Below are 54600 nucleotides of genomic sequence, written 5' to 3' on the forward strand. Positions count from 1 at the left end.
AGCATGACGATCGCTCACACTATTGCTGGTCGTTCAGCGCCGTGGTGATGCGCCGGAACACCCATAGATTGGACATTTCCGGGCTGGACGACAAACGACTCTTTGTGCAGGATTTGTGAGCAACACTCACAGGTGGACCATGCCGCGCAGATTGCCGCCCCTCACTGCCTTGCCCGCCTTCGAGGCCGCCGCCAGGCATCTGAGTTTCTCCAAGGCGGCGGCTGAACTCAACGTCACCCATGGCGCGGTCAGCCGCGCCATCCGCAACATCGAGGACAGGCTGGGCATCCAGCTTTTCGATCGGGGAACGCGGTCCGTGCGCTTGACCCCGGTGGGCGCGGCCTACGCATCGGAAGTCCGGACGGCGCTGGACCAGATCGCCGCCGCCACCATCGCCGCCACGCCCGACCGCACGGCAGGCATCCTGAATGTCAGCACATCGGACGGTTTTGCCGGCCGCTGGCTGGTGCCGAGGCTGCATCGCTTCCACCGCGCCAACACCGACATCGACGTGCGGCTGTCGACCTCGGGCGTGCTTTCCGATTTCGTCAGCGACGGCATCGACATCGCCATCCGCTACGGCAAGGGCGGCTATGCCGGGGTGACCGCGGAATTTCTAGCCGATGAAGAGGTCTTCCCCGTCTGCAGCCCGGAACTGCTGCAAGGCGAACATCCGTTGCGCCTGCCCACGGATCTCAGGCATCACAAACTGATCCATGACGCCTTTCGCATCGACTGGGCGACATGGCTGCAACACGCAGGCGTTGGCGATGTCGACCCCAAGCGTGGCGTGCGCTTCGATTCCGCCACCTTCGCCGTCGAAGCCGCGGTGCATGGCGAAGGCGTGCTGCTGGGCCGAAGCGCGCTGGTCTCGGCCGACCTCGCCGCGGGGCGGCTGGTGAGGCCCTTCGATCTCGCGTTGAAATCAGCGGCCAGCTACTATGTCGTCTATCCCGAAGGCGCGCTGCGCCAGAAGAAGATCCGGGCGTTCCGTGACTGGCTGTTTGCCGAAGTGGCGGCCGACTGGATTGGTGCGACCAAGGGCGATTGAGGCGGAGGTCTGCGCTTGCAAACCCAAGCGCTGCAGCGCCGCGCAGACCCACCCCGCTGCTTCGCATCGACTTGCCGGGGCGAGCCACGGGTCTCGCCCGTCCTTCGGACCCCCACAAGGGGGAGGGTGAGGAAGGCGCCCTGCCCGCCTGCCGAACAGCGCCTTTTTTGGAATGTGGAAAAGCTGGGCGCCCTACCTCCCCCTTGTGGGGAGGTCGGACCGAAGGTCCGGGTGGGGGTGCTGGCGCAAATCTTAAAGAATCTGGATTCACGTCCCCGTTTTGTCAGAGCCGTCGCTCGCCCCTGCACTACTCCTTGGCGCGGTAGGCCTCGGGTATGACGAACACTTCGTCGGCCCGGCCATAGCCACCGTCGGCGACCTCCTCGACCAGCACCATCGTGTAGGGGCGTACGCCCTCGCCGAAAAACTCGACGAACATGGCTGTCGTTCGATGGATGAGGTCTTCCTTCTGCGCCCTGGAGAGCGCCGCTTGCGGTAACTTGATATTGGCGAATGGCATGATCTTTTCCTTTCTGTGGAATTTCGGGTTCGGCGTGGAGCGGTCGGCGACGGCTCAGACGACGCCGCCATTGGCGCGGATGATTTGCCCGTTGACCCAGAAGCTGTCCGGACCGGCCAGGAACGAGACCAGGCCGGCAATGTCGTCGGGCTGGCCAAGCCGGCCAAGCGGGATCATCTTGCCGATGGCCTCGATCTGCGCCTCGCTCTTGCCGTCGGTGAACAGCGCGGTCTCGATCGGTCCGGGCGCCACCGCGTTGACAGTGATAAGGCGCGCGCCGAGCTCCTTGGCCAGGATGTGGGTCATCGCCTCGACACCCGCCTTGGTGGCGGCGTAGACGCCGTAGCCCGGCTGGTAGAGGCCGACGACACTGCTGGAAAAATTGACGATGCGGCCGCCGTCGCGAAGCCGGCGCGCGCCTTCCCGCATGCCGCGGAACACGCCGCCGAGATTGATCGCGATCTGGGTGTCGAACGAAGCGTCGTCGGTTTGCGCGATCGGCGAAATCTTCATGATGCCGGCATTGTTGACGAGGATGTCGATGCCGCCGAACGCCTTTTCGCCGGCGTCGAACAGCGATGCGATGCCGTTTGGATCGCCGATATCGGCCTGAACGGCGATCGCCTTGCCGCCGCCGGCATGGATGCTGCGCACAAGCTCTTCGGCCTCGGCGCGGCCCCGTGCATAGTTGACGACGACGGCGACGCCGTCGCGGGCGAGCCGCTGTGCGATGGCGGCGCCGATGCCTTTGGAGGCGCCGGTCACGATCGCGGTTCTGGTTTGGCCACCCGTTGTTTGATTGGATGTCATGGAAGTCTTTCCGTGTGTTGGTGACACGGATATAGCTCGGGCGGCTTTCCGGATAATCAGCCGCCTATTGACATCACTATTCGGAAACTGCGAACAAAAGCCATGGATCGACTGGACACGATGCGGCTCTTCGTTCGCGTTCTGGAGCGGCGCAGCTTCACCGCTGCCGCGGCCGATCTCGGCCTGCCGCGCTCAACCGCGACGGAAGCCATCCGGCGGCTGGAAGAGCATCTCGGCGCGCGGCTGCTGGAACGAACGACGCGGCAGGTGAACGCCACCCAGGATGGCGAAGCCTACTATCGGCGCTGCCTGTCGATCCTGGCCGAAATCGAGGATGCCGAAGCCGCCTTCCGCAATGCCGAGCCTTTCGGCCTGTTGCGCATCGACGCCAGCACGCTGCTCACCCGCACCTTCCTGTTGCCGCGCCTGCCGGAGTTCCTCGCCCGCTATGTCAGGATCGACCTGCAGATCGGCCAAAGCGACCGGCTGGTCGATCTCGTGCGTGAAGGCGTCGACTGTGTGATCCGCGTCGGCGAACCGCCCGACAGCGGTATGATCATGCGGCGGCTGGCTGTCATCCGCGAGATCACCTGCGCCAGCCCTGCCTATCTCGAGCGCCACGGCACGCCCGTCTCCCCCGATGCGCTCGACGGTCACCAGGCGGTGGGCTTTGTTTCGTCGCGCACCGGCGAGACCCTTCCGTTCGAATTCACCGTCGCCGGCAATATCCGTGAGGTGCGGCTGCCCGGCCGTGTCGCTGCCAACAATTCCGACACCGCCGCCGACCTGGCGCGGCTTGGCCTCGGCCTCATCCAGGCGCCGCGCTATCGCTTCGAAAAGGATCTGGCGGATGGGACGCTCGTCGAGGTGCTGGCCGACTATCCGCCATCACCGACTCCGCTGTCGGCGCTCTACCCGCAGAACCGTCAGCTCTCGCCACGCCTTCGCGTCTTCCTCGACTGGGCCTCGCGCATCTTCGCCGAGGCGGATCTCTAGGGCGCAAAACGCGCCGCTCCCGGTCAATTCGGTTTTGAAAATCCGGCCAGGGACGCATAGCCGCGTACCACGCTCTTGCGTTCTTCGCGCGAAGCGACAGCGTCGATGTCATCAAAGCCATGCGGCGCCCGGGCCTCGACCATGTCTATGACCGCTTCCGGGCCGCCTTGCCGGTTGGCCAGCACGATGGCGGATGTGGCCGGCCGCCGCTCCCCATCATAGCGCGTTAGCGCGGCTTCGACGGTAGGCTCCGCAGCCAGATGCATCGCGAGGCAACCGGCGTCGAGTATTGCCTGGCTGGCTCCGTTCGACCCGACCGGATACATGGGATGCGCCGCATCGCCGAGCAGCGTCACCCGCCCGAACGACCATCGCGGCAGCGGGTCGCGGTCGCAGTTCGGATATTCGTAGAAGCCATCCGTTGCCTGGATGATGGATGCCGGATCCACAAAGTCCAGTTGAAACCGGTCGCGCACGAAGGGCAGCACATCGTCGATCACCCCCGGGCGGCTCCAGTCGCCGGGACGCAGCGGTGATGTGCCGCTGTCACCGGTATTGGCCATCACCGCCCAGTTCGTCAGCCTGGTCTCTTCGCGATCCGGCTCGATCGGATAATAGACGAACTTGGCGAAATTGCCGCCGGCAACCGCCATGGTGCGCCCGTCGCGCCAGACCGGCCATGGCGTGGCGCCGCGCCACAGCATCGTGCCGTTCCAGATCGGCGGCCCTTCTTCGGGATAGAGCACGGCCCTGACGGCGGAATGGATCCCGTCGGCGCCTATGAGCAGGTCACCATGCGCCTCGCCTCGCGAGCCGTCATGCCGGCGGAAATGCGCCACGACCTCGCCCTCACTCTGCTCGAAGGCATCGACAAGGCTTGCCGTGCTGATGGCGTCGCCGCCAAGCCTGTTCACCGCGGCCCGGTGGATCAGCCCCAGCAGCCTGCCGCGATGGATGCTGATTTGCGGAACCTCATAGCCGGCATCGATGCCACGCAATTCCTGCCATATGACCTGGCCGAAGCGGTTGGTGTAGACAAGCTCGCGTGTCCTCACTCCCTCCGCGTCGAGCGCCGGCATCAAGCCAAGCCCAGCCAGCGCCTTGACCGCGTGCGGCAGCATGTTGATGCCGACGCCAAGTTCGCGGATGTCGTCGGCCCGCTCGAACAGTTCAACCTCGATGCCTGCCTGATGCAGGAACAGAGCGGTGGTGAGGCCGCCAATGCCGGCCCCGGCGATCAAAGCTTTCATCAGTCACTCCCTTGCTGTGAAAAATCGGTGCTCGGAGGACGGCCACACACCCGCTGTCGCTTCAGCACGGCATCGTCACCGCGATGCGCCCGACCCGGGATATTCGAGTTGCATGGCGACGAAGTCGGCCGTGCGTGCTCCGTGGCGGGCGGCGATGGCGCGCAGCGTTTCGTCCAGGACTTTTGCCGGCTGGCTGCCGCCAGCTGGCGCTAGCAAGCGCCCTGTGGGCCAGTTGGCGTAGCAATCCATGCTCCGGCAAGACAAGGCCGGCGGCACCGACACTGCTCCATACGCAAGTCGCCAGCTCATGGAGTCCGGTCTCCAGATGGCTTGACGACGAGGGTACCGGCGTTAGGTTTCGTCCGAAATGACATAAATCAGGCGAATACTGCCATGCGCAGGCAAGTTGCCGTCGTCGTTCACCCCGGTTTCCAGCTTCTGGATGCGGCCGGGCCGACAACCGTCTTCGAGATTGCGGAGCGCTGCCGCCCGCACACCTACGAGCTGACGCTGCTGGCGCCCGGCGGCGGCGACGTTGAAAGCTCTTCGGGTCTGAAGCTCCTCACCAGGCCTTTGCGCGACGGTCCTTTCGACACCGTCATCGTATCGGGCGGCGAAATCATCCGCTCCATGGAGGCGATGGACGAGATCGTCGCCTGGTTGAGGCGCGCCTCGGCGCGGCGCATCAGCAGCGTCTGCACCGGCGCGTACCTGCTGGCAAAGGCGGGATTGCTCGACGGCCGCCGCGCAACCACCCACTGGGCCAGCAGCGACGACTTCCACCGCCGCTATCCGAAGGTCAGCCTCGACGCCGAGCGTATTTTCATCAGGGATGGCGACATCTGGACGTCGGCCGGCATCTCGGCCGGAATAGACCTGGCGCTCGCACTCGTCGAAGATGACCTTGGCGCTGAGGTGGCGCGCCGCACCGCGCAGCAGATCGTCGTGCACCAGCGCCGGCCGGGTGGCCAGTCGCAATTCTCGGCCATCGTCGAGCTGGGCGGGCGAACCGGCCGCTTCGCCGCGCTGATCGAATGGGTGCGGGCAAACCTGGCCGAACCGCTGACCGTCGAATGCCTGGCCGATCACGCGGCCATGAGTCCCCGCAACTTCGCCCGCGCCTTCACGGCCGAGACCGGCGTCACGCCGGCGAAGGCCGTAGAGCGCATGCGCCTTGAGACGGCCCGCACGGCGATCGAGACCAGCCATCTCCCGCTTGAGCGCATCGCCGAAACCGCCGGTTTTGGCGATCCCGGACGCATGCGGCGCGCCTTCCTGCGTACCCTTGGCCAGCCGCCGCAGGCGTTTCGGGCGGCCGCCGAACACAGGGAGCTTCAGCGGGGCAGCCAAGCAGCGGCTCTGCCGGCTTAAACGCCGTTCCGGTCCAAAAGCGGACAAAGCGAATGAGCGCACTTGATCCGCAACCGAAGTGTCACGAAAATCGTCCCAAGCCGGTTGCCGCCATTCAGTGCGCCACTTTCGGCCTGTTGGACCGGATATTGCGGCGCCTGGCCCAATCGCCGCAGATGCGGAACCGGATAGCCATTATGAGGAGACTGTTTATAACGGTCGCTGAAATCGCGATGATCAAGGGGAGACGATGCGCTACATACGTCCGCTTTCAATAGAAGATGCCGTTGGCCAGTTGGCCGGGTCGGCTGGTACGGCCGCCATCCTTGCGGGAGGCAGCGACCTCCTGGTCAGAATGAAGGGCGGCTTTGCCGAACCAGAGCTGATCGTCGACATCAAGGCGATCGATGGCTTGAGCGAGATCCGGGAAACGGCTGAAGGCTTCAGCATCGGCGCCGCGGTTCCCTGCGCCGTCCTGGGGGAGAACACCGCCCTCAGGAAGGCATGGCCTGGTGTCGTCGAGGCTGCCAAGCTGATCGGCTCGAAGCAGGTGCAGGGACGCTGCACCATCGTTGGCAATCTCTGCAACGCCTCGCCGGCCGCCGACAGCGTGCCGGCGCTGGTTGCCGCCGGCGCCAAGGCAGTGGTCGTCGGGCCGGCGGGCCGGCGCACGATCCCCGTGCAGAGCGTGCCGACCGCGCCGGGCAAGACGTCGCTGGCCAAAGGCGAGATCATCGAGGCGATCCTGCTCGACAAGCGCGAGCCGCGCTCTGGCGATGCCTATCTGCGTTTCATTCCACGCACCGAGATGGACATCGCGGTGGTCAGCGCTGGCGTGAACCTGACGCTCGACGAACACGGTGTGATCAAATCGGCCCGCGTGGCGCTGGGCGCCGTGGCGGCGACGGTGCTTCTGGTCGAAGAGGCGGCGGAGGTGCTCATAGGCTCCAGGCTGGACGAAGCGACGCTGGAGCGGCTCGCCAAGGTCTGCGCGGGGGCTTGCCGTCCCATCGACGACAAGCGCGGCACCATCGAATTCAGACGAAAAGTTGCGGGTGTGCTGGCCCAGCGGGCCGCCACATCAGCCTATGCACGTGCAGGAGGCAAATGATGGCTGGTATAGCAGTTTCAACGACAATCAACGGCGACGCTGTCGAGTATCTTTGCCAGCCCGACGAGACGCTGCTGGACGTCCTGCGCGATCGGCTGGGGCTTACGGGCGCCAAGGAAGGCTGCGGGACCGGCGACTGCGGCGCCTGCTCGATCATCCTCGACGATCGGCTGGTGTGCTCGTGCCTGGTGCTCGGCGCCGAGGCTGAAGGCCGGCGCGTCGAGACCATCGAGGGCATGGCCCATGGCGATACGCTGCACCCGCTGCAGCAGAAGTTCCTCGAGCATGCGGCGCTGCAATGCGGCATCTGCACGCCTGGCTTCCTGATCGCGGCCAAGGACCTCCTGGCCAAGAACCCCGACCCGACCGAGGAGGAAATCCGCTTCGGCCTTGCCGGGAACCTCTGCCGCTGCACCGGCTACGACAAGATCGTGCGCGCCGTCCAGGACGCGGCCATCGTGATGAAGGGAGCCTGAGATGAATTTCGATCCACGTTTTTCCGGACGTAAATTCGCCTCCGTCGGCACGCGTCCGATCCGTCCAGACGGCATCGACAAGGTGACGGGCCGCGCGCGCTACGGCGCCGACTTCAACATGGCCGGCCAGCTGGTCGGGCGTGTTCTGAGAAGCCCGCACGCTCATGCCAGGATCGTCAAGATCGACACGTCCAAGGCGGAGAAGCTCGCCGGCGTCAAGGCGGTGATCACCGCCGCCGACCTGCCCGATCTCACCGATGGCGATGCCGCCATGTACGACGTCCTCGACAATTGCATGGCGCGCACGAAAGCGCTCTATGACGGCCACGCGGTGGCCGCGGTCGCCGCGATCGATGCCCGCACCGCCAGGCAGGCGCTGAAGCTCATCGAGATTGAATACGAGCTTTTGCCGCATGTCACCGATGTCGACGAGGCGGCGAAGCACACGGCGCCCTTGATCAATGATGCCATCTTCACCGAGGGCCTTGAGGAAAAGCCGGTAAAACCCTCCAACGTCACCAAGCGCAGCCAGTTTGGCCATGGCGATGTCCATCAGGGCTTTGGGCAGGCCGACTTCATCGTCGAGCGTTCCTTCAAGACCGAGCAGACGCATCAGGGCTATATCGAGCCGCATGCCTGCGTGGCGAATTTCAGCTCCGACGGCACCGCCGACCTGTGGGTGTGCACGCAGGGCCATTTCGTTTACCGCCAGCACTGCGCTCAGCTGCTTGGCATGGAAGCCTCGAAACTGCGCGTCACCTCCTCGGAGATCGGCGGCGGTTTCGGCGGCAAGACCCATGTCTGGGCCGAGCCGGTGGCGCTGGCGCTGTCGCGCAAGGCTGGACGGCCGGTCAAGCTGGTGATGACCCGCGACGAAGTGTTCCGTGCCTCGGGCCCGACCAGCGCCACCTCGATCGACGTCAAGATCGGCGCCCGCAAGGACGGCACGATCACCGCCGCCGAAGCGACGCTGCGCTACAGCTGCGGCCCGTATGCCGGCTCCTGGGCCGAGATCGGCGCCATGACCGCGTTCGCCTGCTACAAGCTCGATAACGTCAAGACGGTCGGCTACGAAGTGCTGGTCAACCGGCCGAAGACCGCGGCCTATCGCGCGCCCTCGGCGCCGATGGCGGCGTTCGCGGTGGAAAGTGCGGTCGACGAGCTGGCCAAGAAGATCGGCATGGACCCGGTCGACTTCCGCATCAGGAACGCCGCGCAGGAAGGCACACGGTCCTCCTACGGCCCGGTCTACGGACCGATCGGCATCGGCCCGACGCTGGAGGCCGTGAAGAGCCATCCGCACATGAAGGCGCCGCTGGGCAAGAACCAGGGGCGTGGCATGGCTTGCGGTTTCTGGTTCAATTTCGGCGGCCAGACCTGCACCGACCTCAACATCGGCATGGACGGCTCGGTCTCGCTGGCCGTCGGCACGGTCGATGTCGGTGGCTCGCGCGCCTCGCTGTCGCTGGTGGCGGCGGAGGAACTCGGCATCGACTATGCCCAGGTCAAGGCGATCGTCGCCGACACGTCCAGCCTCGGCTACAACGACATGACGGACGGCAGCCGCGGCACCTTCTCCTCGTCCATGGCCACGATCTCGGCCGCCCGCAACGCGATTCTGATCCTGCGCGAGCGCGCCGCGCAGATGTGGGACATCGCCGTCGACGACGTGGTCTGGGAAAAGGGCCACGCGATCGCCAAGGGCGAGAAGCATGGCAATCTCGGCAAGCTGTCGCTGAAGGAGATCGCGGTCGAGTCGGGCAAGACCGGCGGACCGATCGCCGGCCACAGCGAGCTCGTCGCCGATGGCGCCGGCGTCTCCTTCGCCACCCATATCTGCGATATCGAGGTCGATCCCGAGACCGGCGCCACCAGGGTCATCCGCTACACGGTGGTGCAGGATGCCGGCAAGGCGGTGCACCCGACCTATGTCGAGGGACAGTACCAGGGTGGTGCCGCGCAAGGCATCGGCTGGGCGCTCAACGAGGAGTATATCTACGGCAAGGACGGCCGGCTGCAGAACGCCGGCTTCCTCGACTACCGCATCCCGGTCTGCTCGGACCTGCCGATGATCGACACGCAGATCCTGGAGATTCCCAACCCCAATCATCCCTACGGGGTGCGCGGTGTCGGCGAGACGTCGATCGTGCCGCCGCTGGCGGCGATCGCCAATGCGGTGTCGAACGCAGCGGGCGTGCGCATGACGCACATCCCGATGTCGCCGCCGCGCATCCTGGCGGCGATCGAGGCGGAACGGGAATGGTCGAAGTAACGCTCTGGGGCTCGCTCGCCGCGACCGCCGGAGGCAACAGCAAGGTCGAGATCGAGGCCAAGGACATAAGGGAGCTGTTCAGGAAGCTGGCTGAACAGTATCCCGGCCTCGAGCCCTGGATCGACAAAGGCATCGCGGTGGCCATCGACGGGACGATCTATCGGGATACCTGGTCGAAGAAGCTGCCGGAGGGGGCGGAGATTTTTCTGCTGCCGCGGCTGGCGGGGGGGTAGGCGGACGGCTGGCGGGGCACTGTCACCGTAATTCTATTAAGGCGCTGTTGATCCGATCGGGCGGAGGTCTGCCTTGCGCTGTATATTGGCCGTTGGTCGGACTAAGGTACATTCTAGAGGCGGACGGTCGAGCGATTAAGCGAGGCGGCACGTTTGCGCCAGAAGCGGACATGAAAGTATAGACCTCACGTAACCTCACATCTTCGAAGGTCGTTGCATAGGGCTTTGGTTTCTGGTGGTTTTCTTGACCGTCCGTTCGGCCGTGAAGCCCGTCGTCCCCCAAAAATTCTCGATGCCACCCGGCACGCCCTTGTAGAATTCGTCAACGTTGAATGGCCTCAGGTCTATTGCCTCGAACAGCTCGGGAGCCTTGGTCAGCTCGGCGTCAATCTCGTTGGCGCGGTCAACTTCCTTTGCCTTGACGTAGGGAATGGCCGTCTCAAGTAGGTTCTCAAGGATATCGAAAACCATGCTGTCGCTGTTGACGCGGTGGTGTATTGCCGTAATAGCGTCTCCGTCATCTTGTTCCAGATAGAGTACCCGTTCCTCATGCCATCCCTCACCTGGGCCGAAGTGGGCAAGCACCTTGTCCCGCAGATTGACGATGAGCTTATGGGCCTCTCGCTGTTCGGGTGAGTATGCGCCTATAACCCCAACGTCATATCGTTCGATGGCCTTGGTATGGCTCGCGCGGCAATATACAACGACTGCATGGGTTAGGAGCGCACGGGCGATATGCGACTTGTCACCGAGATCCTCGCGCATAGTCTGAAGCTCTTCGACCGACTTCTTCACCTCGGCAAGGTCGGTGCTGACCGAAATAGCTGATTGGAATTTTCGGACGGCCTTGATAAACGGCTCGCCCTTCGGGTTCGCGGCAAGGAAGAGGGCAGCTGATGTCAGATCGAATGCGCGCTGCATGGTTAAGTCCGCACGAGTTGGTCCAAGCCGGAAATCAGGGCGCGGATGAAGCCCAGCGTATCTTGCAGCTCCGTCAGGTCGACCGTGCGCGTGAGATCGCCATGCACGATGTCATTTCGCAGATTAAGCTGCTCGTCCAACTGTTCGCGCGCCCTGTCCGCAACACGCCCTTTGGCCTTGTCAGCGAAATAGGACTTGAGCTGAGCATTCTGCCCTAGTTTTTCTGAGAACGGCTCGGGTAGCATGAGGGCGGAGAACAGCTTCTCCAGCCGCTCCGCTGTGCAATTGCCCATGAGCTTCGTATAAATCTCGGGGTTGAGCTTGTATCCCTTTTGTCCTGACAGACCTTTTCCCAGATTTGTGATGAGATCATCGAAATTGTAGGCGACGCCCATTACCGCCCCAGCTTTGAGATGGATCAAGACGCGTGCTGCGTGGGTGATGTGGTCATTGCGAAAGCCCTGTTCCAGATTGGTATAGAGTTCGACCGTCTCGAACCGCTCTTCCACAATCGCTTTGGTCAAGGAGCGGATATAGTTCTCAAACACACCGTTCACTTGGACCATGAGCGGCTTGTAAAGGGCGCTCGGATCAACCGCCTTGTGCTTCAGTGCCTGTTGCACTGTCGCCTTGGCGGCACCATCTTGCCCGAGCGCTCCCATAAGGCGACCGGCCATCCCAACAACTATATTCGTATACGACTGGCGGATTTCAATCGTGGCAGAAATTTCATCAAGGTAGGAATCCGCAAGTGATTTTGCGGCGCCCAGCTTAGGCATTGATGATCTCTTGGAGCAATTCTTGAACCGCGGCGATACGCCCAGCGATGGCGGCCGCCGTGTTGCCACGACCTACCATCAGGTCGTAGGTGTCGGCATCCGGTGCCGTCATATCAAGTATCCGATCCCTGATGATTTGGCGATTGATGAGCAAATCATTCCGACGAGCGCGAAGGTCAAATGTTGCCACCATCTCGGCGTCATAAAGCGGGCGCGAAATCTTGCCTGGCTTGTTGTCAGCCGGGGGAAGCCGGAAGGTGTGAGGCCCAAAGACCTCCGTGCATAGGCCAATCGCGTCCATGAAGTCCTGCCTTAAAGCCTGAAGCGTGACCTCATCCGGGCGGCGAAGGCGCTTCATCGTGCCGTCCAGCATCGACCGCACCGAGCCGGACAATTTGTCTGCCTCCCTGAAAGCAAAGAAGCGCAGCACGATTTCCACGTCGGTCATACGCTTGAAGAGGGTATTCGCGGCGAGAGCGGCGCTTGGGGTACCGTCGGCCCGGGTGTTATCCTCGTGGTTCGGGATTTCCCAAGCATCAGTGAATACCCGGGTCCGGGACAGCTCGATAAGGAGGGCATTGAAGTCGCCGGAGTAAAGCGAATTGCGGAGTTCCTGCTGGTTAAGTCTCTCGCCACCGGTATTCAGCCGCTCGAACACTTGAGCTCGAAGGTCCAAGCTGTCCTCGGTAGCCGAGACATTGTCGGACATGAGCGTGATGGCTGAAATCTTCGCTCGATCCAGCCCTCGGCGAACCAACGGCGGCAAGGCGCCGTAGTTGCGACCATTCAACGCCGGCCAAATGTTGAGACCTTCGAGCGCGTAGCCGCCGTTCAAAAAATCAGCAATTGCATTGAGGCGCTGCTGGCCGTCCATCACTTCGAATCGTCCTAGCTCTTTCTCATAGAGAAAAACCGGTGGGACCGGGACGTTCATAATGAAGCTCTCGATAAGGCGAGATTTCTTCTTGTTGTCCCACCGCAGGCGGCGTTGGTATTCGGGCTGCAGATTGCTCCATAGATTGCCCGTCCCACTGATGAATGTCATCACGTGAGAGAGGAAGATGTCGTTCTTCTCCTGAACGACCCGAAGCCGTCCGGTCTCGAAGTGCTTCTCAATCTGCTTATCGGAGGTTCCCGCTGGAACAACGCTTTTGCCGACGGCAAGCGGTTCGGGCTCTTCAGTTATTCCGTCATACTCGGCCATAACAAACTCCCGAAAACCAGCAATATCAAGGCTCTGATGAATAACGAGCGTTCGGACGAAGGGCAAGATCAATCCGCGCTTGGCGCGCGTTTGACGGACAGAGTTCTAGTCATGATAGGCCTTGATCAGGCCGATATGGAGCAGGCTGGTGATGCCAGCGAGCATGCTGGAGACGTAGAGCGCTGCTATGATTTGCCAGTATTGCACGCCGGACAAGCGCGTGAGCCGTGCATAGTAGGACCATATTGGATTCGATACCGAGACCCAAGGTCCAAGGCAGGCTGCTGATCGGTGCGAGCATGCGGTCGCGTCCGTGGCGGCCCCTCGCGATACGTGATCTCTGCACCGGTCAAGGCAGGTCTTGCGATGCGGTTGCACGCACTCGAGTCGGCTGGTGCTTATATAAGTTTATGTTCACTTATAAGTTGACATTGCAAGTTAAAGTGAGCATATATATGTGCGCAATGACCTCGACGGAGACTAGCCATGACTGCAAGCTTTCCTTCAACTCTTAAGCCCGCAGCGGGAGAAACAAAAGCTAACAGGCAGGCTAATCGGCGCGAGTTGCGCAACCGAATGCGTGAACTTGGAAAGACAGTCATAGAGGCCAACGGCTATATGGTTGGCGCGGCTCTAGGTCTCGACCGCGGCAGAGCCTACCATGCCAAGCGCGATGGCAAGGCGGTGAAGATCGGGTTCCGCGCTAGCGCTGATCGTTGGATCGCCGCTACATCGTCAGCACTGGCTGCAGGCGGGGAATTGACCGAGGTCGACGAAATTTTCGTTGTCGCCTTCAAAGACCCGAAAGTGCGCGACGCTATCGAAGTCTATCGGTTCAAGGCTTCCGTGATCGCGGACGCTGCAAAGAAGGTGTTCGCCGCCTCGGGGAAAACAGGGCAGCAATGGATTCCGTTGGACGATGCAAAGGACGAGGGCGTTCACAGCATGGCAGGAGGAAGTCTCGGAAAACACGGTGAAGTTATTTCCACGGTAGACGTCGTTTGGAAAGATGGCGGCGCTGGTGGCGCTGACGCGACTGCGCCTTTCAAATTGACACTTGACCAAGCCAAGGCCGGATTGGCCGCGCAATTTGGCGTGAGCAAGGATGCCATTCGCATTACGATCGAGGGCTGACGAGTGGCTACTTGTCTGCGAATTGGGCTCGGCTTTGGCCGGGCCTTCAAGCAGCCAGTCCCCCCCTACCTTTCCTCCAGCACGATCAGCCCGAACAAGCCACCTTGCCCCCGGGCACTTGCAGGGTGCGTCAGCACCGGAGACTCCCCGCCGAGTTGACGCTCGCCCCGAGGCGCCTCAGCCCATGAACGCTCCAAATATATCCCTTGGAGGTCAGCATCGCCTGGCCCTTGAACGAGATCGAGAAATCGCCAAGCTGGTACCGGCCTTGGTCATTCTTGACCAGAAGGTCGCCATCAACCTTGTTGAAGCAACTCTCGATGCCTTTGACGATCCTGTCGACGTAGCGCAGGTTGCTCTTGACCGAGAGACTATCGTTCTTGGCCAGCTGCTGCGCGATACGTTAGAGCTTCGGGTCGTCGCCGATACTTTGCAGCCGCGCTTCAACGGCCTCGGGGCTGGTGCGCGCCAACGGCGGCTTTCCATCACTCGCCTCGCAGCCCCGGCGCCTTCTGCCGAAAGGCGCCGCAAGCCTATGGATACTTCGTCGGCGGCACCCCGGGGTTCAAATCGCCCTGCAGTTCCTTCGGCAGCGGCAGGCTTGAGCATTGCAGGTGCACCTCGCGGGCGAACAGCTTTCGTTGCTTCTGCTCATTCTCCTTGATGGCTGCGACGAGCCCCATCGAGTATGGACCAAGCAAGACGCCGAAACCCCATCCCGGATGCTCCTTCTCGCGAGCCTGGTAATCGGAAGCCGCCCTGCGTGCCTGCTGGCATGCCGGCGAAGCCCATTTCTGGTCCTGCTGCGAAAGCGACGCCTCATAGTCGACCGGGGAGGTCGCGCACCCAGCCACTGCCGCGGTCAATGCGAGGCAGATTGCGATTCTCATCCGAAGCCTCTCCTAAGCTTTGTGAGGAGTCTGCATAGACCTGTTCTTCCCACAAGGCGATAGCTGCGGCCAGGCGCCTTCCCCACCCTCCGCAACCCCTCGCCCTCTCCCCGGGCCTTCCCGCAGCCGGATTCGAACCCATACCTGAAACCAAGTCACGGGGCCTGGAACCAAATCACGGGCGAGACTGTTCAGTTGTAACTTTGATCCCACCCAGACATCCCGGCCGGCAAAGCGGCGCCATTGAGGAGTTCTCACCATGAAGATTTCATCCGGATTTCGTTCCATCGCGGTTGCCGCCATCGCCACCGCGAGCATCGGCTTTGCCAGCGCCGCGCATGCCGACAGCGGCACGATCCGCTTCGCCGTCTACAAGGCGGCGTTTTTCGTCGGCGGCTCCGGCGGCAAGGGCACCTTCACCTTCCGTGGCAAGAGCTACCCGATCTCGATCGGCGCCGTGTCCGGAGGCCTGGCTTTCGGCGTGTCCAAGACATATTTTCGCGGCACGGTTCGCCATATCCGCCGCGCCCGCGACGTGACCGGGGTCTACGGAGCAGCCGGCGGCGGCGGCACGATCGGCAAGGGAGCCCAGGTGATCGTCATGACCAATGACAAGGGCGCCCAACTCGAACTCACGGGCAAGCAAGTCGGCCTGCAGGTCAACGCCGACCTCAGCGGCATGGCCATCTCGTTCGAGTAAGGCCGTCATTCCAGCCGGACCATATTCATAGGGCGGTGCCGGCTTCGAGCCGACGCCGCCCTTATCATTTACCTAGCTCCGTAGCCCCGGCGCTTCCTGCCCCGTCCGCTCGACATATTCCGTATAGCCGCCGCCATAGGTGTGGATGCCCTCGGGCGTCAGTTCCAGCACGCGGTTGGAAAGTGCTGCCAGGAAATGCCGGTCGTGCGAGACGAACAGCATTGTGCCCTCGTACTGCGACAGTGCGGTGATCAGCATCTCCTTGGTGGCGATGTCGAGATGGTTGGTCGGCTCGTCCAGCACCAGAAGGTTGGGCGGGTCGAACAGCATCAGCGCCATCACCAGCCGCGCCTTCTCCCCGCCTGACAGCACGCGGCACTTCTTCTCGATCTCGTCGCCGGAAAAGCCGAAGCAGCCGGCAAGTGCCCTGAGCGGCGCCTGGCCGGCCTGGGGGAACGCGTCCTCCAGTGTCTGAAACACGGTGCGCTCGCCTTCCAGCACTTCCATGGCGTGCTGGGCGAAATAACCCATCTTGACGCTTGGGCCCCGCGCGACCGTGCCGGTGTCGGGCTCGGAAGCGCCGGCGACCAGCTTCAACAGCGTCGACTTGCCGGCGCCGTTGACGCCCATGATGCACCAGCGCTCGCGGCGGCGCACCTGGAAGTCGAGCCCTTCATAGATGGAGCGGCTGCCATAGCCCTTGTGGACGTTCTTCAGCGTCACGACATCCTCGCCGCAGCGCGGCGCCGGCAGGAAATCGAAGGACACGGTCTGGCGGCGCTTCGGCGGCTCGACGCGGTCGATCTTGTCCAGCTTCTTCACCCGGCTCTGCACCTGGGCGGCGTGTGAGGCGCGCGCCTTGAAGCGCTCGATGAAGGCGATCTCCTTGGCCAGCATCGCCTGCTGGCGCTCGAACTGTGCCTGCTGCTGCTTGTCGGCGATCGCCCGTTGCTGCTGGTAGAATTCGTAGTTTCCGGAATAAGCGGTCAGCGAACCGGCGTCGATCTCGACCACCTTGTTGACGATGCGGTTCATGAACTCGCGGTCGTGCGAGGTCATCAGCAGCGCGCCGTCATAGTTTTTCAGGAAGGACTCCAGCCAGATCAGGCTCTCCAGGTCGAGATGGTTCGATGGCTCATCGAGCAACATGGCGTCGGGCCGCATCAGCAGGATGCGGGCCAGCGCCACGCGCATCTTCCAGCCGCCGGACAGCTTTCCGACATCGCCGTCCATCATCTCCTGCGAAAAGCCGAGACCGTCCAGCACTTCGCGGGCGCGGCCATCCAGCGCATAACCGTCGAGTTCCTCGAAGCGGTGCTGCGCCTCGCCATATTTTTCAATGATCGCGTCCATCCGGTCGGCCTGCTCGGGATCGGCCATGGCCGCCTCGAGCGCTGCCATTTCGGCCGCGACTTCGCTGACAGGCCCGGCGCCGTTCATCACTTCGGCGACAGCGCTGTGGCCTTCCATGTCGCCGACATCCTGGCTGAAATAGCCGATGGTGATGCCGCGATCGACCTGCACCTGGCCTTCGTCGGGCTGCTCCTGGCCGGTGATCATGCGAAACAGCGTCGTCTTGCCGGCGCCGTTCGGCCCGACGAGGCCGACCTTCTCGCCCTTCTGCAGCGACGCCGACGCCTCGATGAAGACAAGCTGACGGCCGTTCTGCTTGCTGATGCTTTCAAGTCTGATCATGCGGTGTCCGGGGAATATGCTTGCGTGAAAGGATTTGCCCGGCGCCTTACGCGAAGGATGGCCGCAAAGGAAGAGGCGCAAGCGCCGCAGCGGCGGAACGCTCTCCTTCCCCCCTTGTGGGGGAAGGTGGATCGGCGCGTCAGCGCCGAGACGGATGAGGGGTGTTCCAGCGGAATGAGACGTTGGTGTTCCCTGGAACACCCCTCATCCGACCTCGCTTCGCGAGGCCACCTTCTCCCACAGGGGGAGAAGGGAAAACCCCGCCAGAAACACTCCAGAAACAAGAATCAACATCCGGGAAAAACTCGCGAAAACATCGCCTGTCATAACCACCCTCGCGGCGGTCAAGCGGGCTGCTGCACAACGCGAAGAAATGGTCCAAACATGCAACGACTTTCGACCGGATGGATCGGTGCCCTGACAGGCATTTCGCTCGCCATGCTGGCGGTCGCACAGTCGGGGGCGGAAGCAGCGGTCACCCGGAGCGAATATTGCAGCCGGCTCGGTCTTCAACTCGACGGAGCCATCCAGACCAAAGCCAAACCCGGTGCCAGTGCAGGCGAGATCGCCGAGGCAACCGCGCTCCAGGACAAGGCGAACCGGTTTTGTGCCGAGCGCAAGCAGGCGCAAGGCATCCGGACCTATGCCAATGCCCTGAAACTCCTTGGAGTGACGCCGGTCGACCTGAACCAATAGTATCTGCCTTTGAACCATCAAGCACGCCAAGGCTGCTTGATCGCCCCTCCTTCCTGACTTCCTCCCGGGAAAAGGCCGCCACTCGCAAAAGCGAGGGCGGCTTTTCTTGGCTACGCAATGCCGGAGGAAATGCGCGACAGACACCTGCCAAATCCGCATAAAAACAGATGCTTATAACAATTCGGCGATTCAGATACTGAAGCACTTCATGCGACGCTGAGTGCCGATCGCAATCTGCCCCAGGAATCGGGTGGCGGGCCGCATGCGAAACGCATGCCCCTCGCCGCAGAAAGAGTCTGAGCGGCTTACTTCCTGCCTTGCGGATGGATCGTCTCGCCGCGCTTCAGCATTGCCACGAACGTCTCGATCTTCTTCTTGCGCCCGGCCTCGGTCTTCATGTTGTGGGTGCGGAAGGCGAGCGCGAAACGGTTCTGGGCACTGAGCTTTGCCAGCATCGCCTTCGCAGCGGGTTCGGCGTCTATGGCAGCCTGCAGGTCGTCGGGGATCTTCATCTCCTTGCCGCTGCCATAGGCGCGCGCCCAGCGCCCGTCCGCCTTCGCCGCCTCGACCTGTTTCAGCCCATGCTCGGTCATGCGGCCCTCCGCGACCAGCCTCGCCACATTGTCGATGTTGATCAGGCTCCAGATGCTCTTCCTGCCGCGCGGCGTGTAGCGCTGCAGGAAACTCTTGTCGTCCAACCCCTTGCGCACCGCGTCGATCCAGCCGAAGCACAGCACCACGTCGATGGCTTGCTTCGGCGTGATCGACTTCAGTCCCGACCCCACCTTGTGAATCTTGATCCACACTTCGGTTTCCGTAGCGTGGTGCTTGCCGAGCCACGCGTAGAAGCTGCCCGCATCCGGAAACTCGTGCACCTTGTCGGGATCAACCTTGACCGGCGCCATTAGCCGGCCTGCTTGTTCAGTGCCGCTCGCGCCACCATAGTTCCTGCTCCCACTGTCGTCTTGCTCCCGCATTGTGCCCATCGTCGTTGCATCGCCGCGCGACTTCGTCGGGGAGAAGAGAGGGCGCGCGATATTCCACCGCCATGCTATAGGACCGCAAGGTGTCAGTCTGGGGGAATATGCCACCATGAAATCTCTGCTGCTCGCTTTTCTATCTTTGCTGTTGCCGAGCCTCGCCCTTGCGGAGCCGATCGAAACCCGGAAAATCGTCACGGCTGTGACCGGCGACTTCAACGGCGACGGCGCCGTCGATCTCGCCATGGTGGTGGAGACCGAGCCCGGCCAGCCGATGGACGTCCACTTCTTCCTCAGGGACAAGGAGCACAATTACCTCAAGCCCGTCGAGATCGTGCACGAGCAGATCCACGGGGAATGGAACGGCTACGACCGGCCGGGCTACGAGAATTCCGACACCGAGCCGGAACTGACGATGCTGCCCAACGGTTCGATCAAATTCTACCTGCCAGCGATGCCGGTCGGCAGCGAACGGACCGACATGACGCTAACCATCGCCTGGCGCAACGGTGCCTTCATCGTCGCCGGCTTCGCCTATAACCATGATGACTATTTGAAGGAGAATGCCGAAAGCGCCTGCGAGTACAATGTGCTGACCGGCAAAGGCACCAGCAGCGAAAAGCAGCCGGACGGCAGCACCAAGCACAAGACCGTCTTGGTCGAAGGCCAGATCATCGCCTTCAAGGACTGGAACCCGGGCGCTGCCTTCACCGCTTGCGGCAACTGATCGCCCTGCATCATCGGCATTTCCGATAGTGCTATCGGGTTCTTCCGTTTTCACTTGCCGCACCGAACTGCCATTTCCCTGCCCTTGTCCATCCAAGCAAAGGCAGAGCGAAATGAGCATTTCAAATCAGAAAATCCTGATCGTCGGTGGCGGCTCCGGCATGGGTCTGGCGCTGGCCCGGCGCTGCAGTGAGGCTGGGGCCGAGGTGATCATCGCCGGGCGCGGCGAGAACCGGTTGCGGCAGGCACGCGAGGCGCTTGGCAATCCCGCCGGGCTGGAAACGGCCGTCGTCGACGTCACGCGCGAAGACCAGGTCGCGGCTCTGTTCGCGGGGATCGGCGACGTCAATCACATCGTCAGCACCGCCGCCGACATCGAAGGCGCCTACCAGCTGCTGCCGGCGCTTGACTTGAAGGCGGCGCAAAAGGTGGTCGAGAGCAAGCTCTATGGCCCGCTGCTGCTCGCCAAGCACGGTGCTCCACGGCTGCCGGCGACCGGTTCGTTGACCTTCGTTTCCGGCATCGCCGCCTACCGGCCAGCCGCGCGCGGCTCGGTCGTTGCGTCAGTCAATGCGGCGCTCGAAGGGCTGGTGCGTGCGCTGGCCGTGGAGCTCGCGCCGCTCCGCGTCAATGCCGTGTCACCCGGCTGGGTCGACACCACGATCTGGGCGCAGGTTGCCGGCGACCGGAAGGACGCGACCCTGGCCGCGATGGCCGAGCGGCTGCCGGTCGGGCGGATCGGCCAGCCCGATGACATCGCCGACGCCATCGCCTTCCTGATCGGCAATGGCTTTACCACGGGATCGACGCTGCATGTCGAAGGCGGCCACCGCCTGATCTAAACCGCCGCTGCCTGCGTCAGAAGCTGTTGGCAAACAAGACCTTGGAACGGTTCGCCGATTCAAGTCCTGAACCAGCCCTGGCGGAAGGAACCGGCACCAGCGTGTCGCGCGCGGCAGTGAGCAATTGCTTAAGCACCGGCGGCTGGACGCGCCGGCGCCGCCAGATCATCGTCAGCGGCGCGGTTCGCATCGGACCGGGCCACGGCAGTTCGACGATTTCACCACGCGCCAGCGCATCGGTGACGGCAAGGCGTGGAACGAGGGCGGGCCCCGCGCCGGCCGCCACCAGCCGCGCAATGGCGCCGATGCTACCGACCTCGGCGGCAAGCATGGGTGCGGCAACGCCCGCCTCGGCAAAGGCCGTGTCGAACATATGCCGGTAGATGCATCCGGGCTCCGTTGCCACGAAGGAGAGCGTGGCAAGGGCGGCCAGGTCATGCCCGGTGCTGCCCCGCCCCGGAGCCGCGATCAGCACCAGCGGTTCGGCTGCTATCGTGCGCCTGGCGAAGCGTTCATCGGACGCGTCCTTCGCGAAGTCACGGCGGTCGAAACAGAAGGCGACATCGATGTCGCCTTCCTCCAGCTGGCGCAGCAGCGCGCCGCTGCCCGCCACCTTCATCCGCACAATGATGTCGGAATGACCGGCCTGGAATCCAGGTAGCCAGGGCGCCAGCCGTGCCGAGGCAATCGTCTCCAGTGCGCCGATCGTCACCTGCCCGCTTGTCTGACTTGCCGCCGCCTGCACGGCCGCGCGCGCCTCGCCATCGAGCCGCAACAGCTCCTCGGCGATCGGCTTCAGCGCCAGCCCGGCCGGCGTCAGCTCAAGGCCTGACTTCGCGCGTGTGAACAGGGCCGCGCCAAGCTCCGTTTCGAGTGCCTGGATCTGGTCGCTGACGCTCGATTGCGCGAGGTGGACCACTCCCGCGGCGCGCGTGATGTTGCGGCTCCGCGCCACCGCCAGGAAGGTTTTGAGCAGCCTTGGATGCATCGCGTGGTTGACGCGCCTACTGCAGCTGCGGCTTTTTCAGAAAACTGCCGCGGTCGGCCGATTTGACGCGCAGCCAGGTTTCGCGGCCGTCGCGCAGTACCCGCATCGGAATCTCGGCCCCCGCCGAGCCGCTCTCCCACAGCTTGCGATAGAAATCGGCCAACCCATCGACCGCGCCGTCGCGGATGTCCGAGATGATGTCGCCCTGGCGCAGGCCGGCCTTGGCCGCCGGACCGCCTTCGGTCACGCTCATCACCACCACTCTGCCGTCGCTTTCGGCCGACAGGGCGCCGAGCCACGGGCGCGGTGGCTTGGCCACCTGGCCGCGCGTCAGGAGATCGTCGAGAATGGGCGGCAACAGATCGATCGGCACCACCATGTTGATGTCGGCAACCTCGCCGTTGCGGCTCATCTGCAGGCGCAGCGAACCGATGCCGAGCAGCGAGCCGTCGGCGCCGAACAGCCCGGCGCCGCCCCAGGACGGGTGCGCGGGCGCAATGAAGATCGCCTCGTCGAGCAGATACTCCCAATAGCCGGCGAATTCCTGCTTGGTCACGATCCTGGCCTGCACCGACTGGCCGATGCCGTCGGCCAGCACCACGGCATCGCCGATCCTCGCCTTTCCGGCATCGCCCAGCGCCACCGCCGGCAGGCCGAGCGGCGCCAGCGCCTGCACCAAGCCGAAGCCCGATTCCTGGTCATAGGCCAGCGCATGCGCGGGGATGACGCGGCCGTCATGGCTGGTCAGCCAGACTTCTTCCGCCTCCGTGATGAGATAGCCGATGGTCAGCACCAGCCCATCGTTGCGAATGACGACGCCGCTGCCTTCCCTGAGTGTGCCAAGCGCGCTCGCCGTAAAGGCATCTTCAGGGACAGTGGCCCGCACGGCAACGACCGAGCGAGGATTGGGGTTGATGGTCATGCTTTTGTCCTGGATGGGCTTTGGTGACATCTTCTATAGGTATGCCACGCAGGAGAAGGCGCAAGGGTGAGGAAGAGCCCAATTGCCGATGTTGGCGCTGCGGGCATCGATAATAGTTCAACGCAAGTTGAACTTACACATCCGCAGCCCTAGTTTATGGCGACCTGCCATCCTTCCCCGACACGAGGCCACGAAATGACCGACTACACACCGCCGAAAGTATGGACCTGGAACAAGCCGAGCGGCGGAGCCTTTGCCAGCATCAACCGGCCAATCGCCGGGCCGACGCATGACAAGGAACTGCCCGTCGGCAAGCATCCGTTGCAGCTCTATTCGCTGGCGACGCCGAACGGCGTCAAGGTCACAGTCATGCTGGAAGAGCTTCTGGCGCGCGGCCACAAGGGCGCCGAATACGATGCCTGGCTGATCCGGATCAACGATGGCGACCAGTTCGGCAGCGGCTTCGTCGAGGTCAATCCCAACTCCAAGATCCCGGCCCTGATGGACCGCAGCGGCAAGACGCCGGTGCGCATCTTCGAATCCGGTTCGATCCTGGTCTATCTCGCCGAAAAATTCGGCGAATTCCTTCCGACCGAACAGCCGGCCCGCGCCGAGGTGCTGTCCTGGCTGTTCTGGCAGATGGGCTCGGCGCCGTATCTGGGCGGCGGCTTCGGTCATTTCTACGCCTATGCGCCGGAAAAATTCGAATACGCCATCGATCGCTTCTCGATGGAGGTGAAACGCCAGATGGATGTGCTCGACCGCCGGCTGGCCGAGACTGAATATCTCGGCGGCAAGGACTATTCCATCGCCGACATGGCCGTGTGGCCCTGGTATGGCGGGCTGGCACTCGGCCGCATGTACAATGATTCCGCCGAGTTCCTGTCGGTGCAGGAGTACAAGCATGTGCAGCGTTGGGCGAATGCGATCGACGCCCGCCCGGCGGTCAAGCGCGGCCGCATGGTTAACCGCGCTTTCGGCGAGCCTGCCATGCAGCTGCATGAACGCCACGACGCCGGCGATTTCGAGACCAAGACGCAGGACCGGCTGGCGGCCGAATAGGCCATCGCGGATCGCGGCAAAGGAAACCCGCCACCGACGCGACGTCGGGGCGGGTTTTTCCCAAAATCCAGTGCTGCGGGAACCCCTTAGTGCAGCACTTCGACGATCTGGCGGGTCTCCGGATCGACGAGGACCGTCTGGTCGTTGATCACGGCGACGCGGTATTTGACGTCGGGCACCTCACGCAGTTCGACAGTGTCCGGCACCGAGGAGCCGAGCTTGAGTTCGACCCCCAGGAGGTTGACCGAGGCAAGCGGTTCCCTCTTGATGTATTCGCGAACGACCGTCTCCTGCTCCGGCTGGACGACGACGACGCTCTCCGCCAGCGCCGCCCCAATGCCGCCCATCAGGACGACTGCGGCCGCCGCGCTTGTAAGATAAAGTTTCATGACCGTCTCCTAGTGACAATTGATTCCGCCCTTCATAAAAACTCCGCCGCTGCCATGCGGTTCCATCGAACTTCAGAATTGAAGATGTTACGGTTGCGGCCCGGATACTAATTTTTTGCTGATCAAACATGCGGCAGACAGCGCGGAAATGCTTGAAAACTTGCGCAAATATGTACGGACATTAGAAGACGAAAAATTCCTTCTGCAGCCGGATTGGCGAAGCACCTGTTGTCGCCGCGTCAAATCAGCCTCGCGTCCCTCTATCTGGACGATGGGAGCACGAAAAAGGCTCGCCCCGCCGGGCGCAGAGCGAGCCATGACAGTATCGATGGAGGTGGCAACCTCATCGGTACTGCCAGAGAACGCGAAGCATCAGCACTTGTTCCAAGCCTGGTGGCCTGAGCACGATGCGAGGCCGGTCGCGCATGGATCATGTTCCCATGATGGCTGTGCCGAATCTCCAGCAGGGATATGCTCGGCCGGCGCCGTGCCTCAGTGACCTAACACCTCGCCGTCGGTCGTGATCGTTCTGGTGGCGACGTTCGCCGAGTTTGCCATGGCGCACGCGCGCGAGTGGACGGTCTGGCATGGAAACTACATTCCTGGTCGGTCCCGGTTACCCGGTTTCAAAACTGGACGCCGTCGCGATTTAACGGCGGGAAGGCGTCTACCGGATCCTGGCTCGGCACGAAATCGTGTGCGCGCCTGAAGATCAGCCTCACGATCAGCACGAAGTAGCCGACCTGCAGGACAAGCAGCGTCGCTATCGTCCAGGCAAATGCCTCCCAGAAGGAGCCGGTGGCCATATAGGTCCAGGCCGCGACGATGATGGCCGTGGCTGACATTCCTACGAGAAACTGTCCAAAATACATGGTTCCCAAACCTTCGAAGCCGTGCCGGCTCCAACCAGTCCCTGCTTCATTCCCATTTCCCGCGAATAACATTTCATTATTTTAGCAACTTCGCAAGTAATCGGCCGGTCGCCCCTACGCGCTCTCCATTGCGCGCTCTCCATTGGCAACAATGGCGATCCGAGGCGCGCCGGCGGGGCTGGGCGGACGCGCCAGCCGTCGACAATCCAGAAGCACGCCCGCTCGTTGCACTTCGTGCACGGGAACAAACGCCGACACGCCGAGTTTCGCCTCCAGTTTTTTCAAGAAAGGAGGCCACCATGGCACCGCGCAACAAACCAGGCGCCGACATCGAAGATGACGCACCGCAGGCGGATGGGCCGACCATCGAGCAGCAGGATTGGGATGCGATTAAGGGCGGCCAGATCCTGCCAGAGTCCGTGCCGGAAAACGGCGACATGCGTTACGGCATCGAAAAAGACGGCGATCTGCCCGACGAGGACGACGATAACGCGTACCAGGACAGTGACGACGCCCTACCCGATGATGAGGAAGAAGCCGCAATCACGCGCGATCAGACCCGCGAGGGCCGCTTCGACGAGACGTGAGCCATTCGTCGCCCGAGACATGACTGCCTGTTGTTGAGCTTGCCAAAGCCACATTTTCCATGCCCGGTTCGCGGGCAAATGTGCTTGGCCGGCTAAGTTTTCCGCCCAGGCATTATATCAGATTTACCTAAAATAGCGGAACATCCAAGGGACATTATCGGAACTGAACAAGGCCCCTTGGACTTTTGCGCACGACGGATAAGACCTTGGTCCTACAGGAAAAAGCAAAAGCCCGACGTGACCGATTGAAGCTTCCAACGAGGGAACATCGGGCCTCGCTTGTCGTTGTCGCGAAGACTCGGCATCGCCGGGTGCCATGCCTGGAGAACAGCGCGATGCCCCACCGATCCACCATAATCAAGACAGGCTATGGCCCAGGCACGGCGATCGCCGTGCTCATGGTTGGATTGACGGCGGTGGGCATCGTGTTCCTCATTCTCGGCAGTTCGCTCTATTTCAGTGAACAGCCCGCGGATCAACGTGCCCTGTCTTCGCCCCCCGCGCGGTCGATACACGCGGCCGATAGCAAGACGGCAGACTGAACGAGCGACTGCTGGGCGATAGCGATATTGCGGCCGCGCGGGTCCTCCAGGCTTCGTCTAGGAAGAACCGCGATGCCGTGCCTGCGTAGCGGCGGCGTGCTGGTGATAGCAGCAGCGGAGCGGACGGCTTCGGACGGTGTTTTGTCCATCGGAGAAGTTTTGGTTCGCTTGCATTAACATTAGATATATCTAATATAAAGATGGCCGGCGACCGCCAGAAGTCGGCTGGCCCGGCGTGCCTCCCTTTGCACCTGGCTGCCGGGCCATTTTATGTCCTTGCCTCGGGCGTCGGCGGGCGGAACCCTATCTTGCCGTCTTCGCCTCTGTCCGGCGCGGATTCATTTTCGCGCCGCCTTGCCATGTACAGCTTGAGCCTTCGCAACAGCCTTCGGCTCGGCAGCAGCATGAAATGCTGACGCCGAGCCGATCCCACTGATCAAATCGCTAGGACGTGCAGGCTAGCTGCTAAAATCGAAGGACGACCGAAGGGCCACGTCTGCGATAGCACCGGACGCGACGGCGACCATGCCGCCAGTAACTGCGGCAGACCCGTCTCCAACGCCGCCCGTGCCGGCGCCGGCGCCAGCCCCGATCCCGATCCCAGTCCCGATCCCGGTCCCAGCGTCGATGGTCGACCGGCTGCACCTCCGCATGTGCACCTTCGTCGTCGAAGGCCTCTGCCTCAATTTCATCGAGAATGCCGTTTCCGGCGCCTGGAACACCGGCCGCTGCCTCGATCGGGCGAATTGCCCCTGCAAGGGCCGCTGCCCCGGCAATACCAAACATCGCTGTCAAGAAGGATCGCCGATCCATAGTAACCTCCCAACGTTGCATAAGCTGAACATCGCGCTTGCCTGCCGAAGGAGCAGGTCGGCGCATGGTGAAGATAGAGGATTCGCCAGCCGCCGAAGCGGCTTGCGAATCCTATCAGCGCAGGAAGGGACGTTGCTGCGCCGATCGACGAGATGTCAGCCGAGGACTATCCCCATCACCAGAAAGGTGACGGCTGTCGCGAAAATCGGTGCGAGCAACCAGCGCGCTTGGCCAACACTTTTGTCCCATCTGTCTCTCCGAATTCCGGGAGACAAACAGCCGTGCACAGAGAGCCGTTCCCGTCGGTAAGACCAATGCGCTCGCGGACCAGACTTAAGTCGCACGTCTCATCCGACCGAAGCCCCAGCCGAGGAACAATTTCATTTGGCTCAAGTTCAGTTGCCGTCAGCGGCGGACGATCTTGTCATGCTGACTCGCAAGGAGAAACGGTATGAAAATGCACCTAACGGGCGCCGCAGCGGCGCTATTGCTGTTGGCCGGAGTCGGCGCCGTTGCCGCTCAGGACGTTATCATTCAGCCTGAACAGGACACGGTCATCCGCGAGTATGTGAAGAAGCAGCCCCTCGCTTCGGTCAAGGTTCCCGGTGTGGAACTGAATATTGGTAGCGCGTTGCCGGACACGGTCGAGCTTCATGAAATCCCCGATGTCAAATACCGCTACGTGGTGGTCGACAACCGCACCGTCCTGGTGGATCCGGGCACCCGCAAGATCATCAAGGTCTACGACTGAATTTCGAATTGTCCCAAACCCGCCGCCAGCCAAGGCGGCGGGTTGCACATGTCGGTTTCCAATCAGGACGAGTGACGATGACAAGCAAAGCTGTGACGTCCCCTGCTTTGGGCGTTCGCCTGGTCGATCTCCAAGCCAGGCTGCGCAATGCGCGGGTGACGGATGCCGAAATGAAAACCTTTCAAAAGGTCGCGGCCATCATGGAAGATCGTCATGGTCGGATTGATGCCGACGACCTGATCGCGGCGTCGTTCCTCGCCGATCCGGTGCAGGAGCGGCGGACGCCTTGAGGGGCATGCCGACAACCAGCAGACTTTTTGATTCCCGGATCGGGAAAGCGCGCCGAAAGTCTCAGCCGAATCCGCACTTTTGCTCCGGCCTATTCCGCTTTCGCGGAAGTTTCGAGCGGCCTGCAATGTGCAATGTTGCTAATGCGGCGGTACGAGCCGCCCTGGTTGACGCGGGCGCCCGAGCCATCCCAACAATGCGCCCCCCCGTCCGCGTCGACCACGGCAGCCGCCTGGCGCTGTCATCCCTGGCCTGCCTGATAATGCGGCCCGCGGCGACGTTCGGGCTTCAGCCGCCGACAAGCGCCTTTGTGGTCACCAGATTGACTCCGGCCTCGGCGAATTCGCCATTGTGCCTGATGATGACCTGCTCGGCACTCTCGCTGGCATTGTCCAGCGTGCTGTGCGCATCGGACACCACGGTCACGCCGAACCCTCTGGCGATCGCGCCCTTGACCGTCGCGGCCACGCAAAAGTCGGTCTGTGCACCCAAGAGCACGACAGCACCCGCACCCTGCCCGGCAACCCAGTCGCCGAAGGCAGGATTGCTGAAAGCATCGCGCACGGATTTGGCAAAGGTCGGCTCGTCCGCCGCCTGGCCAAGGGCGGGCCACACCGGCCAGCCCGGCTCACCCGGCGCCAGCGGATCGCCTTCGGGTCCGTCATGCCTGATAAAGGCGACCTTGCGCCCGCCGCGCCGCGCCCAGTCGATCACCGCCTTGGTGCGCTCGACAATATCAGGCGCATCATGGATCGGCGGTTCGTGCACGCCGTCGAACATACCGGTCTGGAGATCGACGACGATGAGCGGCGCGTTATCTGGGAGGCTGGGTGCTGGCATGGGCTTTACATAGCAGGGCGGACAAGGTGATCAAGATTTCGCTCATTCCGGCGCGCCGGCAAACAGCACCACGGCGTCGCCGCCCATGGGCGGGCTGTCGCGGATGGTGCGGTCGTTGCCGCCGGTCAGCACCGTGCCGACGGCGGCGAAGGCCACCGCATAGATCGAGCCGGTCTGGCTGTCGAACAGCGCGATCTGATTGCCGGTGTCCATGCCCCACAGCCGCGCAGTGCCGTCGAGCGAGCCGCAGGCCAGGCGGTCCCTTGGCGGTGACACGGCGCCGTATCGCCAGAAGCCCGCTATCGGCGCCCGGCTTGGTTGACACATGTCGCGCATCTGCCATCATCGCCGTAGGGATTCAGGAGAGAATACGATGAAAAAGACCTACGCAAAGACCTACGCGAAGCCGACCTTCGTCAAGAAGGGCAAGCTTTCAGCCGTCACGGCAAACGGCCCGAGCAGCGTCACGCTTTAATCCGGCGCATCTCTGGCGGATCGCGCCGCCGCTGGAGAGCAACCTCCAGGTGCAATGGTTTTCCAAATAGCCCGAAACAAAGAATAGGGGCCCTGGTCCCCTGTCGCTCATTGCTGGATTTATTGCAGGTTTGTTGCTTTCAGCTCGCATGGTTGACAGATGGCCGCAGTATGGCATCATCAAGCGGGGATTTTAGGAGAGTCTGAAAATGAAGAAGATTTATGTTAAGCCATCGTTCTTGAAAAAGGGCCGTCTGTCGGCGGTCACAGCGTCAAACGGCGCCTCTATTATTATTTCAAACGGCGCCGCGCCGGCCTGACCGTAAACGCAACCTGATTGAAGCGGGGCGAAATTTCGCTTCGCTTTGGCATGACCAAATCTCAGCGCGTCAGGACCAAATCGTCCAGCACCATTTGCCAATAGTGTTTTGTCGACAGGCGAACACGCGTTACAGCTTTGAGCATCGGGGCGTAGTGCAGCGGCGTCAGCGCCGACAGCGTGATCTGATCGCTTGAGATCAGTTGCTCGCCAAGCCAGCTTTCGATCAGCGCCACCTCCCCTTCCGACGCCAGCCAGGCGGCACTCAGCATGACCGAGTGAAAGCCGAACGGCCGTTCGCGGCTGAATTCGGCCGGCAGCCCGCTGCTGGTGTAGAGCACATAGTCACCGGAGACATTGCCATTGACATAGCCCTGGCTGTCCTTGGTGTAGTCGCGCGCCATCGCATTCAGGTTGCGCCACGCCAATCCGGCATGACCGGCCGGAATTTTCCTGAAGGGGCGCGACGTCACATCGTCGAAACCGATCGTTTCAAGAGCGGCATCAGTGGCGATGCCGGCGCGTTGCGGCGACAGCAGGCCGAGATCCGCCGAGTAGGGCGATAGCGCCAGCCGTCGCTCCAAGCCGCCAACACTGACGCTGACCGTGTCGGCTTCTTCAGCCAGGTCGAAGCTGAAGACGGCACCCGGCGCCAGTGCCCGCGTCTCCAGGACATGCCCATTCCCCGACACGGAGAGGGTCGCGGGGCCATCGCCGGCAACGCGCCCGCTGACGCGGCGCGGCGGTGCCAGGCCGACCGGCAGCAGCATCTCCTGCGATACCATCCCGGCCGGCGAACCCGGCAACGGCAGGAAGTGTCGGGACTGAATGTCATTTTCGCTTTTCGCCTGCCAGCCGGGCGGTACCGAAACCACAAAGCGCCAGTTGCCCGGCTTGCGGATCACGGCCTTTCTGCTTTTCACCGACATGGGAAAATTGGCAAAGCCGGCATTGTTGGTGCGCGCGGACGCGGCGAGCTTGCCGGCCTCGTCATACAGCCGCACCATGATCCCGGCCATCGGCCGGTCTCCGGCGCCGTATTTGCCGTCGCGATCGACATCGAAATAGACGAAGGACGAGTAATTGAGCATGCCCCCGCGGGCGTTCCAATCGGTACGGACGGCATAGTCGGCAGCCGGATTGGTCTGCCGCCGTCCCTTGCGACGGCTGCGCTTCCGCCACAGCAGCCAGGACACGACAGCAGCCGCAAGCACCACAATGGCGGCGGACAGTATCTCGACAGCGCCCAAGTCAGGCATGGAGCCTCGATTCACAAATGTCGTGGGGATTGCGTTCATGGGCGATCCGGCTGCGTTGGAATACTTTGCCGACAGGTTATTGCATGTCGGCTAAAAGCGAACCCGGATTTGGGACAGCGATATGTATCAAGACGAAAGACTTAAAGCGCGTTGCATGGATCCGTTCAAGTGCGACGTATGAAGGCAGTCGCCTTACTTCAATTCCACCCACACCGGCGCATGGTCGCTGGCGCCGTCCTCGCCGCGCATGTCGCGGTCGATGCCGGCGGCGGTCAGGCGACGTGCCGGTTTCTTCGACAGCAGGATGTGATCGAGCCGGAGGCCCGCATCGCGCGGCCAGCGGTTGCGGCGATAGTCCCAGAATGTGTAAAGCGTTTCCTTCGGATGCTTCTTGCGCAGGGCATCAACCCAACCCTGGTCGAGCAGGCGCTGGAACGACGCCCGGCTTTCCGGCTGCACCAGCGCGTTGTCGTCATAGGAGCGGGTGGCGTAGATATCGCGCGGCTCGGGCACGATGTTGTAGTCGCCGGCCAGCACCACCGGCAGGCCGGTGTCGAGCAACTGTTCGGCATGTGCCTCCAGCCGCGCGTGCCAGGCGAGCTTGTAGGCGAATTTCGGGCCGGGCTGAGGATTGCCGTTCGGCGCATAGAGGCAAGCGATGACAATGCCATTCACCGCCGCCTCGATATAGCGGCTCTGCCTGTCGGCATCGTCGCCGGGCAAGGCATCGCGGGTTAGCACCGGTTCCGAACCCCGCGCCAGGATGGCAACACCGTTCCACGTCGGCTCGCCCTTCCACACCGCGCCATAGCCGGCCGCCGCCAATGCCGAGCGCGGAAACTGCATATCGCGTGCCTTCAGCTCCTGCACGCACACGACATCGGGCTTTGCCACAGCCAGCCATGCCAGCAGGTTTTCAAGCCGGCTGTTGATATTGTTGATGTTGAAGGAGGCGATCTTCATCGCTTCAGGAAGCGATCCGACCCGACCAGGCCTTCACCGCCTCGGCCAGCGTCTTCAGATGGTCGGCGGCGGAGAAGCCCGAGATGCTCTTGCGCGGCTTGAGATCATGATCGCCATCCTCAAGCCAGACAATTTCGATACTGTCCGACAGCCCATACCCAGCCACCTCGTCCCTGGTGCCGAACTCGTCGCGCGTGCCCTGGAAGATCAGCGTTGGCGTCTTCAGATCGGCGAGGTGTTTGGTGCGTAGTTGCTCAGGCTTGGCTGGTGGATGAAAGGGATAGCCGAGGCACAGCAGGCCTGAAATCTCGCCCTTGGCAAACATCTCGTCGGCGACCATCGAGGCGACGCGCCCGCCCATCGATTTGCCGCCGATGACGAGCGGGCCGGTCACGCCCTTCGCCCTGAGGTCGGCTATCGCCTTGATATATTCCGGGTTGACCGTCTCGGCCCGCGGCGGCGGCTTGCGGTGGCCATAGCGGCGGGCAGCCATATAGTGGAACTCGAAGCGGGCGACCTGGAAACCGGCTTCGGCCAGCGCCTTGGCGGTGGCGTTCATCGAGGGGGAATCCATCGACGCGCCGGCGCCGTGGGCGAGCAGGATGGTGATGGGGGCGGTGTCGTCGCCGTCGAAGAGGAAGGTGGTCATGGGGCGGTCTCGCTGGAGAGGTCGAGTTCCGTCACACCCCCCTCTGGCCTGCCGGCCATCTCCCCCGCAAGGGGGGAGATTGCGCGCTCAGCCGCTTTCGCCAATCTCCCACTTTGCAAGAAGGAGCGGGACGCCCAAGCTGCCGATCTCCCCCCTTGCGGGGGAGATGGCCGGCAGGCCAGAGGGGGGTGTTCATGCGCCAGCATCCCTCACCCCGCCGTCCGCGCCAGTTGCAAATCCACGAATTGCACGCCCTTGGCCGCCACCCGCGACCATTCCGAATCCGCGTCGAGTTCGAGATAGCGCACCCACAGGCGCCGCGCCTCCGGCAGATTGCCAGTGTCGAATTCCAGTCTGGCGAGGTTGAACACCGGATCGGCATAGCTCTTGTCGAGCGCGATCGCTTTCTGCAGGTGCCGGCGCGCCGAGGCTTCGCGACCTTGCTCGCTCATCAGCCCGGCGAGGTTGAACCACGCCTCGACGAAGGCCGGGTCCAGCTTTATCGCATTGATATAGTCGTGCGCGGCGTCCGCCGCATGGCCGCCGGCGCGCAGGCAGTTGGCGCGGTTGAAGGCGGCGATCGCATCACTCGGATCGATGGCGAGACAGCGCTGGTAGAGCGCGGCGGCCCCATCATGGTCGCCCTGCTCCTCCGCCGCTTCCGCCTCGGCAAACAGCTCCTCCAGCGTGTCGTCACCCTCTGCCCCGGCTGTTCCGAGATCGAACAGCAACTGCCCGTCGAGTTCGCTCTGGCCGCCCTCGAGATAGATCGCATCGGCGCGTCCATGCTGCGAGCCGACGTTGAGCGACTTGGCGGTCAGCGACGCCACCGGGCCGGAACGGTGGACGGAGCGCGCGATCGCCCCCCAGGTCGCACCACCGGCGATGAGCCCTGCATATTTGCGCGCCAGGATCATGTCGCGGAAGGAATAGGGTTCAACGTCATGCTCGAACGCATCGAATAGCGACAAAAGATCGAGGTCGGCGCCAGATAGCCGCGATTGCTCGATCAGCGATTGCCGCGACAGCGAAGGCGCCTCCGGCGCCTTCATCAGTCCGAGAAGGCGCAGGAATCCGTTCTCGCTGATCAGCGTTCGCCCGGCCGCGCGCTCGGCGGCGACACGGCGCTCGATCCCGGCATCGCCGTTTTTGACGAGGCCTGCCCTGGCCAACAGTGTCCGGCCGAACACGACATGCGTGGTGCGCCTGGTGATGCCGCGCCGCAGCTGGCCGTGCCGGCGTTCCACTTCCCGCGCAGCCAGCCTGAGCGGAAAGGCCGCCAGCGCGCCTATCGTGCCGAAAACAGCGCCGGTCGGTGCCGTCATTTCTTGCTCTTGCCGACCGCCTTCAGCAGATTGGCCTTCAACGGATTTTCAGCAGCACCACCCGTTGCCGCCTTCTTCGCGGCGGGCTTGGCAACCTCGTCGGCCTTGCTTTTCGATTTGGCCGGCGGCTTCGATTGCGACAGGCTGGCCTTCAGCGCATCCATCAGGTTGATGACATTGCCGCGCTCCGGTGCCGCCGCGATGATCGGCTTGTGGCCTTTCAGCTTCTCGCGGATCATCGTCATGAGTGCCGCCTCGTAGCGGTCCTCATAGTTCTTCGGATCGAAGGTGGTTTCCTTCTGCTTGATCAGCGCTTCGGCGAGCTGCAGCATTTCCGCGTCGGGCTTGCCGGCCGGGATGTTGCCGAAATATTCAGCCGTCCCGCGCACTTCGTTCGGGTTCCTCAACGTGCACACGAACATGCCGTTCTCGCGCGCGCCGATCGTCACCACGCGCTCACGACTGGACAGCACCAGGCGTGCGATCGCCAGCTTGCCGGATTTGCGCATCGCTTCGCGCAGCACGGCGAAGGTCTCCTCCGCCATCGCGCCGTCAGGCGCCATGTAGTAGGGCGCATCCTGATAGATGACATCGACCTCGTCCTCGTCGACGAAGGCCTCGATGTTCATCGTATGGTTGGATTCGATGCGCACCGCGTCGAGGTCGGCATCATCGATGATGATGTACTGCTTGTCCTCGTATTCGTAGCCCTTGACCAGATCAGCACGCTCGACGAGCCCTAGTTCGGGGTCGACCGGCTTCATGTTGATGCGGTTATGGGTCTTCTTGTGCAGCTGGTTGAAGCTGATGCGCTCGCTGGCGCTGGTGGCGGGATATAGCCGCACCGGACAGCTCACGAGGCTGAGTTTGAGGTAACCTTTCCAACTTGCCCTGGGCGCCATGAAACACTCCTACGCGGCCACGCACTGACATTTTAGCTTGAGCATGATCTTATCCGAAAACCGGTTTCCACTTTTCGGGATCATGCTCTCTGCAGCGCTTTTCGTCCGAAGGACGATTGACGCCGAGGAAATCCTACACCGACCCCAGACGATACAGGCAAATCCCTGACGAAATCTTCCGGTACGTCTTTGAGGTCGTGGATGGAGAATAATTCAAATTGTCGGAAGCGTCGATGGCGTTGGATTCCTCGTCCCAGCAACGTGGGGGCGAGGAACCTAGTTCTTCAAGGTCGGCAAATCCCGCGCGAACTCGTCGATCTCCGCCCACGGATCGCCCGACGTCGCCAATAGCCCCGGCAGGGAGGAATAGTTCAGATCCTGCGGCGCATCGATGGATTCAAGGTCGCTCCAGCTCACCGGGGTCGAGGCCGGCAGATTGGTGCGGGCGCGCAAGGAATAAGGGGCTGCGGAGGTGTGGCCGCGCGCATTGCGATGATAATCGATGAAGATGCGCTTCTTGCGGTTGTCCTTGCCCATGGTGGTGGTGAATGTGTCCGGCGCCGTTGTCGCCAGATGCGTGGCGATGGCGCTGGTCGCCTGGTGCAGCTTCTTCCAGTTCTGCTTGCCCGTCACCGGCACGGTGATGTGGATGCCGCTGCCGCCGGAGGTCTTGGCGAACGGCACCAGCCCCAGGCGCCCCAATTCGTCCTTGATGTGCACCGCGGCCTCGACCACCTCGCGCCAGGTGATCCCTTCTCCCGGATCGAGGTCGAGGACTATCTGGTCGGGTCTGTCGAGGCTGGTGCGGTGGGTGCCCCAGGTGTGGAACTCGACGACGCCGAACTGTGCCAGCGCCAGATACCCTTTCGCGCCTTCGACCGAGAGATAGGATTTGGTCTCGCCCTCCGAATTTGTCGCCTCGAATGTCACCACCGAGGGCGGCATGCCGGTGAAGGCGTGGCGCTGGAAGAAGCAGTCCTTCGGCAGGCCGGTCGGGCAGCGCACCAGCGACACCGGCCGGCCGAGGATGTGCGGCAGCATGAAGTCGCCGACCAGCGCGTAATAGACCGCGATGTCGAGCTTGGTCGGGCCGGTCTTGCCGAACAGCCGCCGCGTCGGGTTGGTCACCCAGATGGTGGCAAGGTCGGCCTCGGCGATCAGCCGCTTGCGTTTGGACGAGACCGGCGTCGACAGGCCGACATCCCTCAAACCGCGGAAGACGCCGTGGCGCAGCGCATTGTCCGATGTGCGGTTGGCGTAATGGATGCGCGCCGACAGCAGCGGCCGCACCCAGTTCATCTCGCGCATGATTTCGCGCGGGACGCCCTCGGGCGCGGTGGCGCCTTCCCGCAACGGCCCCAGCCTGGCGAGCAATTCACCGGCGGTGGCGGCATCGAAACCGGTGCCGACCTTGCCGCGATAATGCAATTCACCACCCTCGAACTCTGCCATGCCGAGCGCCGCCAACCCTTCGGCCGCATCGGAGATGGTGAAGCCGGCGATGACGAAGTCGCCCGACTGCAGCGCCTTGGTCTTGGTCCAGCTTTTGCTTCGGCCGCTCTGATAGATGGCCTTGGCGCGCTTTGAGACGACACCCTCCAGCCCAAGTTCCGACGCCTGGTCGTAGAGCCCCTGCCCCGAACCCTCGACATGGTCGGAGAACTGGATGGCGGAATTGGCGCCGAGGCCCGACAGCATCTGCGCCAGCAGCGCCTTGCGCCGGACCAGCGGCGCCTTGGTCAGGTCCCAGCCGTCGAGGTGGAGAAGATCGAAGGCGTAAAAATGGAGCTTGCTGCCGGCGCCCTCGGCCAGCGCATCCTGCAGCAGCGCGAAGCGGCTGATGCCCTTGGCATCGAGCACGACGATCTCGCCATCGATGATGGCGTCGCGGCACGGCAGTTTGGCGAACGCATGCGGCAGGTCGCCATAACGCTTCGTCCAGTCGATGCCGCCACGGGTGACCAGCTTGACCGCGCCGTCAGTGAGATGCGCCATGGTGCGGTAGCCGTCGAATTTGATCTCGTGCAGCCAGACTTCCCTTGTGTCCTCGCCATCCGGTGGTTTTGGCACCTGCGTCGCCAGTTGCGGCTCGATACGGGCAAGCATGGGGGCCTTGAATGCGCCCGGCAGCGTGCCGGGCTTCAGCGATCCCTGTCTGGGCGCGGGTTTGGCGGCTGGCTTCGCCGGCGCCGCCAGTTCCTCGATGCGCAATCCGGATTTGACGCTTTCCGGCCGGGCCGTGAGGATGTCAAGCGCGGTGTCGGCGGCGAGGTCGCGCTCCTTGAACAGCAGCCAGTTCTTCGTGTTCTCATCTTCGCCGAGTTTCGGCTTCAGCCGGGTCAGCATCCAGCCGCCATTGAGCTTGTCGCCGGCCAGCCGGAACTTGAAGGCGCCGGTGCGCAAACTCTTTTCGACATCGTCCATCGGCGCCCAACTGCCGGTATCCCAGACGATCATCGGCCCGCCGCCATACTCGCCCTCGGGAATGACGCCCTCGAAGTCGATATATTCGAGCGGATGATCCTCGGTCTCGACCGCCAGCCTTTTGTCGGTCGGATTGAGCGAAGGCCCGCGCGGCACCGCCCAGCTTTTCAAGACATCGCCGACCTGCAGGCGCAGATCATAATGGTCTGCGGTGGCGTGGTGCTTGTGCACGACGAAGCGGTTGCCGTCGCTGCTGACGAGCCCGCCAGCCGGCTCCGGCGTCTTGGCGAATTCGCGTTTGGCGCGATAGGCTTTGAGCTTTGGTGGAGTGGTCATCGCAAAGATCGAAGCACGGCGGCCAGGAACAAGCCAGTCACGCTCTCAATCGTCAGCGGCCGGCGTCAACTCAAGCTCCGCCGGCGACAGCCCTTGCTGCAACTGGCTCAGCCGGAATTCGTCGACCCAATAGGCCTCGCCGTCGACCAGAACCCGGGCCTGGTAGGTGCCCGCCGAAAAACGCTGCGCGGTGATGTAGACCTTGTGACGATCGAGCGCCTTGCGCACCGCGGAGCGCTTGGAATTCTGACCTGTGACGGGACTGAACATGACACTGCCCTCGGTCGCCCTGACACGCAACGCGGCCGCTGTCGGCAGCCTGACGACTGTGGTCAAGGATGGCGGAGACGCGCCGTCCTGTCAATTTCGCGGACAGCGCAGGATGCAGTCCGGTCAATTTACCAATCTTTTGAACATGCTTGGGCCTTGGCCTGAATCAAGACGTGAAGCACACGAAGATGAACCGTGCACGACTGCACCGCCAAACTATCGTCTGTCGCTGTCGCTGCCGCTCTGCTAAGCGGCTGATATGCCGGAATGAGCCGATTTTTGAACTTCCGTGCCGATGAGATCGAGTGTCGCCGCCGCGACGTCGGCAACCTGAAGCCGCTGGACGCAGTAGACCCCACCGGAGTTGTTTTCCTTACACAAACCTGGAGCGATGCATGGACAAGGCATGGGCGGCTGGAGCGTCCGGTTGGGAACACCGAACGGGCCCCATTGCTCTGGCGACGTCAGACCGTACAGCCCCACCGCTGGAGTTCCGACAGAGGCCGCGATGTGCATCGGGCCGCTCTCATTGCCAAGAAAGATCGACGCTTCGGCCAACAATGCCGTCAGCACCTCAAGCGAGGCTTTTCCGACGACACTTGCGACCGGCGACGTTGCCACTTCAAGGATTCCTTGCGCGGCAAGCCCTTCATCCGGCCCACCAACGAGCAGGGATCGCAGCCCGGTTTTGGCGTATACCTCGTCGATGACCGCAGCAAAATGTTGCGGCGGCCAGCAACGTCCTTCGAACCTCGCGCCGGCATGCACGGCCACATATGACTTCTTCGCCAAGGCATTTTCCGCAAGAATCCTGGCACACTCTTCCTGGGCAGTCCTGGTCGGCTGCAGCCGAGGCGTCGGGTCCTGACAATCCAACCCAAGCGCGTGGAGTGGAGACAGGTTCCTGTAGAGATAATGGGGCCCGCCCTGTCCGAAGGTCGCGGCGAGCACGTTTGCAAGCTGGATTTCCCAGAACTTCATCGGATGCTCGGAAGGATCGAAGCCGACGCGAAGTGGAGCCCCGATCAAACGATGCATGATCCGCGAGGTTTTTGAATCGGTAAGGTCGATGCTGAGATCGAATTTTCGACGCCGCAGATCAGAGATGACGCTACGATAGTCCGTCAAACGCTTGAGCAGAGTCCTTCCTCTGCCACGGGATTCAAAGCCAACAGCAGCATCGGCGATCCCCTGCGCGACAATGAACTGCTTGAGACCAGGCGCACAAAGCATGGTTATCGATGCTTGTGGATAAGCAAGACGCAGATTGCGAGTCAAAGCAGATGTCAGAGTGACATCTCCAATGTACTTCGTTTGAATAATGAGGATGGAACGAATCCCATCTCCTAGACTTGCATTCATCGAGATGATCTGCCGCAAACGCCAAATTCAAAAAATCCACCGGGGACACTCATTTCTGAGCGTCAAGCGGCGCTTTCAAATATAGAGCTAACCAATCCTGTCAACAACCTTGCCGTGCCTTGGTGCCTCTTTGCATAGGTCGTTGGCGACCGGCAAACGCTCGTCCTCAATCCTTCAATCGCCGCAAGCGGCGCGTCAAGCCCTGGACGGCCTTGAGCAGCCGGGGACGCGACCGCGTCATGCCTTCGACCCGGCTGCGCAGCAAAATGGCTGCGTTCGCGGCCCTGCCCCGTATCGTCACCGGTTCGCATATCTCGGCCAGAACCGAGCTCGAGGCGCCGATATGTTGCTTGTAGCCCTGGCCGCCGACCGACAGGTCGAAATAGTCGAAGCCCCGCTCGCATCCCCACATCATCAGCTTGCCCATCGTCGTCAGGCCGGGTGAGACATTGGCGACCGCATTCTGGTCGATGCCAAGCAGGAGGGCGTGAAGTGTGCCTTTTCTGACCAGCACATAGATGGAGGCGAGCCAGGCTTCACCGACGCGTAGCCCGAAGAGCCGCACCGATCCATTGTACAGGCCTTGCAGCGCCGCGGCGCGGTAGAAATCGACGACCGGGGCCTGCGTCAGGAGGTCGAAACGCCCGAGCTCACGAAAACGCTTCAGCCGCAGTTCCAGCAGCACATCCAGGAGCTGCTCGGTCAGATCAGGCGTGTCGGCCTCGACCAGAGCGAGGCCGCCAAGCTGTTCGAAGCCGCGGCAATGCTTGCGGAAGGCCTTGGCGAAGGACGGCTTGCAGATCCGCTTGATGAGCGTCTCCGGGTCGCCATGCAGCACGAGGCCGGAGGTGACCTGGATGGAGTCGCGCGCCACCGAAAGCAATGCCAGCGGATTGACCACGCCGTGGATCTGCCGCGGGATTCCCGCGATATGGATGCGATCCGCCGGTGGCAGCACGGCACGGACTGCCGCCCACATGGCATCGGCGCTCTGCCTTGTCCACGCTCTCCCATCCGCCAGCAGCGGCACCGAGTAGTCGCACACGCGGCAGCTCAGCCATTCGATCACGTGGTGGCCGAAGGCCCGGCGCCGCATCAGCGGCAGCAGCATGGCCGGCGCGCCGGTCACAGCGTCACTCACCTCGACCAAGACCAGGTCCGCGTCTTTGGGCATCAGCCGTGCGGCGATTCCTTCGACCCAGGCATAGTGCTGATGGGCAGTGCAGACGCCGTGCGCCTCAAGAAGCAGCCATAGCAGCCTTACGGTGTCGAAACTGGTGTGCAGCCGAGCCGTGAAGTGCTCGGTTGCATCAGCATTGACGACAGTCGGGGAAAACAGCCCACCGGGCAAATCCGTGGTCGGCGTCGTTCGCGTCGCGTAGCTTGCCACATGCTTCTCCCGTCATTCTGATCCCCCACGCAGGCGCCGCAAATCCCGCATCAGTCCCTGGAGCCTCTTCAGCAGCCGAGGTTTGGAGCGCACGAACACCTCGGTCCGGTTGCGGACCTCGATGGCTGCGCTCACGACGCTGCCTCGCACCGTAATCCCGTGGCAAAGCTCGCGCAGGCCCGAACCCACGGCACCCATATGTTCCTTATAACTCTGGTTGCCTACCGACAGGTCGAAATAATCGAAACCGCGGCCGCGCGCCCAGCTCATCAACTTGCCCATGATCAGAAGTCCCGGCGAGACATTGGGCACCGCGCCCTGATCGATTGAGATCAGAAGAGCATGAACGGTGACTTGATGGATCAGCAGGTATTGCACCGCGATCAGAGCTTCACCAACACGCAACCCGAAGAGCCGCACCGACCCATCCGACAGGCCCTCGAGAGCGGCGTTTCGATAGAAGTCGACAACCGTCGCCTGCGTCAGCAGGTCGAAGCGGCCCAGTTCGCGAAAGCGGCTGAGCCGCATCCGGACCAGGCCGCCGAAGATGACCTCCACCAGGGCCGGCGTGTTGGCTTCGACCAGTTCCACGTCGCCAAGCCGTTCGAGGCGGCGCCAGTCCTTGTTGAAGGCCTTGACGAAGGATGGCCGGCATAGGCGCTTGAGGACGGTTTCCGGGTCGCCGTCGATGGCGAGGCCGAAGCTGGTATGCAGGGAATCGCGCGTGGCCGCGAGCATGGCCAGCGGGTTGGCGACGCCGCTGATCGATTGCGGAATTCCCGTGATCTGGATGCGGTCCGCCGGCGGCAGCACGGAACGCACCGCGGCCCACGCGGCCTGCGCCGACTGCGTCGTCCACGGGCTGGCATCGGCCAGCAGCGGTGCCGAATAGTCGCAAACGCCACAACTCAGCCATTCGATCACCCGATGGCGGAAGGCCGGCCGCCGTATCAGCGGCACCAGCATTCGCGGCGCGCCCGTCACGGCGTCGTTTACCTCCACGATGAGCAGTTCCGCACCTTCCGGCAGCAGCCGCGCGACGATCCCCTCGGCCCAGGCATAATTCTGGTGGGCGGTGCACACGCCGTCCGCCTGGAGGCGCAGCCAGAGCGGCCTGGCCGCTTCCAGGCTGGTGTGGAGCCGCGCCGTGTAGGCATCGATGGCGACGACGGTGGCCGGATGGGAGGACTGGCCATCGGGCGAGCCGGTCACCGCAGCAATTTGCACCGCCTGGACTGCCATGTTTTTTCCTATCGCTTTGCCGTAGCGAACGGCAGCGTCCGCCGCCACGCGCCCAACCGGCTGTCTCGCGCCTCATCGGGATGCTCGATATTCCACATGCGGTGATGCGCAAAATACCATGATGCCACGAGCACGAACATCTCGGAGACGGCGGAACCCAACAACGCCCACGGCGGAGACGCGATTGCCAGCAGGGCGGCGATCAGCGCCAGCCCGACGACCGCGCCACCCGTGGTGATGAACGCGACGATCCGAAAATCGCCGAGTATCTCAAGCACGATGCGGGGCATGATATAGAGCATGATCGGGACAAAATTCGCGATCACGAAAAGTCCGATGAACCAGGTCGAAGCGTCCTGCAGGGCCTGGGATTTTATCATCGGCAGGACGAACATGATCGCACATCCATAGGCAAGGCCGCCGAGCCCCATGATGAGCGCCCAGATCTTGGCCTGCGTCCAGACACGGCCTGTTTCATTGTTCCGCATCAGCCTGGCAAGATCCGGCTGCGTCATGTTGACGAAAGCAAGGCTGATGATGCGCAGCGGAGCAAACAGCACCAGGACCGCCGCCAGCGGTGCGTAGGCGGCTGGCCCGGCAATCCCGGCGACCAGCAGCGCCAGACATTGACCCTGGATGTTGGTGGTGGTCGCGCTGAATGCCGACCAGCGCAGCTGTGGCCAGAGTCTGACATAGCGTCGCCGCGTCGGCATGCGGAAGCTGATGCGAAGCGAGCGCCGGGCCAGCCGGACCAGGACGAAAATGCCGAACACATTTGCCGCGGCGAGTGCATAGAACACGGTCTGCAGCGGGTCTTGGACCAGCCAGATCGACAGCCCGGTCAGGACACAGCCGGCGACTGTAAAAGCGCCATCGCTGATTGAGACGACAACCTGCTGGCGCCGTGCGAAGAAAGCCGTGCGCATATGGCTGCGCAACGACCAGGCACCGACGAAGCAGCCGGCGGCAATTCCGCTTGGATCGCCAAGGACATGCATCAGAACAGCCGTGCCGACGGCCATCAGCAACGCCACGATCAATGCCGCCGTTCCGAACGCCACGTCATAGGTATCAACGCCGGCGCTGTTGGTGCTCTTGCTCATCCAGATGCTGGCGGGAACGGCGGTGAGCGACCTGATATAGGACAGGCCGACACCGCCCATCACCATGCCGATGGCGAAGAGACCGTAGCCCTGCGCCGACAGCATGTGCAACAGCATGATGTTGAGGGCAAAATGAAAGCCGCTCTGCATCGCCTCGCCGCCGATCATCAGCACGAGGCGTCGAACCAGATGGCTCGGAAACGCTAACTTCACGGCCGTGTCTCCGCTTCGCGGGCAGCAGCTGCCCTGCCCGGCCGCGCGATGGCCGTCCTCAGCTTGTCGGCGGCGATCGCGGTGATCGCCGCGGCCGCGACCGGCTCGCTGAAGATCGCCTCGTAGCGCGCGCGCCCGGCAGCGACAAACCCGCGCCAGGCCTCAGGGGCAAGGATGATCTCCTGCAATTTCGCGCCAAGAGCTGCTGCGTCGCCGGGGGGAACATGCCAGCCGGTCTCCCCGTCGCTGACCACTTCCACCAGCCCGCCGATCGCCGACACAAGCGGCGGCCGGCCATAGGCCATCGCCTCGATGGCGACGCGGCCAAGCGATTCCGGACGCCGCGACGGCACGGTGACGATGTCGGCCCAGCGATAATGCTCCGAGGGGTCGGGAATGAAAGGCAGGACTCCGACGCGCCCGGTAAGCCCCATGGTTTCGACCAGTTCGGCAAGCGCACGCTCGCGCTCGGTGCTTTCGAAGGCGCCGCCGACCAGCCGCACCTCGACCCTCGCCTGGAGTGCTGCCGGCATCGAGGCGATCGCCTCCAGCAGGACCTCCTGCCCCTTGATTCGGTTGATACGGCCGAGCAGCAGCACCCGCAATGGGCGCTTGCCGTCATACGTCATTGGTTCGACCGCCGCCGGCCCGGCAACGCCGTTGTAGACGACATACGCGCGCGCCGCCTTGGGATCGCCAAACGCGGCGCGTGTCGCGCGTGAATTGAAGATCAGATCCGCATGGCTCCAGCGCATCAGGCCGACAAGTACCCTGCGCATGGCGCCTTCGGGGATTTCGTGGATGTGCAGGACGGCCTTGTGAGGCAGGAAGCGCGCGGCCAGCGCATAGTCGGCCACGATCGAGGTGTTGACATAGACGAGATCGCAAGATTTGAGGCGCCGCCACGCCCTGAACACGGCAACCGGCAGTCGCGCCATCTCGACTGTCGCAAGACGCGCAATGGCCTGGCGCCTCAGCACCCAGAGCGGTTCGAAGACGATCCGGCTGGCATGCGCTTCCAGAATCTGCACGATCGGCCCGCTGCGCGGCAAGACCACTTCGATGTCGGCCGACGGAAACGCGGCGCGCAGCGCGGCAACGCTCTCCGCGAAGCTGCGGTCAGAACCATAGAGTTCATAACCCTGATGAACGCAGGCAATCCGCATCTTTATATCCCGCCGGGTGCTACCACCATCGCGCTGGGCGATTGTGGCAGAAGCCCGTCCGCAAGAATCATGCCTGGTTCGATACGTCCGACTATCGGTTGATATGTCCGACTATCGGTTCGATACGCCCGACTCCCGGCCGTACGCCCCTGGCATTGCTTCGTTTCGATACAGCTACGCACAGAAGGGTTGACCGAGAATGAAACAACCACCGGGTTCAACACCGTTTTTTTACAACCCAGCGCGATGATCCCCTCCCAGGATACCGAAATCGCGAGATGGCACGGAAGTTGCCATCTCCTTCTATAAATTAAGCCATATCTAATATATAGAGACATGTGAAAGTGCCGCCCGCCATGAAACCAGAAACGCCCGCCATTCTGATCCTGGGGACCCGCGGCATACCCGCGGCCCATGGCGGCTTTGAAACCTTTGCCGAAAAACTGGCGCTGTTTCTTGTCGGGCGCGGTTGGAAGGTCGGCGTCTATTGCCAGGATGAGGTCGAGCGGATCGACCAGCGGGTGCGCAGCGAAACCTGGCGCGGCATCGAGCTCATTCACATCCAGGTCGCCTCCAAGGGGCCGCGCGCGACGCTGGAATTCGACTGGCAATGCGCCCGCGACGCCGCCAGGCGACCGGGCGTTTGCCTGGTGCTCGGCTACAATGGCGCGGTCTTCCTGACCTGGCTCAGGCTGAAGCGGCGCAAGATCTTCACCAACATGGACGGCATCGAGTGGCGTCGCCCCAAATGGGGGATGGCGGCGCGAACCTGGTTCTGGCTCAACGAATGGATCGGCGCCTGGGCCTCGCATCGGCTGGTCGCCGATCATCCCGCCATCGCCGATCACCTGGCGACGCGCCGGCCGCGCAGCGCCATCGCCACCATCGCCTATGGCGCCGATCCGGTGGCATCGGCGCCCGAGGCGCCGGTGCGGGCGCTCGGCCTCGAGCCCGGGCGCTATCTCATCTCGATCGCGCGCATCGAACCCGACAACAACATCCTGCCGATCGTCGAAGCTTTTTGCTCCGCCAAGCGCGACATGAAGCTGGTGGTGCTGGGAACGCTGTCCGACGACATCCCCTACCATGCCGCCATCCGCAAGGCGGCGAACGGCTCGGTGGTCCTGCCGGGCGCCATTTACGACCAGGCAACGGTGAAGGCACTGCGCTTCCACGCCCGCGCCTATCTGCACGGCCACACGGTCGGCGGCACCAACCCGTCGCTGGTCGAGGCGCTGGCGGCCGGCAACATGGTGATCGCACACGACAATCCCTACAACAGGTGGACCGCGGGGGCGGCGGCGATCTACTTCACCGACAAGGACAGTTGCGCCGAGCGGATGCAGCAGGCGCTGGACGATGATGCTTTGGTCAAGGCCTGCGGCGTTGCCGCCAGGGCGCGCGCTCACGAAGCCTTTCGCTGGGACGATGTCCTGCTCGCCTATGAAAATGAGGCCTATTATTTGCTCGGCGTGACCACCGCCAAGACCGCCGCGATGGACCACGCATCGCCAGGAACCGTATGACAGGCTGGTCGCGCCGGCGGGTGCTGCGGACGGCGCTTTCCACTGCAGCCGCTCTCGGCTCGCTCCCGGTCGCGCCAATCGCTCGCGCCGCCGCCGGGCCACGGCTTCGGCGCGGTGTCAACGCCTGGCCCTGGTTCTCGCTGACGCGCGAATTTCCCGCCCCCCGCACCGACTATGGCTGGCCGCCGTTCCAGTCGCAACGGCCGGTGCCGACACCGGACGACCTGCGTCGGCTGCGCGGGACCGGGCTCGATTTCATCCGTCTGCCCGTCGATCCCGGCCCTTTCCTGGCCGCCGACGCCAAGACGCGCAGTCGGCTGCTGGACACGCTGGACGCTGCCGTCGCCGCCACGCTCGACGCCGGTCTCGGCATCATCGTCAACATCCAGGCCAATGCCGCCACCCATTACTGGAACCCCGACCGCATGGTCTCCAGCACCGCGGCACCCGCCTTCGATCTCTATCGCGGGCTGGTCGGCGAGCTTGCCGGCAGGCTGGCGCGGTTCCAGCCCGGCTGGGTGGCGCTCGAGCCGGTCAACGAACCGGCGCAGGCCTGCGCATCGAACGTCTGGTTGCAAATTCAGCTCGCGCTTCTGACCGCGGCAAGGGCATCGGCAGCGACCCTGCCGCTGGTCGTCACCGGAGGCTGCGGCTCGATGGTGAGCGGACTGACCGCGCTCGATCCGGCACCGCTGTCGCCCTTCGACCCGATCCTGTTCACCTTTCACTTCTATGAGCCCTATCTGTTCAGCCATCAGGGCGCGCCCTGGATGCGAGAGCCCGTCTACCGGTCGCTCAACAATGTGCCGTGGCCGGCATCCGCCGGCTCGCTGGAACAGACGCTGGCCTCGGTCAGGGCGCGTATGGCGCAGGACACCGAAACCTCTGAAGATGCCAAGAAAGCCGCCTATGCCGAGACCGAGCGTGTGCTGAAAGTCTATTTCGACGCCCAGCCCGACCGCTGGTTCGTCGACAAATATCTTCGCCAGGTTCGCGACTGGGCCGACGGCCATAGCCTTGCGCCGGAACGCATCATCATGGGCGAGTTCGGCGCGCTGCGCACCGACGCCCGCTATGTCGCCGCACCCAACCCGGATCGCGGGCGCTACATCGCCGATGTCAGGCGGAGCGCCGAGGAGCTCGGCTTCGGCTGGGCACTGTGGGATCTCTTCGATGGCATGGGCATGATGGACGACATCACCCGGGCGCTGGACCCCGATATCATCGCGGCGCTTGGCCTGACCACGCCGGCGGACTGACCGGCCTGAACGCTGCCCGCGCCGGCCGGTAGAGCACCAATGCCAGCACCACGAACTTGGTCAGCAGCGTCGTCTTCGACGCCACGCTTTCCGAGGTGTTGATCAGGATGACCCAGCCCAGCATCGGCAGCCAGATGCCGGGATGGCAGCGGCGCGCCACCTCGAACAGGAACAGCACGAAGCCGAACGTCAGCAAAAGGGTGAAGAAGGCGCCCTGGTAGAGGACCGTGCGGATGATCGGGTTCTCGATGCCCTGTTCGAGACCGTTGATACGGCGCAGGCTGTCGATCAGGTCGACATCCGGCCCCACGATCAGATCGCGCAATTCCAGGTGCTTGAAGAGTTCGAACATCTCGACGCGGGCATTGGCGCTGCCGCTGTCCGACACGAAGCGCTCCAGCAGCGCGTCGAAGAAGCCATAGTATGCTGCCACGACGATGACGACCGGCAGCAGCGCGGCAAGCATGAAGCCGAGTGCCGCACCCAGGAGATTGACGCGGCCCTGGCGCAATTTGGTGATGCCCTGAAAAAGCAGGTAGCAGCCGCCGAGCACCACCGTCGTCACCATCGCGGTGCGGCCGCCGAAGGCGACGAGTGCCGCGGATTGCAGGCCGATCAACCCTATCCGCACAGGCATCGACAGGGATCTGGCACCGGAGAGCAGCGCAAGCACGTAGATCGCTGTCACCATGGCATTGGCAAGCGGATGCCCCTGCAGCGCGCTCGAGCGCAGATCGGTGGTAAACGCCACGCCGTCGAGGCGATAGGGGAAGATAAGCGTCTTGGTGGCGAACTCGAAAAGGGCAAGCAGCGCATTCGCCGTCATGACCACGTGAACGACGGTCTGCAGCCCGGCGAATGTCCGTTCATCGTCCTCGCTGAGCATCAGCACCAGAAGTGCCGCGGCCACGAACGTATCGATCATGCCGGCCATGCCGGGCCGCTGCCTGGCGATGACGACGAACAGAAGCACGATCGATATGGCGGCCATCAGCGCGCTGGCCGGCCGCCGGTCGGCCAGATGGACGATATGGCCCACCGGATTGCCTGATGCGCAGGAGCGCCAGGCAAACAGGAGGACGATGAGATAGGTGGACGGGTGGATCTTTGTCGCCGGGTTGCCGAACAGGCCATCATAATTGTAGCCGACCAGCCACAGCATGCCGCCCGAGATGCTGAACAGCACCGCTACCGCCGCGATCAGTCCGAAGCGCGTCAGCGCATCGACCGATGTGCCGGAGATGGGCGTGCCGGCGCGGGGTGCGGCCGCACCATGGTTCGAAGCGCTTGCGCTCCAACTGGCAGCCATGTCAGGCGGCCTCGTCGACCAGCAAGGCGGCTGTCGGCAGGCGCCCCATGACGGAGACCGCCTGCGAAGTCGTCGTGACGTCGCGCATCGGGGTGGCGTTCAGCGTGGCGACGAGCACGATCTCGTCGGCCATGGCGACCAGCGGCGAGGCATTGAGATTGTCGGCCAGCGCGCCACCGTCGATGACGACGAGCTCGAAGCTCCGGCTGGCCCGGGCCAGCATCTGCTGCGCGAAATAGATGCCATGCGCTTCCTGGAAGACCGCCTTTGAGCGGCCTCTGCCCAGCACGGCAACGTTGCTGCCGGCGGCGTAATGGCTGACGGCCTCGAAGGCGTACTCGCCGCGCAGCACATCGAGAATTCCCGGCTGCGGATCTTTCTGGTCACCGCCGCCGGCATTGGCATCGATGAACAGCACACGGCTGCCCCTGGACGCCGCGGCATTGGCCAGCAGCCGCGCCACCCGGCTGCGCTGCGCGCCTTCGCCCGGCGACGATGTCACCAGAATGGAAGGCACCAGCGGCCAGTCCGCCGGACGCTGGCCCGAACTGAACATGCGCCTCAGCGCAAGGCCGACGACGGCGTCGGTCTTCTGGCTGGAGGCGGCGGCGCGGGCCCCGCCGAAAGGCCACCAGCGCCGGCCAGTGTCTGACTTTGCCGGCACCACGCCCAGCACCGGCGCGTCGATGGCCGACTGCATCTGGGCGCTGGAAAGCACCGTCGGCGAGGAATATTCGGCGATCAGCGCCAGACCGGTGCCGAGCCCGAGGCCGCCGAATATCGCGCCCAGCAACAGCAGCGGCAAAGGCGGCCAGCTCTTCTTCAAGGCGGGCATGGCGTTGGAGATGATGCGCGCATTGGTGCTGTCGACATTGATCTGCTCGCGCGTCTCCTGGGCGCGCTGGAGATAGTTCGAGTAGACGGAACGCAGCGCCTCGAGATCGCGCTGCAATTCGCGCAGCCGCACCGAGGCCTGGTCGGTGTCGAGCGACTTGCTCTTCATGCCGGCGACCTTGGCTTCCAGCGCCTGCTGGTTGGCCAGCGCCCGTTCGTAGTCGGTCTCGGTGGCGGTGGCGATGCGGCCGAGTTCGCGCGCGATCAGCTGGCGCGTGTCGCGCAGCTGCTGCTGGGCTGCGATCAGCGAAGGATGACGCGGCCCCAGCTCCGTGCCGAGCTGCGAGACCTGGTCGACCAGCGTCGCCTCCTGTGCCCGCAGACTCGAGATCACCGCCGAGCGCATCGCTTCCGAGGTCGCGTCCGCCGTGCCGCTCTGGCGGCGCATCTGGTCGACTTGCGCCTTCAGCGCCGCGGTGCGGCTCTGCGCCGCCGCAAGCTGCGTGTTGATCTCGGTCAGTTCCTGGTCGCTGACCAGGTTGCCTGCCGCCATCACCATGTTGTTGGCGGACTTGTAGGCCTCGACGGCATTCTCGGCCTGCTGGACGCGTTTGCGCTGCTCGTCCAGCCGGGCGGTGATCGACTCGGAGGCGTCCCTGGCCATTTTCGCGCGCGCGCTCGCCTGATCGACCAGGTAGGCCTGCGCAATGGCGTTGGCCAGGAGGGCGGCTTTGTCGGCGCTCTTGGCGGTGACGATGACGTCGAGGACCAGGACCTTGTCGGCCCGCTTCACCGCCAGGCGACGGCGCAGCGCGTCGAGTGTCTGCACCGACCTGTCGCCTTCGGCTGAGGCCGAACCGAGCAGGCGCGACAGCAAGCCCTGCCCGTTGAATTCCGGATCCTGCGTCAGGTTTGTCGCCGCGATCGCCCGCATCAGCACGCCTGTCGACTGGACCACGCTGACCTGGCTCTCGACCTGCGTGATGCCGCCATCGGGTGAGATACGGCTGGGATTGACATCGTTGGTGACCACCTGCAGGTCCTGCGGGTCGATGAGGATTTCCGCCGCCGAGCTGTAGAGCGCGGGCGTGAAAAGGCCGTAGAGCAGGGCGGCCAGGGTCAGCAGTGCGACGGTACCGAAGATCCAGAACCGGCGGCGCACCAGGATGCGCTTCAGATCACCCAGTTCAACAGTCGAGGCTGCGTATGATCCCGCGCGTGCCGCATCCGGGGAGTGTTGCTGAGGAACCATGGGCAGGGATGATTGCATGGCTGCCTCCGACAATACTCCATATGCCGGCAAGATCAGTTTGCGGCGCTAACCTAGCTATTCCTCCAACTGTTAAAAGATTGTTAATTATGTTGAGAAGTCATGTGAATTTTGGCACGCGGTTTGCTTAAAAATATACATACCGAGGTGCTTAGTGCGCAGCGAGCGGAGATGTATGCGGATGGGGCTACAATTTGACCGGACCGACAAGGCCGGGCACCGCCTTTTCGGACCTCCACCATGCAGATAAGCCTGCGCCTGGACGGCGACTGCGTCCGCGCCTTTCACGTCACGCTGCTGGAGCGCCTCGCCGCGCTCGACGACGTCGAACTGTCCGTCGATGTCAGGCCGGCGGTCGGCGGCATTCCGCGCAGCGCCGCAGCCCTGTTTCAACTCGAAACGACGATCCACGGACTGTCCCATGATGGGCTGGCGAAGCGTGTGCCGCTTTCGACGCTCGCGCCCTACAAGACACAGTCCCCCGCTGCACCTGACCTGGTCGTCGACCTCTGCGGCGATGTCAGGCTGGAAGGTACGCGGACCTGGCGCGTCACCTATAATGGTACCAGCGGCGAAGCGGCCTTGCTGGCCTTGATCCTCGCCGGCCGCACACCGCTTGCCCGCATCGAGGAGAACGGCGTTGCGATTGCCGCCGGGCGCCTGGGCACCGAATATGGCGGCATCGCGCTGGCATCCTTCCAGGATATGCTGGCGCGCACGGCAAGCCTGATCATAGCTGCCATGTCAGGCGCTGCAAGATCGGTGCCTGATCTGCCCGAGCCGGCGCAGGCAGGCAGCCCGCCAATGCCCTCGGCCGGCAAGCTTGGAATCAGAGCCGGCAAGGCGCTGGCGCGGCGGATCGTTCAGAAGATCTATCACCTTTGCTACAACGCGCCGCACTGGAAAGTCGGCTGGCGGCAAACCGGGGGCCACGATCTGTTCAACCTGCGTGCGCATCCGGCGTCGGGTTGGCAAGAGCTGCCGGACGACGGCAGCCGCTTCTACGCCGATCCGTTCCCCATCCTCTACCAAGGCCAACTGACCCTGTTCGTGGAGGACTATATCCATCGGCTCGGCAAAGCCATCATATCCGCCGTTCCCTTCGGCCCGGCAGGCCCGCTCGGAAGGCCTGAACCGGTGCTGGAGCTGCCCTACCATCTCTCCTACCCCTTCGTCTTCGAGCGCGACGGCGAGGTCTGGATGGTGCCGGAAAGCTGCGCCAACGGCACCGTCGATCTCTACCGCGCTACCGCCTTCCCCGGTGGATGGGTCAAGGAAGCGACGCTTCTGTCCGGTGTCGTCGTCAGCGACGCCACGCTTGTCGAGCATGGCGGCGCCTGGTGGCTGTTCGCCACCGTCCGCGACGGCGGCGGCGCCTTCTCCGACGCGCTGCATCTGTGGTCGGCGCCGGATTTTCGCGGCCCCTGGACACCGCACCCCAAAAATCCCGTGCTGATCGACATCGCTTCGGCGCGGCCGGCCGGCCGCATGGTCAGGCGCGGCAACGACCTGCTGCGCCCGGTCCAGGACTGCCGCAGGAGCTATGGCGCGGCGCTTGGCATCGCACGCATTTCTCACCTTGATTTGATCGGCATGGAGCAGGTCGTTGAAACCATCTTAAATCCAGGTGCGCTATGGAGTGGGCGTAAACTTCACACGCTCAACGAGGCTGGCGGCTTTGAGTTCATCGATGGCTCGGCGATCGCACCGCGCTGGAAGCAGCGGACCCGCGATTAACCTAAACATTGGTTACTACCACGCACGCGCCCCGGTTGCTTGCGGTTGATTTAGCTCCGGAAGATATTTTCTACCGGAGATTGTGAAACGTGCAGTTGCCACCAGAAAGGGCAGCAAAATGAGTATCTCAGAGGCCGGCCCGGCCGAAGTCGATGTGGCGATCGTCGGCGCCGGAATGGCCGGCACCACCTTGGCAATGCTGTTGGGACAAGCCGGGCGCAAGGTGGCGCTGATTGATCCGCATCGCGTCCACCACGAGGAATTCCGGGCCGAGAAGATCGGCATGGATCAGATGCTGCTGTTCGAAAAGCTCGGCCTCGATGCGACACTCAAGCGTCTCGTCACCTCGACGACCGACACGCATGTCTTTCGCCTCGGCCAGTTTTTCGCGCATGAGAAGAAGGCCGAATTCACATTCTCCTATGGCGCACTGATCAATGGCCTGCGCGATGCCTTGCCTGCGCAAGTGCCGCTGACGGTCGGCAAGGTAACCGGGGTCTCGACTGGACCGGACCGGCAGCGGCTTGTGCTGGCCGACGGCACCGTCATCGATGCCCGCCTGCTGGTGGTGGCAACCGGCCACGGCGAAGCGGTGCGGCGCGCCGTCGGGGTCGAGCGTGTCGAGCAATCGAAGGCGCATTCACTGTCGATGGGATTCGACCTCGCCATCTCGCCCAGCGATTTCGGTCATCAGTCCGTCACCTGCTACAGCAGGCGGGCTGCCGACCGTATCGCCTACATCAGCATCTTTCCGCTCGGCGACAAGGTGCGGGCGAACATGTTCCTCTATCGCAATGTGGCCGAAGCGTGGACGCGGGCGTTTCGCCAGGAGCCGCAAAAGATGCTCTGCGAACTGATGCCCGAAATAGCAGCGCGATGCGGCAACTTCGAAGTCGCGGCCCCTGTCGAGGTCAGGCAGATCAGTCTGAGCACCACGCAAGGCCATCGCCGCGACGGGGTCATCTTCATCGGCGATGCTTTCTGCACGACGTGTCCAACGCCGGGCGTCGGCATCGGGCGCGTGATGACCGATGTCGACCAGCTCCACTCGGTTCACATTCCACGCTGGCTCGAAACACCAGGCATGGCGGCTGAAAAGATCAACGCCTTCTATGACGATCCGGTCAAGGTGGCTGCCGATGAGGACGGCATGCGGGTGAGCTACTATGCCAAGTCGATTACCGCCGACACCGGGCTGGAATGGCGCGTAAGGCGCCTGCGCAACAACACCGCGCGCCGGCTGATGATCATCGGCCGCAAGGTCCGGCATCTGGGACAGAGGCAGGCGCCCATGGCCAATATGCGATAGGGCGCGACCAGTCGCGCCCTATCGATTGCCGATATTGATTGCCCTTGTCGGGCGAATGCGTCAGACGCCAATCGCTCAGGTTGCCGTCGGCGGAGGTGTCGATGGGGTAGTCTGGGCCGTGACGCCCGAAAGCCTGTCGCGCTTCTGCAAGGTTGGTTTCTCGTATTTCTTCACTGTAAAATGCCCTCCAAATTGGTACGGCGCCAGCAGAACCAATTCCCTGCCCCGTGTCAATTGTGTCACTGGTCCTTACGTCGTTTCCGCGCCATCGTGCCCAAACGATTCTACACTGTTGCATTGCCGGCACATATCGGCTCCGACAGGACACCTCATCCCAGCGCCAATCCCGCTCTACTCGGCTCTCCGCGCGATGTTGTAAATCGTTTCATCCAAGGTATTTTGGCCATCGGAACAGAGGGAATAGTCATGTCCAACAGCGCCTTGCCGCTGGTCATCAGTGCGCCGGAACCACGCACGCTCGACCTGATCTTCACAGCCCGGCAGTTGGCGCGGCTCAAGGCCCATTATCGCATTGTCGAGACGACCGCTGACGGCGTCGCGAAACTGCCGGCCGACGTGCTGGCCGAGGCGCGCTATATCATCGGCCAGCCGCCCATATCGTCCGAAACGCTCGACCGGATGAAGGCGCTGCGCTGCGTCTTCAATGTCGAGACCAACCTCATCAACAACATGCCCTACGAGACCTTGTTCGCGCGCGGCATCCATGTCGTCACCACCGGCCTGGTGTTCGCCGAGCCGGTCGCAGAGCTTGGCCTTGCCATGGCGCTCAACCTCGCCCGCGACATCGTCGATGCCGACCTCGCCTTCCGCCAGGGACAGGAACTGTGGGGCGGCGACGGCAACCAGACGGCGCGGCTCCTGTCCGGCGCGGATGTCGGGATCATCGGTTTCGGCGATCTCGGCCGGGCGCTCAACCGGCTGTTGTCGGGTTTCCGCACCCGCACCAAAGTCTTCGACCCCTGGCTGCCGCCATCGATCCTCATCGACAATGGCGTCGAGCCGGCCTCGCTGGACGAAGTGCTGTCGACCAGCGACTTCGTTTTCGTCGTCGCCTCGGTGACCTCTGAGAACCAGGGTTTTTTGGGTGCCGAAGCCTTCGCGACAATGCGCAAGGGCGCCGCCTTCATCCTGCTCAGCCGCGCCGGCGTGGTGGACTTCCCAGCGCTGATGGCGGCGGTGAAGAGCGGCCACATCGTCGCCGCCAGCGACGTTTTCCCCGAAGAACCGCTGGCGCGGGACCATCCGGTG

At 63.2% G+C, this 54600-nt stretch carries 52 protein-coding genes and 1 pseudogene (1 of these 53 cut by a window edge); 23 read left to right on the top strand and 30 right to left on the bottom strand.

Annotated features, from left to right (window positions below; genetic code table 11):
• Positions 1-139: 139 nt before the first annotated feature.
• Positions 140-1051 (top strand): transcriptional regulator GcvA, encoded by a 912-nt coding sequence (locus MESCI2_RS0102765; RefSeq protein ID WP_027035215.1) that lies wholly within the window; start codon positions 140-142, stop codon positions 1049-1051.
• A gap of 307 nt (positions 1052-1358) precedes the next feature.
• Here MESCI2_RS0102765 and MESCI2_RS0102770 read toward each other — a convergent pair whose 3' ends face one another.
• Together MESCI2_RS0102770 and MESCI2_RS0102775 are read right to left on the bottom strand one after the other, a co-directional pair.
• A complete protein-coding gene (locus MESCI2_RS0102770; RefSeq protein ID WP_027035216.1) occupies positions 1359-1571 on the bottom strand; it encodes a tautomerase family protein in 213 nt (70 codons plus the stop codon).
• A gap of 54 nt (positions 1572-1625) precedes the next feature.
• Positions 1626-2381, bottom strand: coding sequence for an SDR family oxidoreductase (locus MESCI2_RS0102775; protein ID WP_027035217.1), 756 nt, complete (start codon positions 2379-2381; stop codon positions 1626-1628).
• 102 nt (positions 2382-2483) lie between these two features.
• Between MESCI2_RS0102775 and MESCI2_RS0102780 the strand changes: the two genes are divergently transcribed.
• On the top strand, positions 2484-3377 hold the full coding sequence (locus MESCI2_RS0102780; protein ID WP_027035218.1) for a LysR family transcriptional regulator: 894 nt from the start codon (positions 2484-2486) through the stop codon (positions 3375-3377).
• A 23-nt stretch (positions 3378-3400) separates the two neighbouring features.
• Here MESCI2_RS0102780 and MESCI2_RS0102785 read toward each other — a convergent pair whose 3' ends face one another.
• A complete protein-coding gene (locus MESCI2_RS0102785; protein ID WP_027035219.1) occupies positions 3401-4627 on the bottom strand; it encodes a flavin-dependent oxidoreductase in 1227 nt (408 codons plus the stop codon).
• A 393-nt stretch (positions 4628-5020) separates the two neighbouring features.
• On the opposite strand from MESCI2_RS0102785, the gene MESCI2_RS0102795 reads away from it, so the two are divergent.
• The 5 genes from MESCI2_RS0102795 (at position 5021) to MESCI2_RS0102815 (ending at position 10069) form a co-directional block, all read left to right on the top strand.
• Positions 5021-5998, top strand: coding sequence for a GlxA family transcriptional regulator (locus MESCI2_RS0102795; RefSeq protein WP_027035220.1), 978 nt, complete (start codon positions 5021-5023; stop codon positions 5996-5998).
• Positions 5999-6227: 229 nt separating this feature from the next.
• Positions 6228-7088, top strand: a complete 861-nt coding sequence (locus tag MESCI2_RS0102800; protein ID WP_027035221.1) for an FAD binding domain-containing protein — start codon at positions 6228-6230, stop codon at positions 7086-7088.
• The gene (locus MESCI2_RS0102805) at positions 7088-7564 is read left to right on the top strand and encodes a (2Fe-2S)-binding protein (RefSeq protein WP_013530647.1); all 477 of its coding nucleotides are present in this window, start codon (positions 7088-7090) and stop codon (positions 7562-7564) included. Before MESCI2_RS0102800 ends, MESCI2_RS0102805 begins: the two co-directional genes overlap by 1 nt.
• Position 7565: 1 nt before the next feature.
• Positions 7566-9836, top strand: a complete 2271-nt coding sequence (locus MESCI2_RS0102810) for a xanthine dehydrogenase family protein molybdopterin-binding subunit (protein ID WP_027035222.1) — start codon at positions 7566-7568, stop codon at positions 9834-9836.
• On the top strand, positions 9824-10069 hold the full coding sequence (locus MESCI2_RS0102815) for a MoaD/ThiS family protein (protein ID WP_027035223.1): 246 nt from the start codon (positions 9824-9826) through the stop codon (positions 10067-10069). The genes MESCI2_RS0102810 and MESCI2_RS0102815 overlap by 13 nt, the downstream gene beginning before the upstream one ends.
• Positions 10070-10264: 195 nt before the next feature.
• Here MESCI2_RS0102815 and MESCI2_RS0102820 read toward each other — a convergent pair whose 3' ends face one another.
• The 4 genes and pseudogenes from MESCI2_RS0102820 to MESCI2_RS1000000137805 all read right to left on the bottom strand — a co-directional run.
• Positions 10265-10990, bottom strand: a complete 726-nt coding sequence (locus MESCI2_RS0102820) for a hypothetical protein (RefSeq protein WP_027035224.1) — start codon at positions 10988-10990, stop codon at positions 10265-10267.
• Positions 10991-10992: 2 nt separating this feature from the next.
• Positions 10993-11769: a HEPN domain-containing protein gene (locus MESCI2_RS0102825; RefSeq protein WP_027035225.1), complete on the bottom strand. Its 777-nt coding sequence runs from the start codon at positions 11767-11769 to the stop codon at positions 10993-10995.
• Positions 11762-12973: a DUF262 domain-containing protein gene (locus MESCI2_RS01000000134145; RefSeq protein WP_050596439.1), complete on the bottom strand. Its 1212-nt coding sequence runs from the start codon at positions 12971-12973 to the stop codon at positions 11762-11764. The genes MESCI2_RS0102825 and MESCI2_RS01000000134145 overlap by 8 nt, the downstream gene beginning before the upstream one ends.
• A 117-nt stretch (positions 12974-13090) precedes the next feature.
• Positions 13091-13201, bottom strand: a pseudogene (locus tag MESCI2_RS1000000137805) (ABC transporter permease); the annotation flags it as partial.
• 258 nt (positions 13202-13459) lie between these two features.
• Here MESCI2_RS1000000137805 and MESCI2_RS0102840 point away from each other — a divergent pair.
• Positions 13460-14107 carry a hypothetical protein gene (locus tag MESCI2_RS0102840; RefSeq protein WP_155936563.1) on the top strand — a complete coding sequence of 216 codons (648 nt, stop codon included), beginning with the start codon at positions 13460-13462 and terminating at the stop codon, positions 14105-14107.
• 533 nt (positions 14108-14640) lie between these two features.
• Here MESCI2_RS0102840 and MESCI2_RS0102845 read toward each other — a convergent pair.
• A complete protein-coding gene (locus MESCI2_RS0102845; protein ID WP_027035227.1) occupies positions 14641-14997 on the bottom strand; it encodes a hypothetical protein in 357 nt (118 codons plus the stop codon).
• A gap of 259 nt (positions 14998-15256) precedes the next feature.
• Here MESCI2_RS0102845 and MESCI2_RS0102850 point away from each other — a divergent pair, with 259 nt between their 5' ends.
• Positions 15257-15697, top strand: coding sequence for a hypothetical protein (locus tag MESCI2_RS0102850; protein ID WP_027035228.1), 441 nt, complete (start codon positions 15257-15259; stop codon positions 15695-15697).
• Between the two features lie 72 nt (positions 15698-15769).
• Here the strand turns inward: MESCI2_RS0102850 and abc-f are convergent, their stop codons facing one another.
• Positions 15770-17392: a ribosomal protection-like ABC-F family protein gene (gene abc-f / locus MESCI2_RS0102855; protein WP_027035229.1), complete on the bottom strand. Its 1623-nt coding sequence runs from the start codon at positions 17390-17392 to the stop codon at positions 15770-15772.
• A gap of 384 nt (positions 17393-17776) precedes the next feature.
• Between abc-f and MESCI2_RS0102865 the strand changes: the two genes are divergently transcribed.
• Complete coding sequence (locus MESCI2_RS0102865) at positions 17777-18088, top strand: hypothetical protein (protein WP_027035230.1); 312 nt, start codon at positions 17777-17779, stop codon at positions 18086-18088.
• 305 nt (positions 18089-18393) lie between these two features.
• Here MESCI2_RS0102865 and MESCI2_RS0102870 read toward each other — a convergent pair whose 3' ends face one another.
• Complete coding sequence (locus MESCI2_RS0102870) at positions 18394-18993, bottom strand: YdeI/OmpD-associated family protein (RefSeq protein WP_027035231.1); 600 nt, start codon at positions 18991-18993, stop codon at positions 18394-18396.
• Between the two features lie 187 nt (positions 18994-19180).
• Between MESCI2_RS0102870 and MESCI2_RS0102875 the strand changes: the two genes are divergently transcribed.
• Both MESCI2_RS0102875 and MESCI2_RS0102880 read left to right on the top strand, forming a co-directional pair.
• Positions 19181-19795, top strand: coding sequence for a hypothetical protein (locus MESCI2_RS0102875; RefSeq protein ID WP_032900296.1), 615 nt, complete (start codon positions 19181-19183; stop codon positions 19793-19795).
• Between the two features lie 112 nt (positions 19796-19907).
• The gene (locus MESCI2_RS0102880; RefSeq protein ID WP_027035233.1) at positions 19908-20636 is read left to right on the top strand and encodes an SDR family oxidoreductase; all 729 of its coding nucleotides are present in this window, start codon (positions 19908-19910) and stop codon (positions 20634-20636) included.
• Positions 20637-20652: 16 nt separating this feature from the next.
• Here the strand turns inward: MESCI2_RS0102880 and MESCI2_RS0102885 are convergent, their stop codons facing one another.
• A complete protein-coding gene (locus tag MESCI2_RS0102885; protein ID WP_027035234.1) occupies positions 20653-21624 on the bottom strand; it encodes a LysR family transcriptional regulator in 972 nt (323 codons plus the stop codon).
• A 16-nt stretch (positions 21625-21640) separates the two neighbouring features.
• Positions 21641-22546, bottom strand: a complete 906-nt coding sequence (locus MESCI2_RS0102890) for a S1C family serine protease (protein WP_027035235.1) — start codon at positions 22544-22546, stop codon at positions 21641-21643.
• A gap of 195 nt (positions 22547-22741) precedes the next feature.
• On the opposite strand from MESCI2_RS0102890, the gene yghU reads away from it, so the two are divergent.
• Entirely contained in the window at positions 22742-23608 is an 867-nt protein-coding gene (gene yghU / locus MESCI2_RS0102895; RefSeq protein ID WP_027035236.1) for a glutathione-dependent disulfide-bond oxidoreductase, read from the top strand.
• Positions 23609-23694: 86 nt separating this feature from the next.
• On the opposite strand, the gene MESCI2_RS0102900 is transcribed toward yghU, so the two are convergent.
• Together MESCI2_RS0102900 and MESCI2_RS0102905 are read right to left on the bottom strand one after the other, a co-directional pair.
• On the bottom strand, positions 23695-23997 hold the full coding sequence (locus MESCI2_RS0102900; RefSeq protein ID WP_027035237.1) for a DUF1236 domain-containing protein: 303 nt from the start codon (positions 23995-23997) through the stop codon (positions 23695-23697).
• A gap of 626 nt (positions 23998-24623) precedes the next feature.
• Positions 24624-24842 carry an exopolysaccharide production repressor protein gene (locus tag MESCI2_RS0102905; RefSeq protein ID WP_245270198.1) on the bottom strand — a complete coding sequence of 73 codons (219 nt, stop codon included), beginning with the start codon at positions 24840-24842 and terminating at the stop codon, positions 24624-24626.
• Between the two features lie 326 nt (positions 24843-25168).
• On the opposite strand from MESCI2_RS0102905, the gene MESCI2_RS0102910 reads away from it, so the two are divergent.
• From MESCI2_RS0102910 to MESCI2_RS0102935, 3 genes are all read left to right on the top strand, one after another.
• The gene (locus tag MESCI2_RS0102910) at positions 25169-25456 is read left to right on the top strand and encodes a hypothetical protein (RefSeq protein WP_027035239.1); all 288 of its coding nucleotides are present in this window, start codon (positions 25169-25171) and stop codon (positions 25454-25456) included.
• A gap of 1806 nt (positions 25457-27262) precedes the next feature.
• Complete coding sequence (locus MESCI2_RS0102930) at positions 27263-27562, top strand: DUF1236 domain-containing protein (RefSeq protein ID WP_027035242.1); 300 nt, start codon at positions 27263-27265, stop codon at positions 27560-27562.
• Between the two features lie 77 nt (positions 27563-27639).
• Positions 27640-27852 carry a hypothetical protein gene (locus tag MESCI2_RS0102935; protein ID WP_027035243.1) on the top strand — a complete coding sequence of 71 codons (213 nt, stop codon included), beginning with the start codon at positions 27640-27642 and terminating at the stop codon, positions 27850-27852.
• Between the two features lie 286 nt (positions 27853-28138).
• Here the strand turns inward: MESCI2_RS0102935 and MESCI2_RS0102940 are convergent, their stop codons facing one another.
• Positions 28139-28690 (bottom strand): isochorismatase family protein, encoded by a 552-nt coding sequence (locus MESCI2_RS0102940; protein WP_027035244.1) that lies wholly within the window; start codon positions 28688-28690, stop codon positions 28139-28141.
• Positions 28691-28732: 42 nt separating this feature from the next.
• Positions 28733-28966 (bottom strand): WD40 repeat domain-containing protein, encoded by a 234-nt coding sequence (locus MESCI2_RS1000000138400; protein WP_245270200.1) that lies wholly within the window; start codon positions 28964-28966, stop codon positions 28733-28735.
• Positions 28967-29063: 97 nt separating this feature from the next.
• Here MESCI2_RS1000000138400 and MESCI2_RS1000000137810 point away from each other — a divergent pair, with 97 nt between their 5' ends.
• Together MESCI2_RS1000000137810 and MESCI2_RS1000000136470 are read left to right on the top strand one after the other, a co-directional pair.
• Positions 29064-29165: a putative RiPP precursor gene (locus tag MESCI2_RS1000000137810; RefSeq protein WP_155936564.1), complete on the top strand. Its 102-nt coding sequence runs from the start codon at positions 29064-29066 to the stop codon at positions 29163-29165.
• Between the two features lie 208 nt (positions 29166-29373).
• Entirely contained in the window at positions 29374-29484 is a 111-nt protein-coding gene (locus MESCI2_RS1000000136470; RefSeq protein ID WP_081738576.1) for a hypothetical protein, read from the top strand.
• Between the two features lie 61 nt (positions 29485-29545).
• Here MESCI2_RS1000000136470 and MESCI2_RS0102955 read toward each other — a convergent pair whose 3' ends face one another.
• The 12 genes from MESCI2_RS0102955 to MESCI2_RS0103010 form a co-directional block, all read right to left on the bottom strand.
• Positions 29546-30742, bottom strand: coding sequence for a hypothetical protein (locus MESCI2_RS0102955; RefSeq protein WP_027035246.1), 1197 nt, complete (start codon positions 30740-30742; stop codon positions 29546-29548).
• A gap of 192 nt (positions 30743-30934) precedes the next feature.
• Positions 30935-31705: an exodeoxyribonuclease III gene (locus MESCI2_RS0102960; protein WP_027035247.1), complete on the bottom strand. Its 771-nt coding sequence runs from the start codon at positions 31703-31705 to the stop codon at positions 30935-30937.
• A gap of 4 nt (positions 31706-31709) precedes the next feature.
• Positions 31710-32354, bottom strand: a complete 645-nt coding sequence (locus tag MESCI2_RS0102965) for an alpha/beta hydrolase family protein (protein WP_027035248.1) — start codon at positions 32352-32354, stop codon at positions 31710-31712.
• A gap of 209 nt (positions 32355-32563) precedes the next feature.
• Positions 32564-33679, bottom strand: a complete 1116-nt coding sequence (locus tag MESCI2_RS0102970; protein ID WP_027035249.1) for a tetratricopeptide repeat protein — start codon at positions 33677-33679, stop codon at positions 32564-32566.
• The gene (locus MESCI2_RS0102975; protein WP_027035250.1) at positions 33676-34581 is read right to left on the bottom strand and encodes a Ku protein; all 906 of its coding nucleotides are present in this window, start codon (positions 34579-34581) and stop codon (positions 33676-33678) included. The genes MESCI2_RS0102970 and MESCI2_RS0102975 overlap by 4 nt, the downstream gene beginning before the upstream one ends.
• 276 nt (positions 34582-34857) lie before the next feature.
• Positions 34858-37341, bottom strand: coding sequence for a DNA ligase D (gene ligD, locus MESCI2_RS0102980; RefSeq protein ID WP_027035251.1), 2484 nt, complete (start codon positions 37339-37341; stop codon positions 34858-34860).
• A 45-nt stretch (positions 37342-37386) separates the two neighbouring features.
• Complete coding sequence (locus MESCI2_RS0102985; RefSeq protein ID WP_024501734.1) at positions 37387-37611, bottom strand: hypothetical protein; 225 nt, start codon at positions 37609-37611, stop codon at positions 37387-37389.
• A 246-nt stretch (positions 37612-37857) separates the two neighbouring features.
• Positions 37858-38991: a glycosyltransferase family 9 protein gene (locus MESCI2_RS0102990; RefSeq protein ID WP_346557994.1), complete on the bottom strand. Its 1134-nt coding sequence runs from the start codon at positions 38989-38991 to the stop codon at positions 37858-37860.
• A 148-nt stretch (positions 38992-39139) separates the two neighbouring features.
• Positions 39140-40363 (bottom strand): GNAT family N-acetyltransferase, encoded by a 1224-nt coding sequence (locus MESCI2_RS0102995; protein WP_027035253.1) that lies wholly within the window; start codon positions 40361-40363, stop codon positions 39140-39142.
• A gap of 12 nt (positions 40364-40375) precedes the next feature.
• On the bottom strand, positions 40376-41605 hold the full coding sequence (locus MESCI2_RS0103000) for a GNAT family N-acetyltransferase (protein WP_027035254.1): 1230 nt from the start codon (positions 41603-41605) through the stop codon (positions 40376-40378).
• Between the two features lie 8 nt (positions 41606-41613).
• A complete protein-coding gene (locus tag MESCI2_RS0103005; protein ID WP_027035255.1) occupies positions 41614-42921 on the bottom strand; it encodes a hypothetical protein in 1308 nt (435 codons plus the stop codon).
• On the bottom strand, positions 42918-44087 hold the full coding sequence (locus tag MESCI2_RS0103010) for a glycosyltransferase (protein WP_027035256.1): 1170 nt from the start codon (positions 44085-44087) through the stop codon (positions 42918-42920). Before MESCI2_RS0103010 ends, MESCI2_RS0103005 begins: the two co-directional genes overlap by 4 nt.
• 356 nt (positions 44088-44443) lie before the next feature.
• Here MESCI2_RS0103010 and MESCI2_RS0103015 point away from each other — a divergent pair, with 356 nt between their 5' ends.
• Positions 44444-45613: a DUF1972 domain-containing protein gene (locus tag MESCI2_RS0103015; protein ID WP_027035257.1), complete on the top strand. Its 1170-nt coding sequence runs from the start codon at positions 44444-44446 to the stop codon at positions 45611-45613.
• Positions 45610-46872 carry a glycoside hydrolase family 5 protein gene (locus MESCI2_RS0103020; RefSeq protein ID WP_027035258.1) on the top strand — a complete coding sequence of 421 codons (1263 nt, stop codon included), beginning with the start codon at positions 45610-45612 and terminating at the stop codon, positions 46870-46872. Before MESCI2_RS0103015 ends, MESCI2_RS0103020 begins: the two co-directional genes overlap by 4 nt.
• Here the strand turns inward: MESCI2_RS0103020 and MESCI2_RS0103025 are convergent.
• Positions 46835-48181 carry a VpsF family polysaccharide biosynthesis protein gene (locus tag MESCI2_RS0103025; protein ID WP_027035259.1) on the bottom strand — a complete coding sequence of 449 codons (1347 nt, stop codon included), beginning with the start codon at positions 48179-48181 and terminating at the stop codon, positions 46835-46837. The genes MESCI2_RS0103020 and MESCI2_RS0103025 overlap by 38 nt on opposite strands.
• A 1-nt stretch (position 48182) precedes the next feature.
• On the bottom strand, positions 48183-50285 hold the full coding sequence (locus tag MESCI2_RS0103030; RefSeq protein WP_027035260.1) for a GumC family protein: 2103 nt from the start codon (positions 50283-50285) through the stop codon (positions 48183-48185).
• A 240-nt stretch (positions 50286-50525) separates the two neighbouring features.
• On the opposite strand from MESCI2_RS0103030, the gene MESCI2_RS0103035 reads away from it, so the two are divergent.
• The 3 genes from MESCI2_RS0103035 to MESCI2_RS0103045 form a co-directional block, all read left to right on the top strand.
• Positions 50526-52022 (top strand): glucosamine inositolphosphorylceramide transferase family protein, encoded by a 1497-nt coding sequence (locus MESCI2_RS0103035; protein WP_027035261.1) that lies wholly within the window; start codon positions 50526-50528, stop codon positions 52020-52022.
• Between the two features lie 118 nt (positions 52023-52140).
• On the top strand, positions 52141-53331 hold the full coding sequence (locus MESCI2_RS0103040; protein ID WP_027035262.1) for an FAD-dependent oxidoreductase: 1191 nt from the start codon (positions 52141-52143) through the stop codon (positions 53329-53331).
• Positions 53332-53757: 426 nt separating this feature from the next.
• Positions 53758-54600: the 5' portion of a hydroxyacid dehydrogenase gene (locus tag MESCI2_RS0103045; RefSeq protein WP_027035263.1), read on the top strand. It continues 189 nt past the right edge of the window; 843 of the gene's 1032 nt are visible here — the first part of the coding sequence; its start codon is at positions 53758-53760; its stop codon lies off the right edge, out of view.

Source organism: Mesorhizobium ciceri WSM4083 (assembly GCF_000519305.1).
Lineage (GTDB): Bacteria > Pseudomonadota > Alphaproteobacteria > Rhizobiales > Rhizobiaceae > Mesorhizobium > Mesorhizobium ciceri_B.

Bases quoted from the DNA above. Each gene is read 5' to 3' on its own strand.
- MESCI2_RS0102765 (WP_027035215.1), top strand. From the start codon at position 140: ATGCCGCGCAGATTGCCGCCCCTCACTGCCTTGCCCGCCTTCGAGGCC.
- MESCI2_RS0102770 (WP_027035216.1), bottom strand. From the start codon at position 1,571: ATGCCATTCGCCAATATCAAGTTACCGCAAGCGGCGCTCTCCAGGGCG.
- MESCI2_RS0102775 (WP_027035217.1), bottom strand. From the start codon at position 2,381: ATGACATCCAATCAAACAACGGGTGGCCAAACCAGAACCGCGATCGTG.
- MESCI2_RS0102780 (WP_027035218.1), top strand. From the start codon at position 2,484: ATGGATCGACTGGACACGATGCGGCTCTTCGTTCGCGTTCTGGAGCGG.
- MESCI2_RS0102785 (WP_027035219.1), bottom strand. From the start codon at position 4,627: ATGAAAGCTTTGATCGCCGGGGCCGGCATTGGCGGCCTCACCACCGCT.
- MESCI2_RS0102795 (WP_027035220.1), top strand. From the start codon at position 5,021: ATGCGCAGGCAAGTTGCCGTCGTCGTTCACCCCGGTTTCCAGCTTCTG.
- MESCI2_RS0102800 (WP_027035221.1), top strand. From the start codon at position 6,228: ATGCGCTACATACGTCCGCTTTCAATAGAAGATGCCGTTGGCCAGTTG.
- MESCI2_RS0102805 (WP_013530647.1), top strand. From the start codon at position 7,088: ATGGCTGGTATAGCAGTTTCAACGACAATCAACGGCGACGCTGTCGAG.
- MESCI2_RS0102810 (WP_027035222.1), top strand. From the start codon at position 7,566: ATGAATTTCGATCCACGTTTTTCCGGACGTAAATTCGCCTCCGTCGGC.
- MESCI2_RS0102815 (WP_027035223.1), top strand. From the start codon at position 9,824: ATGGTCGAAGTAACGCTCTGGGGCTCGCTCGCCGCGACCGCCGGAGGC.
- MESCI2_RS0102820 (WP_027035224.1), bottom strand. From the start codon at position 10,990: ATGCAGCGCGCATTCGATCTGACATCAGCTGCCCTCTTCCTTGCCGCG.
- MESCI2_RS0102825 (WP_027035225.1), bottom strand. From the start codon at position 11,769: ATGCCTAAGCTGGGCGCCGCAAAATCACTTGCGGATTCCTACCTTGAT.
- MESCI2_RS01000000134145 (WP_050596439.1), bottom strand. From the start codon at position 12,973: ATGGCCGAGTATGACGGAATAACTGAAGAGCCCGAACCGCTTGCCGTC.
- MESCI2_RS0102840 (WP_155936563.1), top strand. From the start codon at position 13,460: ATGACTGCAAGCTTTCCTTCAACTCTTAAGCCCGCAGCGGGAGAAACA.
- MESCI2_RS0102845 (WP_027035227.1), bottom strand. From the start codon at position 14,997: ATGAGAATCGCAATCTGCCTCGCATTGACCGCGGCAGTGGCTGGGTGC.
- MESCI2_RS0102850 (WP_027035228.1), top strand. From the start codon at position 15,257: ATGAAGATTTCATCCGGATTTCGTTCCATCGCGGTTGCCGCCATCGCC.
- abc-f (WP_027035229.1), bottom strand. From the start codon at position 17,392: ATGATCAGACTTGAAAGCATCAGCAAGCAGAACGGCCGTCAGCTTGTC.
- MESCI2_RS0102865 (WP_027035230.1), top strand. From the start codon at position 17,777: ATGCAACGACTTTCGACCGGATGGATCGGTGCCCTGACAGGCATTTCG.
- MESCI2_RS0102870 (WP_027035231.1), bottom strand. From the start codon at position 18,993: ATGGCGCCGGTCAAGGTTGATCCCGACAAGGTGCACGAGTTTCCGGAT.
- MESCI2_RS0102875 (WP_032900296.1), top strand. From the start codon at position 19,181: ATGAAATCTCTGCTGCTCGCTTTTCTATCTTTGCTGTTGCCGAGCCTC.
- MESCI2_RS0102880 (WP_027035233.1), top strand. From the start codon at position 19,908: ATGAGCATTTCAAATCAGAAAATCCTGATCGTCGGTGGCGGCTCCGGC.
- MESCI2_RS0102885 (WP_027035234.1), bottom strand. From the start codon at position 21,624: ATGCATCCAAGGCTGCTCAAAACCTTCCTGGCGGTGGCGCGGAGCCGC.
- MESCI2_RS0102890 (WP_027035235.1), bottom strand. From the start codon at position 22,546: ATGACCATCAACCCCAATCCTCGCTCGGTCGTTGCCGTGCGGGCCACT.
- yghU (WP_027035236.1), top strand. From the start codon at position 22,742: ATGACCGACTACACACCGCCGAAAGTATGGACCTGGAACAAGCCGAGC.
- MESCI2_RS0102900 (WP_027035237.1), bottom strand. From the start codon at position 23,997: ATGAAACTTTATCTTACAAGCGCGGCGGCCGCAGTCGTCCTGATGGGC.
- MESCI2_RS0102905 (WP_245270198.1), bottom strand. From the start codon at position 24,842: ATGTCAGCCACGGCCATCATCGTCGCGGCCTGGACCTATATGGCCACC.
- MESCI2_RS0102910 (WP_027035239.1), top strand. From the start codon at position 25,169: ATGGCACCGCGCAACAAACCAGGCGCCGACATCGAAGATGACGCACCG.
- MESCI2_RS0102930 (WP_027035242.1), top strand. From the start codon at position 27,263: ATGAAAATGCACCTAACGGGCGCCGCAGCGGCGCTATTGCTGTTGGCC.
- MESCI2_RS0102935 (WP_027035243.1), top strand. From the start codon at position 27,640: ATGACAAGCAAAGCTGTGACGTCCCCTGCTTTGGGCGTTCGCCTGGTC.
- MESCI2_RS0102940 (WP_027035244.1), bottom strand. From the start codon at position 28,690: ATGCCAGCACCCAGCCTCCCAGATAACGCGCCGCTCATCGTCGTCGAT.
- MESCI2_RS1000000137810 (WP_155936564.1), top strand. From the start codon at position 29,064: ATGAAAAAGACCTACGCAAAGACCTACGCGAAGCCGACCTTCGTCAAG.
- MESCI2_RS1000000136470 (WP_081738576.1), top strand. From the start codon at position 29,374: ATGAAGAAGATTTATGTTAAGCCATCGTTCTTGAAAAAGGGCCGTCTG.
- MESCI2_RS0102955 (WP_027035246.1), bottom strand. From the start codon at position 30,742: ATGCCTGACTTGGGCGCTGTCGAGATACTGTCCGCCGCCATTGTGGTG.
- MESCI2_RS0102960 (WP_027035247.1), bottom strand. From the start codon at position 31,705: ATGAAGATCGCCTCCTTCAACATCAACAATATCAACAGCCGGCTTGAA.
- MESCI2_RS0102965 (WP_027035248.1), bottom strand. From the start codon at position 32,354: ATGACCACCTTCCTCTTCGACGGCGACGACACCGCCCCCATCACCATC.
- MESCI2_RS0102970 (WP_027035249.1), bottom strand. From the start codon at position 33,679: ATGACGGCACCGACCGGCGCTGTTTTCGGCACGATAGGCGCGCTGGCG.
- MESCI2_RS0102975 (WP_027035250.1), bottom strand. From the start codon at position 34,581: ATGGCGCCCAGGGCAAGTTGGAAAGGTTACCTCAAACTCAGCCTCGTG.
- ligD (WP_027035251.1), bottom strand. From the start codon at position 37,341: ATGACCACTCCACCAAAGCTCAAAGCCTATCGCGCCAAACGCGAATTC.
- MESCI2_RS0102985 (WP_024501734.1), bottom strand. From the start codon at position 37,611: ATGTTCAGTCCCGTCACAGGTCAGAATTCCAAGCGCTCCGCGGTGCGC.
- MESCI2_RS0103000 (WP_027035254.1), bottom strand. From the start codon at position 41,605: ATGGCAGTCCAGGCGGTGCAAATTGCTGCGGTGACCGGCTCGCCCGAT.
- MESCI2_RS0103010 (WP_027035256.1), bottom strand. From the start codon at position 44,087: ATGCGGATTGCCTGCGTTCATCAGGGTTATGAACTCTATGGTTCTGAC.
- MESCI2_RS0103015 (WP_027035257.1), top strand. From the start codon at position 44,444: ATGAAACCAGAAACGCCCGCCATTCTGATCCTGGGGACCCGCGGCATA.
- MESCI2_RS0103020 (WP_027035258.1), top strand. From the start codon at position 45,610: ATGACAGGCTGGTCGCGCCGGCGGGTGCTGCGGACGGCGCTTTCCACT.
- MESCI2_RS0103025 (WP_027035259.1), bottom strand. From the start codon at position 48,181: ATGGCTGCCAGTTGGAGCGCAAGCGCTTCGAACCATGGTGCGGCCGCA.
- MESCI2_RS0103030 (WP_027035260.1), bottom strand. From the start codon at position 50,285: ATGCAATCATCCCTGCCCATGGTTCCTCAGCAACACTCCCCGGATGCG.
- MESCI2_RS0103035 (WP_027035261.1), top strand. From the start codon at position 50,526: ATGCAGATAAGCCTGCGCCTGGACGGCGACTGCGTCCGCGCCTTTCAC.
- MESCI2_RS0103040 (WP_027035262.1), top strand. From the start codon at position 52,141: ATGAGTATCTCAGAGGCCGGCCCGGCCGAAGTCGATGTGGCGATCGTC.